Genomic DNA, 57145 nt, shown 5'->3' with positions numbered 1-57145 from the left:
GCCGATGACACACGCACGGCGCCAGAGCCGATCTGGCCGGTGTTCCGTGCCGAGGACGGTGGCGGTGAACCCGCCGTCGAGCCCTCGTGCCATGTCGCACTGGGCCGGCCGGTGCCGGAAGACTCGCGCCCGTCCGCACCCGGCGGGGCGTCGTCGGACGGTTCGGCCGTCGTGTTCTCCGGGGGGTGCGGGGGACGCGGGGGGCTGCTGGGGCGTGGGGGCAAGGGGGCACGCCGCGCTTCCGTGCTCATGCACCCCCCGTTTCCTCGTGCCCGGGCCGCTGCGTTCCGCGCGGGCCGGTGGCGCCCTGCCCGAGGCCCGGCACGGAATCGTCCCGGGCACACATACCCGTACGGACGGAGCGTCATCCCGGCGCGGATCCCCGGCCGGCTCGTTCCGCCGTACGTGCGCGTCACTCTACGGCTTGTTCCTGCACGAACGGGAACCAGTCCACGACCCCGGGGCATCTGCCCGGAACGTCCCCCTACCCTGCGGTAATCCAGTCTGGCAGGCTGCGTTCATGACTGCGCGCGCCGCCGACCGGGCCCGTTACGACCGGGCCACAGCCCATCTCGACGCCCCTCTCGCGATCGTGGACCTGGAGGCCTTCGACGCCAACGCCGCCGACCTGGTCCGCCGCGCCGGGGGCAAGCCCGTCCGGGTCGCCAGCAAGTCCGTGCGGTGCCGGGCGCTGCTGGAACGCGTCCTGGCCCGGGACGGTTTCGCCGGGATCATGTCCTTCACGCTGGCCGAGTCGCTGTGGCTGGCCCGGTCGGGGTTCGAGGACGTGCTGCTCGCCTACCCGTCCGCCGACCGTGCCGCGTTCGCCGAGCTCGCCGGTGATCCCAAGCTCGCCGCCGCCGTCACCGTCATGGTCGACGACGTCGCCCAGCTCGATCTGATCGACGCCTCGCGGGGCGGCGGTCGTGAAGTGGTGCGGGTGTGCCTGGAGTTGGACACCTCCCTGAGACTGCTCGGCGGGCGGGTGCGCATCGGGGCCAGGCGCTCGCCGTTGCACTCCCCCGCGCAGGTCGCGGACGTGGCCCGGGCGGTGGCCCGGCGGCCGGGCTTCGAGGTCGTGGGGATCATGGCGTACGAGGGACATGTCGCCGGTGTCGGGGACGCGGTGGCGGGGCGCCCGCTGCGGTCCCGTGCCGTACGGCTGATGCAGGCCGCCGCCAAGCGTGAACTCGCCGAGCGGCGTGCGGAGGTGGTGCGCGCGGTGCGGGCCGTCGTGCCGGGTCTTGAGTTCGTCAACGGCGGTGGCACCGGCTCGGTGCAGCACACTGCGGCGGAGGACTCGGTGACCGAGATCGCCGCCGGGTCGGGGCTGTACGTGCCGCGGCTGTTCGACAACTACACGTCGTTCAGCGGCCGTCCGGCGGCCCTCTTCGCCCAGCCGGTCGTACGGCGGCCCGGGGTGGGCGTGGTGACCGTGCTCGGTGGCGGATATCCGGCTTCCGGGGCCGCCGGGGCCGACCGGTCGCCCGTCCCGTATCTGCCCGAGGGGCTGCGCTACGACCCTCAGGAGGGGGCCGGTGAGGTGCAGACGCCGCTGCTCGGCTCGCCCGCCGACGATCTGCTGATCGGTGACAAGGTCTGGTTCCGGCACGCCAAGGCCGGTGAGCTGTGCGAGCGCTTCGACCGGCTGCGGCTGATCGAGGGCGACGCGGTGACGGCGACGGTGCCGACCTACCGCGGCGAGGGGCACACGTTCCTGTAGGACATCAGCCCGACAGCCGGTCGTTCAGTCCGTCGGGCCGATGCTGCTGCCGACGCCGCCGCCCGTGTCCGCGTCGCCGACCGGGCGGATGCCCTTGGTGACGCGGTCCATGTCGGCGAGCGGCGGCCCGTCCTCGCCCGCGTCGAAGACGTAGCGGACGAGGACGGGTGACTCGGTGCCGACACTGGAGGGGAAGACCAGCGACTGGACGTAGCCGCCCGGTCCCTTGGCGGTGTGGACGCGCCAGCGCACGAAGTATCCGGCGCGGCCCGCCACCGCGACCGGCCCGGACTTGACGACCTCGTGGGATTCCATGCCCCCGTAGGGCTTGCGGCCGAGCTTGTCGCGGTCGTAGGCCTCTTCGGCCGCCTCGGAGATGTCCGCCTTGGCGAGGGCCTCGGGGGACTTCTCGTCGTTCGCGGTGACCGTGCGGGAGATGACGAGGCCGTGGCGGCAGACGATGCCGTCGCCGGGGCAGTCGTATGTGCCGTCCGTCGTCATGACGACGTCGTCCTCGGCGACGTGCTGCGGGCGGACCCAGCCGTCGAGGAGCGGGAAGGTGACGCCGTTGAGCTGGTCCTCGACGACGGTCGGGTCGTCGGCGGACGGCTCGGAGGCGGACGCCGCGGGAGTCGGATCCGAGGATTCCGAGGATTCCGAGGATTCCGGCGCGGTGGGGGCGGAGGGCGTCGGAAGCGTCCTCGTCTCCGCGCCGCTGTCGTCGCCGCTGGTGAGGACCACGGCTCCGGTGACGATCGCCGCGACCAGGACCGCCCCGGCGGCGACGAGGGCGACCACCTTCCCGCGCCCGGTGCCTCCGCCCGGGGGCGGCGGCACCGGGCCCGCGGTACCTCCGGGCGCGCGGCGGTGCTCGGTCCAGGCCGTGCCGTCCCACCAGCGTTCCAGATGGGGGCCGTGCGGGTCGGGATACCAGCCGGGCGGAGGCGTCATGCTCATCCCGGCACTCTAGGCCGTGTCCGCGGAGTCCCGGACCTACAGGGGAGTGACGTACGCCCCCGCGATCCCGCCGTCGACCAGGAAGTCGGTGGCGTTCACGAAGGAGGAGTCGTCGCTGGCCAGGAAGGCGACGGCGGCGGCGATCTCCTCGGCCTCGGCGAAGCGGCCCAGCGGGATGTGCACCAGGCGGCGTGCGGCGCGCTCCGGGTCCTTGGCGAACAGCTCCTGCAACAAGGGAGTGTTGACCGGGCCCGGGCAGAGGGCGTTCACACGGATGCCCTCGCGGGCGAACTGCACGCCCAGTTCGCGGGACATGGCGAGGACGCCGCCCTTGGAGGCCGTGTACGAGATCTGCGACGTGGCCGCGCCCATCCTCGCGACGAAGGACGCCGTGTTGATGATCGAGCCCCTGCCCTGCCGCTGCATGTACGGGATGGCCGCCTTGCAGCACAGGTAGACGGAGGTGAGGTTGACCTCCTGGACGCGCTTCCAGGCCTCCAGGCCGGTCTCCAGGATGGAGTCGTCGTCGGGCGGGGAGATGCCGGCGTTGTTGAAGGCGATGTCGACGCTGCCGTAGGTGTCGTAGGCGGTCCTGAAGAGCGCCTCGACCTCCTCGGGGTCGGTGACGTCGACCTTCACGAAGGTGCCTCCGGTCTCCTCGGCGGCGGCCTTGCCGCGGGCCTCGTCGACGTCGCCGCAGACGACGTGCGCGCCCTCGGAGGCGAGGCGGCGCGCGGCGGCGAGGCCGATGCCGCTGCCGGCTCCGGTGACAACGGCGGTCCGGCCGACCAGCCGGCGGCAGATGGTGTCCTGAGCAGTCACTGTGCGGGGCCCTCCGTGCTGATGAAGACGTTCTTGGTTTCGGTGAAGGCGGCCAGGGCCTCGGGGCCGAGCTCGCGGCCGACGCCCGACTGCTTGTAGCCGCCGAAGGGGGTCCAGTAGCGGACGCTGGCATGGGAGTTGACGGACAGATTGCCGGCGCGCACGGCCTGGGAGACGCGCAGGGCGCGGCCGACGTCCCGGGTCCAGATGGAGCCGGAGAGGCCGTAGGGGGTGTCGTTGGCCAGGCGGATCGCGTCCTGCTCGTCGGTGAAGGGCAGGAGTACGGCGACGGGGCCGAAGATCTCCTCGCAGGCCGCGGCCGAGTCGGGGCTCTCCCCGGTGAGGACGGTCGGCGGGAACCAGAAGCCGGGCCCCTCGGGTGCGCTGCCGCGCAGGGCCGGGGCGTCCTCGGGTACAAAACCCCGGACGCGGTCGAGCTGTTGCCGGGAGATCAGCGGGCCCATCTGTGTCTTCTCGTCGGCCGGATCGCCCACCACCACGCCGGCCAGGGTCCCGGCGAGCAGCTCGCGGACCTCGTCGTACACCTGCTCCTGGACCAGGATGCGGGTGCGGGCGCAGCAGTCCTGGCCGGAGTTGTCCAGGAACGAGAAGGGGTCGACTGCGGTCTTGAGGTCGGCGTCGGCGAAGACGATGTTGGGGCTCTTGCCGCCGAGTTCGAGGGTGACCGGCTTGACCTGCTCGGCGCCGAGCGCGGCGACGCGCGTCCCGGTGCGGGTGGAGCCGGTGAAGACGATCTTGGCGACGCCGGGGTGCCGCACCAGAGCTTCGCCCGCCACGGCGCCGTGCCCCGGCAGGACCTGGAGGAGGTGCTCCGGGAGCCCTGCCTCGAGGGCGAGTTCGGCGAGGCGCAGCGCGGTGAGGGGTGTGGTCTCGGCGGGCTTGAGGATGACCGCGTTGCCGGCGGCGAGGGCGGGGGCGGTGCCCCAGGCGGCGATCGGCATGGGGAAGTTCCAGGGCGCGATCACGCCGACGACGCCGAGCGGTTCGAGGATCGTGACGTTCAGGCCGCCGGGCACCGGGATCTGCCGACCGGTGAGCCGCTCCACTCCCCCGGCCGCGTAGTCCAGCAGGTCCCGGACGTTGCCGGCCTCCCAGCGGGCGTTGCCGATGAGGTGGCCGGCCTCGCGGACCTCCAGACGGGCCAGTTCCTCCAGGTGCTCGTCGACGGTGGTAGCGAAGCGGCGCAGCAGCCGGGCGCGCTCGCCGGGGGCGAGGGCGGCCCAGACCGTCTGGGCCCGGGTGGCCAGGGTGACCGCCGCGTCGACGTCGGCCGGGCCGGCCGCCGCGATGGCGGCGACGACCTCCTCGGTCGCGGGGTTCAGTACTTCCAGGAGGTGCTCGGAAGACAAGAAGGGCCTCACATGCGTTCGAAGGAGCGGCGCAGCTCCCAGTCGGTCACCGCGGCGTCGAAGGCGTCCAGTTCGACCCGCGCCATGTTGCGGTAGTGCGCGACGACCTCGTCCCCGAAGGCGGCCTTGGCGATGGGGCTGTTCTCCCAGAGCTCGGCGGCCTCGCGCAGGGTGGTGGGGACGTGGGCGAAGTCGGCGGTGTAGGCGTTGCCGGGACAGGGCTCGGGCAGCTCCAGCTTCTGCTCGATGCCGTGCAGCCCGGCCGCCACGAGTCCGGCGACGGCGAGGTAGGGGTTGACGTCGCCGCCGGGCAGCCGGTTCTCGAAGCGCAGGGAGCGGCCGTGGCCGACCACGCGCAGCGCGCAGGTGCGGTTGTCGTGGCCCCAGGCGACGGCGGTCGGTGCGAAGGAGCCGGGCTGGAACCGCTTGTAGGAGTTGATGTGGGGGGCGTAGAGCAGGGAGAAGTCGCGCAGGGCGGCGAGCTGGCCGGCGAGGAAGTGGCGCATGACGTCCGACATGCCGCCCTCGCCGTCCCCGGCCATGGCGTTGCCGCCGTCAGGGTCGGCGAGCGAGAGGTGGATGTGGCAGGAGTTGCCCTCGCGTCCGTTGTACTTGGCCATGAAGGTGATCGACATGCCCTCCTGGGCGGCGATCTCCTTGGCGCCGGTCTTGTAGACGGAGTGCTGGTCGCAGGTGACCAGGGCCTCGTCGTAGCGGAAGGCGATCTCGTGCTGGCCGGGGTTGCACTCGCCCTTGGCGGACTCGACGGTGAGGCCGGCCGCCGCCATCTCGTTGCGGATCCGGCGCAGCAGGGGCTCGATGCGGCCGGTGCCGAGGATCGAGTAGTCGATGTTGTACTGGTTGGCCGGGGTCAGGCCCCGGTAGCCGGCGTCCCAGGCCTGTTCGTAGCTGTCCTTGAAGACGATGAACTCCAGCTCGGTGCCGACCTGGGCGGTGTAGCCGAGTTCGGCGAGGCGCTCCAGCTGGCGGCGCAGTATCTGGCGGGGCGCGGCGACGACCGGGGAGCCGTCGCTCCAGGCGAGGTCGGCGTGGAGCATGGCCGTGCCCTCGTTCCAGGGGACGCGGCGCAGCGTGCTCAGGTCCGGGTGCATCGCGAAGTCGCCGTAGCCGCGGTCCCAGGAGGACATCGCGTACCCGTCGACGGTGTTCATCTCGGTGTCGACGGCGAGCAGGTAGTTGCAGCCCTCGGTGCCGTGCTGGAGGACCTCGTCGAGGAAGAAGCGTGCGGCGAACCGCTTGCCCTGGAGCCGCCCTTGCATGTCGGGGAAGGCCAGGACGACAGTGTCGATCTCACCGCCCGCGACGAGGGCGTGCAGCTCCTCGACGCTCAGCGGGGGTGTGCGGTCTGCCACGGGAAGGCCTCCTAGGCTCCTTGGATCCGCTGCCTGGATCCGCCGGGAGCCATAAGGTATTGCGGAGAACCATTGCTTGGGAAGGGGGTACGGCCACATGCCGGAGGAAGCGGGGGGCGAGATGCGGGACGGACTGACGCCGGTGCTGCGGCCGGTGCGCGCGGGCAACGGCTTCGAGGAGGCGCTGGAGCAGATCCTTCAGGTCCTGCGGCTGGGGCTGGTGGCCGGGGGCGAGCGGCTGCCGGCGGAGCGGGAGCTGGCGGAGCGGCTGGGGATCAGCCGGGTGACGCTGCGCGAGGTGCTGAAGGTGCTCCAGGACCAGGGGCTCGTCGAGTCGCGGCGCGGGCGGTACGGCGGGACGTTCGTGCGGCCCCGCACGGACGCGGGCGGCGAGGACGAACTGCGGCGCCGGGTCGCCGAGGTCGACATAGAGGACGTCCTGCGCTTCCGGGAGGTGCTGGAGGTGGGGGCCGCGGGGCTGTGCGCGGCACACGGACTGGACGAGAAGCAGGCCGGACAGCTCCGCGAGGCCCTGGCCCGCACGCACGACGCCCCGCTCGCCGAGTATCGCCGTCTGGACACGCTGCTGCACCTCACGCTCGCCGAGCTGTCCGGTTCGCCCACGCTCACGGCCCAGTACGCGGCCGTGCGCGCGAGCGTCAACGACCTGCTCGACTGCATCCCGCTGCTGGTCCGCAATCTGGAGCACTCCCAGCGGCAGCACACCGCCTTGGTGGAGGCCGTGATCAAGGGTGACGCGGATCAGGCGCGGGAGATCATGCGCGAGCACTGCGGGGGCACGGCGGCGCTGCTGCGCGGATTCCTGGGCTGAGCCGGGGCGCGGTCCGGCGAGGTGAGGATTTACGGGCGATTAACGCACGGGTCTTGCCTTCCCTCGGTCGGCACCGCAAAGGTATGGCCTCATTCCATTGAGTCGAAGCCCGCTCGACGCCGTGACCGCCGCCCCGTGGGGAGTCTGCCCATGTCCCAGGAACCCGCCACCCCTCCCGCCGCCCCGGAGGGCGACGACTATCTGGAGCGCAGAGCGCTCCGTCGCGGCAGTGCCGGCTGGGTGCTGCTGACCGGCCTCGGTGTCGCCTACGTCGTCTCCGGCGACTACTCGGGCTGGAACTTCGGCCTGGCCGAGGGCGGCTTCGGGGGCCTGGCGATCGCCATGGTGCTCATGGGCGCGATGTACGCCTGCATGGTGTTCGCCCTCGCCGAGCTGTCCTCGATCCTGCCGACGGCGGGCGGCGGCTACGGCTTCGCCCGGCGGGCGCTGGGGCCCTGGGGCGGCTTCCTGACGGGTACGGCGATCCTCATCGAGTACGTCCTCGCGCCCGCCGCGATCGTCATCTTCATCGGGGACTACGTCGAGTCGCTGGGCCTGTTCGGCCTGGAGTCCGGCTGGCCGATGTACCTGGTCTGTTTCGCGATCTTCCTCGGCATCCATCTGTGGGGCGTGGGCGAGGCGCTGCGGTTCAGCTTCGTCGTCACCGGCATCGCGGTCGCCGCCCTGATCGTGTTCGCGCTGGCGGCCCTGCCCGACTTCTCCTTCGCGTCGCTGGACGACATCCCGGCCGACCCCTCCGCCGCGGGATCCAGCTCCTGGCTGCCGTTCGGCCTGCTCGGCATCTGGGCGGCGTTCCCGTTCGGCATGTGGTTCTTCCTGGGCGTCGAGGGGGTGCCGCTGGCCGCCGAGGAGACCAGGGAGCCGGCCCGTACGCTGCCGAAGGCGATCCGCTGGTCCATGGGCATCCTGGTGGTGCTGGCCGTGATCACGTTCTTCGCGGCGGCCGGCGCACGCGGTTCCGCGGCGATCCAGGAGGCGGGCAACCCGCTGGTCGAGGCGCTGCAGCCGGGCGGCGAGGCGACGACACTGAGCCGGATCGTGAACTACGCGGGCCTGGCCGGCCTGGTGGCCTCGTTCTTCTCCCTGATCTACGCCGGCTCGCGCCAGCTCTTCGCCCTGTCCCGGGCGGGATACCTGCCCCGCTTCCTGTCCCTCACCAGCCGCCGCAAGGCGCCGTACCTGGGCCTGCTGGTGCCCGGCACGATCGGCTTCCTGCTGGCGGCGCTGTCGGGCAACGGCGCCCGCATGCTGAACATCGCCGTCTTCGGCGCGACCATCTCCTACGCGCTGATGTCCCTGTCGCACATCGTGCTGCGCCGCCGCGAGCCGGAGCTGCCGCGGCCGTACCGGACGCCGGGCGGGGTGGTCACCTCCTCGGTCGCGCTGGTGCTGGCGTGTGCGGCGCTGGTGGCCACGTTCCTGGTGGATGTGACGGCGGCGGTCATCGCGCTCGTGGTGTACGTCGTGGCCATCGGGTACTTCGGCCTGTACAGCCGCAAGCGGCTGGTGGCGAAGGCACCGGAGGAGGAGTTCGCGGCGCTGGCGGCGGCCGAGGCAGAGTTGGCACGGGACTGAGGTGGACCGGGGAGTCGATCGTGAAGGGGTTGCTGTGTCCAGGCCGTTGATCGGGGTCAGCACCTATCTGGAGTCCGGTGCGCGCTGGGGCGTATGGGAGCTGGACGCGGCGCTGTTGCCGGCCGGTTACCCGCGGCTGGTGCGGCGGGCGGGCGGTCTGGCCGCGATGGTTCCGCCGGACGACCCGCTGCACGCGGCCGATGTCGTGGCCCGGCTGGACGGGCTGGTGATCGCGGGCGGGCCGGATGTCGAGCCGGTCCGCTACGGCGCGGAGCGCGAGCCACGCACGGGGCCGCCGGCGCGGGAGCGGGACGCGTGGGAGCTGGCGCTGATCGACGCGGCACTGGCGGCGGGTGTGCCGTTGCTGGGGATCTGCCGGGGGATGCAGCTGCTGAACGTGGCCCTCGGCGGGACGCTGGTGCAGCACATCGACGGGCACGCGGCGCAGGTGGGCGTCTTCGGCGGCCACACCGTCAAGCCGGTGCCGGGGAGTCTGTACGGCGGTGTCGTGCCGGAGGAGACCTTCGTACCGACGTATCACCACCAGGCCGTGGACCGGCTGGGCGAGGGCCTGGTCCCGTCGGCGTACGCGGCGGACGGGACGATCGAGGCGCTGGAACTGCCGACGCACCCGGGGTGGGTGCTGGGGGTGCAGTGGCACCCGGAGATGGGGGATGACGTGCGGGTGATGCGCGCGTTGGTGGAAGCGGCAGCGACGACCTGACCGAGTGCGCGCACAGCCCCAGGGGGGCTCCGCCCCCCCCTGGACCGCCGCCCTGCGCCCACCCACCACCCGAGTCGGTCGGAGAAGCCGGGCTCGACATACGCGCCCGGGCACCTCCTACCCCCGCGTCAGCGACAGCAGATCCCGGGCCGGACCGGTCGGCCGATGCCCCGTCGGCCACACCGCCCGCAGATCCCGCGCCAGCGCCACCCCCTCCACCGGCACGCTCACCAGCCGCCGCATCGCCAGCTCCTCCCCCACCGCCAGTTCGCTCAGCACCGACGGCCCCGCCCCACTCACCGCCGCCGCCTTGACCGCCGTCGTCGAGGACAACTCGATCAGCGGCCGGGCCAGCCCCCCGAGCGCCGCGTCCAGGACCTGCCGCGTACCCGACCCCTTCTCACGCAGGATCAGCGGCGTCGACGCCAACTCCCCCGCCGCCAGTGGCCGTCGCCGCCGGGCCCACGGGTGGCCGGGAGCCGCGACCACTATCAGCCGGTCGTGGGCGATGACGACGGAGTCCAGCCCCGACGGGACCGACACCCCCTCCACGAAGCCCAGATCCGCCTCGTCCGACAGCAGGCGTTGTGCCACCACCGTGGAGTTGCCGGCGTGCAGCGACACCGCCGTGTCGGGCCGCTGGGCGCGCAGCGCGAGCAGCCAGCCCGGCAGCAGGTACTCGGCGATCGTCATGCTCGCCGCCACCCGCAACCGCGAGTCACGGCGGTCGCGCAGCGCCTGCGCCCCCACGTCGAACGCCTCCGCCGCCTCGACGATCCGCCGCGCCCAGTCCGTCACCAGCGCACCGGCGTCCGTCAGCCGGGACCCGCGGGGAGAACGGTCGACCAGCGCCACACCGAGCTGCCGCTCCATCGACCGGATCCGGCTGCTCGCCGCGGGCTGGGTGATGCCCAGTTCCCGCGCCGCCCCGCCGAGGCTGCCGAGCCGCGCCACCGCCAACAACAGCTCCAGCGCCCCGAGATCCGGCACCCGGTGCGCCAGGGCCCCGGCCCCGCCGGTCGGCACGTCACCCTGCTGATCCGTCCTGCTCATAAACCCAGCTTATGTCGCCATAGAGGCATGGTCCCTGGTGGTGCGGCTCCGGCGGGCCGACCGTGGATTCATGGTCACCGCAGCCCAGCCCCTCGCGTACCCCGTGTCGGTCCGTCATCTCGGGCCCAACTGGTACGCCACCGTCATGGGCACCGCCGTCGTCGCCACCGCCGGAGCCGCCCTGCCGTCGCACCTCCCCGGGCTGCGCCCCGCGCTCGCCGGTGTCTGGGTCCTCGCGTTCGTCCTGCTCCTGACCCTGCTCGGGGCCCGGGCCCTGCACTGGGCCCACCACCGGGACCAGGCCCGCGCCCATCTCCTCGACCCGGCGACGGCCCCCTTCTACGGTTGTCTCGCCATGGCCCTGCTCGCCGTGGGCGGCGGTGCGCTCACCGTGGGCCGGGACGTGATCGGCGTGCGGGCGGCCGTCGCGCTCGACGCCGTGCTGTTCGTCGCCGGTACGGCTCTCGGGCTGGCCGCCGCCGTCGCCGTGCCGTTTCTGATGGCCGTGCGGCACCGGGTCGAGCCGGGACAGGCGACCCCCGTCTGGCTGCTGCCGCTGGTCGCGCCCATGGTGTCGGCCGCCGTCGGGCCGCAGCTGGTTCCTCATCTGCCTCCCGGGCAGGCCCGGGAGACGCTGCTGCTGGGCTGCTTGGCGCTGTTCGGGCTCAGTCTGCTCGCGACGCTCCTCATGCTGCCGCTGATCTTCGGGCGGCTGCTCACCGGCGGGCCGCTGCCCCTCGCCCTCACTCCCACGCTGTTCCTGGTGCTGGGCCCGCTCGGGCAGTCGACGACCGCCGTCGGCGCCTTCGCGGACACCGCCCCCGGCGTCCTACCGGCGCCGTACAGCCAGGGCTTCGGGGTGCTGGCCGTGCTCTACGGCGTGCCCGTGATGGGGTTCGCGCTGCTGTGGTTCTGTCTGGCCACCGTCCATGTGCTGCGCGCCCGGCGGCACGGGATGCGGTTCGCGATGACGTGGTGGTCGTTCACCTTCCCGGTCGGCACCTGTGTCACGGGCGCCGAGGCCCTGGGCCGGCACACCGGCCTCGTGGCCTACGAAGGGCCGGCGGTCGTGCTGTACGCGGTGCTGGTCGTCGCCTGGGGCACCGCCGCCGCGGGCACCGTACGCGGGCTGCTCAGGGGCGAGCTGCTCGCAGGGCCCGGTCCAGTACCCGTGGCGCCTCGGCCAGCGATGGCCCGTACCAGGTGAGGTGCCGTCCGCTGACGAGCGCGCAGGGCAGGCCGGGGAAGGCCTCGGGGCCGTCGTCGGCGGTGAAGCGGTAGGGCTCGTCCGGGAGGATCACCACATCAGGCGCGGCGGCGCGCAACTCCTCCAGCGGGATGCGGGGGTAGCGCTCGGGGTGCGCCGTGTGCACGTGGTCGATGCCGAGGCGGGCCAGGACGTCGCCCGCGAAGGTGTCGCGACCCAGGACCATCCAGGGGCGGCGCCAGATCGGCACGACCGCCGTCAGACGGTTCACCGGCCGCGGCAGGGACGACCAGGCGTGCTCCGCCTCGTCCAGCCAGCGCGGGCGCGCCGCCACCCCGCAGGCGTCCAGGACCCGGGCCAGTTCCCGGAAGGCTCCCGGCACGTCGCGGACCTCCGTGACGAGGACCTCGACGCCCGCCGCGCGCAGGGCCGCGAGGTCGCCCTCGCGGTTCTCCTCCTCGTTGGCGATCACCAGGTCGGGGGCGAGGGAGACGATCCGGTCCGGCTTCGGGTTCTTCGTGCCGCCGACGCGTACGACGTCCAAACCGGGCGGATGGGCGCACCAGTCGGTGGCGCCGACCAGGGCGCCGGGCGCGGACCGGGCCACGGCCTCGGTCAGCGAGGGGACCAGCGAGACGACCCTCATCGAAGCGCTCACCGGCGTGGCCGGTCCCGGACCGCCTCGATGTGTTCCGCGACGGCGACGACGATCACGCGGGTGTCCGACTCCGTGGCCCGCCAGCGGTGCCGTACGCCGCCGGTGAGGTACAGGGTGTCACCGCGGCCGAGCCGGTAGGCACGGCCCTCCGCCTCGATCTCCACCGCGCCGTCGGCGACGTACATCAACTGGTCGTTGCGGTACTGGAATTCCCGGCCCGCGTCATGGTCGCCGATGAACTCGGAGGCGTGCATCTGGTGGTGGCCGCGCACCAGCGACCGGGTCCGGGGCCGGGGCAGCGGTTCACCGTCCTCGGCGCGGACGACGTCCACGCTGCACGCCGGGTCGGCCGCGGCGAGGAGTTCCACGGCGGTGGTGCGCAGGGCGTCTGCGACCTTCTCCAGGGAGCTTGGGCTGGGGCGCGCCCGGTCGTTCTCGATCTGGCTCAGGAACGGGACCGACAGGCCGCTGCGCTCGGCCACGGCGGCGAGGGTGAGCTCCAGCGCGCGGCGCCTGCGGCGCACGGCCGCGCCCACCCGAAGGGACTGCTCTTTGTGGTCGCCCATCGCTCCGGCTCCCTCCTTCGCCCGTCGATCCGGTCCCCGTGCGCCGGTGTCCCGGCGCACTGCTTCTGTTGAGTTGTCTGCACCCTACGCATGTTCGGCAAACCGTTTCATGCGCCCGTCACATCGACGTCATACAGGGCGGTGCGCGACCTCACAGTTCGCGCCAGGGGATCCGCCGCCCTCGGGGGCGGCCTGCGGATTCCACCTACGGGAGGAACAGGGAGCCAGGAGGGGCTCGGGGGGTGGCATCGCGCTCTGTGGTTGTCCGGATCCTGCTCGTGGACACGAGTGCGGGGCGGAACGCGTCGTGTTCGCGTCCCGCCCCGCATCCGGCCTCACTGCGGCGTCATGCGCTCCACCATGTCGGGGTGCTCCTTCAGCCACGCGGCGACGGCCTCTTCCTCATGGCCCTGACCGCGGTTCTTGATCTCGCTCTCCAGGGTGCCGAGCTCGTCCTCGGTCATCTTGAAGTTCTTGATCCACTTCGTGAGCTGCGGGTACTCCTCGGGGAACTTCTCGTTGGAGATGGTGCGGATCGTGTTGCCCTCGCCGAAGGCCTTCTCGGGGTCCTTCAGCTTGGTCAGCTCGTAGTCGCTGTACGCCCAGTGCGGCGACCAGAGCGTGACGGCGATCGGCTCCTTCTTGGCGTAGGCGCGCTTCAGCTCGGCCAGCATGGCCGGGGTGGAGCCGTCGACGACCTCGTACTCCTCGTCCAGGCCGTAGGCGGGCAGGACCTTGTTCTTCGCCAGGTCCATCTCGCCGGTGCCCGGCTCGATGCCGATGATCTTCCCCTTGAAGGTGCCGGACTTGCCCTTGAGGTCCTCCAGGGAGTCGACGCCCTTCACGTAGGACGGTACGGCGATCTCCAGGGAGGTCGGTTCGTACCAGGTGCCGAGGTCCTTGAGCCGGTCCTTGTTCTTGTCCCAGTAGTTCTTCTGGGCATAGGGCAGCCAGGCGTCGAAGTTGAGGTCGAGATCGCCCGAGGCCAGACCCGTGTAGACGGGGCCGACGTCCATCTGCTTCAGGTTGAGCTTGTAGCCGCGCCGCTCGAGGACGTTCTTCCACAGGTAGGTGACGGCGATGTCCTCGTCCCAGGGGAACCACGCCACGTCCAGGGGCTGCTTCGCCTCGGCGGGCGTGCTGCCGCCGGAGTTCTCCACCGGGGCCATCTTGTCGGCGAAGCCGGGGTACTGCTTCAGCCAGGCGCGCACGGCCTCCTGCTGGTTGCCCTTGCCCGCCTTGTTGATCTCGGCTTCGAGGCTGGTGAGCTCCTTCTCGTTCATCTTGAAGTTCTTCAGCCACTTGGCGACCGTCGGGTCGTCGTCCGCGAAGCCCTTGCGGGCCAGGGTGTGCACGCCGTCGCCCTCGCCCCAGGCGCCCTTGGGGTCCTTGAGCTTCTTGAGGTCGTAGTCGTTGTACGCCCAGTGCGGCGACCAGAGCGTGACGACGATCGGCTTCTTCTGGGCGTAGGAGCGCTTCAGCTCGGCCAGCATCGCGGGCGTGGAGCTGTCGACGACCTGGTACTCCTTGTCCAGGCCGTACTCCTTGAGGACCTTGCTCTTGAGCAGGGCCATCTCCCCGGCGCTGGGCTCGATGCCGGTGATCTTGCCGCCGAACTCGGACGCCTTGCCCTTGAGGTCCTCCAGGGAGTCGACGCCCTTCATGTAGGAGGGCACGGAGAGCTCCAGGGACGTCTTGTCGTACCAGGAGCCGAGGTCGTCGAGCTGCTTGCCGTACTTCTTCCAGTACTGGGCGTGGGTCGTGGGCAGCCAGCCGTCCGTCTGGAAGTCGACGTTGCCCTGGGCGAGCGAGGTGTACAGCGGGCCCGCTTCGAACTGCTTGGCCTCGACCTCGTAGCCGCGCTGCTCCAGGACCTCCTTCCACAGGAAGGTGGAGGCGACGCCCTCGTCCCAGGGGATGTAGCCGATGCTGATCTTCTTGCCCTGGCCGACGTTCTTGCCGCCCGCCACGGCGGTGGAGTCGGTGCTCTGGCCGAAGACGCCCATGCCGCCCGCGGCGAGCGCGAGGACGACGACGCCGATCACGGCGACGACCGGGCGGGGCCGGTAGGACCAGATCCTCAGGCCCTGGGCGGCGCGCAGCTTGGCGGCGGCGCGGCGGCCGAGCGGGGAGACCTGGGTGCCCAGGGCGCTGGTCATGCGGTCCAGGTAGATCGCCAGGATCACGATGGCCACACCGGCCTCGGAGCCGAGGCCCACGTTGAGCTGGCCGATGGCCTCGTTGACGTCGCCGCCGAGGCCGCCGGTGCCGACCATGCCGGCGATCGCGGCCATGGACAGGCCGAGCATGATGACCTGGTTGACGCCGGCCATGACGGTGGGCAGGGCGAGCGGGAGCTGGACGCGCAGCAGGGTGTTGCGGGGTGTGGTGCCGAACGCGTCGGCGGCCTCGACCAGTTCCCTGTCGACCTGCCGGATGCCCAGCTCGGTCATGCGCACGCCCGGTGCGAGCGCGAAGATCAGCGTGGCGACGATGCCGGCGGGGGCGCCGGTGCCGAAGAACAGGATCGCCGGGATGAGGTAGATCATCGCGGGCAGCGTCTGCATGAAGTCCAGGACGGGCCGGACCAGACCGCTGACGCGGTCCGAGCGGGCCGCCCAGATGCCGACGGGTATGGAGATGACGAGCGCGATGACGGTCGCCACGAGGACGAGCGCCAGGGTGATCATCGCGTTCTCCCACAGTTCGAGGGAGTCGATGAACGCGAATCCGGCGAACGTGAGCGCACCGGCGAGCGTGCCGCGCAGCCAGAAGGCGATCACGGCGAAGATGCCCGCGAGGAGCAGCGGTTCGGGGGCCTGGAGGACGGCGTTGATGCCGTCGTAGAGGCCGAGGAAGACGGTCTTGCAGAAGTCGAACAGCCACGCCATGTGGGTGGTGAGCCAGTCGACCGCGTCGTTGACCCAGGTGCCGAGCTCGATCCTAGGCACGGGCGGTCACCTTCTCTCCGCCCTTGTCCTGCGGGGAGTCGCAGGGCTGCGGGGTGGCGTCCTGCTCGTCGCCGAGGAAGCCGATCAGGCGCTGCCGGGGGACGACGCCGATCTGCCTGTTGTCCTGGTCCACGACCGAGACGGGATGGGAGAGCCGGGCGCTGATCGCGCACAGCTCCGTGAACGGGGTGTCGGCCGTGGCGGTCCGGCACCGGCAGCCGGGGTCGTCGGCGGTGACCGAGGGGTCCATGAGCTCGCCCGCGGTCAGGACGCGGGAGCGGTCGACGTCCTGGGTGAAGGAGGCGACGTAGTCGTTCTCCGGTCGCAGCAGGATGTCCTGGGCGGTGCCGATCTGGACGATCCGGCCGTCGCGCATGACGGCGATGCGGTCGCCCAGGCGCATGGCCTCGTTCAGGTCGTGGGTGATGAAGACGATCGTCTTCTTGAGCTTCTGCTGGAGCTCCAGCAGCTGGTCCTGCATGTCGCGGCGGATCAGCGGGTCCAGGGCGCTGAAGGACTCGTCCATCAGCAGCAGGTCGGCGTCGGTGGCGAGCGCGCGGGCGAGACCGACGCGCTGCTGCATGCCGCCGGACAGCTCGTCGGGCCAGGACTTCTCCCAGCCGGCCAGGCCGCACAGGGCGAGCGCCTCGTCGGCGCGGCGTACGCGCTCGGCGCGGGGCACGCCCTGCACTTCCAAACCGTAGGCGGCGTTGTCGCGCACGCTGCGGTGCGGGAAGAGCGCGAAGTGCTGGAACACCATGCTGATCTTCCGGGAGCGGACCTTGCGCAGCTCCCGGTCGCCGAGCGCGGTCAGGTCCTGGTCGTCGAAGCGGACGTGTCCGGCGGTCGGCTCGAGCAGGCCGTTCAGCATGCGCAGCAGGGTGGACTTGCCGGATCCGGACAGACCCATGACGACGAAGATCTGGCCGGGCTCCACGGTGAAGGAGGCGTCGATCACAGCGGCGGTCGTGCCCTCGGCGCGCAGCTCCTCCCGGTCGGCTCCGTCACGGAGCCGCTCGACCGCTCGGTCCGGTCTTCTGCCGAACACTTTGTACAGGCTCTCTGCCTGAAGCCTCGCTGACACGTGCACCTCAATCTCGACGGCAATAGAACAGAGCGAGGACAGGGCCGCAAACAGTTGAAATGCGCAACCAGCCTCGCTCTGGGGCGGCGCCTCCCCCAGATCCAAAAAGTCAAACCCGCAAGTGGGACGCTTCACACAGGACGCACACACGGCAACGCGCCGCGCAGCGCCAAGTGGCTGTCAGTGGCGTACGGCATGATGCGTGGCGTGACCGGACGACTGATGCTCCTCGACACCGCCTCCCTGTACTTCCGCGCCTACTTCGGCGTCCCGGACTCGGTCAGGGCCCCGGACGGCACTCCGGTGAACGCCGTGCGCGGACTGCTCGACTTCATCGACCGCCTGGTCAAGGACCACCGGCCCGACCAGCTCGTGGCCTGCATGGACGCCGACTGGCGGCCGCACTGGCGGGTGGAGCTGATCCCTTCGTACAAGGCGCACCGCGTCGCCGAGGAGCACGCGGCCGGCCCGGACGAGGAGGAGGTGCCCGACACGCTGTCGCCGCAGGTGCCGGTCATCGAGGCGGTGCTGGACGCGGTGGGCATCGCGCGCGTGGGCGTCGCGGGGTACGAGGCGGACGACGTGATCGGCACGTTCACCGCGCGGGCCGAGTGCCCGGTCGACATCGTCACGGGCGACCGGGACCTGTACCAGCTGGTGGACGACGCGCGCGGGGTGCGCGTGCTGTACCCGCTGAAGGGCGTGGGCACGCTCCAGCTCACCGATGAGGCATGGCTCCGTGGGAAGTATGGGGTCGGCGGGAGCGGGTACGCGGATCTGGCCCTGCTGCGCGGCGACCCCAGCGACGGCCTGCCGGGCGTGCCGGGCGTCGGAGAGAAGACGGCAGCCAAGCTGCTGGCCGAGTACGGGGACCTGGCCGGGATCATGGCGGCGGTCGACGACCGGCGGTCGAAGCTCACGCCGACGCAGCGAAGGCGGCTGGACGAGTCGCGCCCCTATCTCGCGGTCGCGCCGAAGGTGGTCCGGGTCGCGGACGACGTACCGCTGCCCGATGTCACCACGGCGCTGCCCCGGTCCCCACGCGACCCGGCGGAGCTTCAACAGCTGGCGACCCGCTGGGGACTGGGCGGCTCACTGGAGCGTCTTCTGACCACTCTGGCGGTGTGAGGAGGCGGGCCGACGGCCTTCCGGAGGCCGGAGATGTTCATGAACCTCTTACTCGAGAGGTGTTAAGTGGGGGCGAGGTGCTAACTTAGGTAAGCCTAACTATGCGAGACAGGGAGGTCCTCATGGCAGAGCGACCCGGACGCCAGCCGCGTAAGCCGCATTCCGCTCAGGTCGTCCGCACCGAGCGGCTGACTCCGCACATGCAGCGTGTGGTGCTCGGCGGCGAGGGCCTCGCCGACTTCGCGGCGGGTACGTGCACCGACCACTATGTGAAGCTGCTGTTCGCACCCGACGGCGTGACCTACCCGGAACCCTTCGACATGCAGCGCGTTCGCGACGAACTCCCCCGCGAACAGTGGCCGGTGACCCGGACGTACACCGTGCGCCACTGGGACGCCGAGCACCGCGAGCTGACCCTGGACTTCGTCATCCACGGCGACGAGGGCCTGGCCGGCCCCTGGGCGGTGCGCGTCCAGCCGGGCGAGACCGTGCGGTTCATGGGACCGGGCGGGGCGTACGCGCCCGACACCGACGCCGACTGGCATTTGCTCGTCGGTGACGAGAGCGCGCTGCCGGCGATCGCCTGCGCCCTGGAGGCCCTGCCGCGCGGCGCCAAGGCCCACGCCTTCGTGGAGGTCTCCGGCCCCGCGGAGGAGCAGAAGATCGACTCGGACGTGGACGTCGTCTGGCTGCACCGCGGCGACCGGCCCCTCGGCGAGGCACTGGTCGAGGCGGTACGGAGCCTGGAGTTCCCCGAGGGCCGGGTACACGCCTTCGTCCACGGCGAGGCGCACTTCGTCAAGCAGCTGCGCCATCTGCTCCGGGTCGAGCGCCACGTCGCGCGCGAGGATCTGTCGATCTCCGGCTACTGGCGACGCGGCCACGACGAGGACGGCTGGCAGGCCTCGAAGCGGGACTGGAACGCGCGCATCGAGGCGGAGCAGGAGAACACCCCGGCCGCCTGAGCGACGCGAGCGCGACGGCCTGCGGCGACGCCCGCTCAGTCACCCCGCACGCGCGCGTGCAGATGCGTGTCGTGCCAACCGTCCGGCTGCAGGATGGCACTGCGCTTGGTGCCCTCGAGGAGGAAGCCGGTCCTGGTGGCGACGCGGCAGGACGCCTCGTTGCGCACGGCGTGCAGCAGTTCGAGGCGGTGAAAGCCGGTCTCGTCGAGGGCCCAGCGGGTCAGTGCGGTCGTGGCACGCGCGGCGATGCCCCGGCCACGCACCGCCGGGACGGTCCAGTACGCCACCTCCGCCACACCGTCGTCGAGCCGTATCTCGCGCAGCGCGACCCGCCCCAGCAGCGAGCCGGAGTCCGCGTCGGTGACGGCCCACTGCGCCTCCCGCTCCTCCTCCCACGCCCGGTGCCAGTCACGGATCCAGCCGGTGACCTCCCGCTCGGAGTCGGCGGCCCGGGCGTGCCACTGGTGCATCACGGGATCCTGGAAGACCTCGTACACCGCGGGCGCGTCCGAGGCCCGCCAGGGACGCAGGAGGAGTCCGTCGCCGGCCGCGAGCGTGGGCTGCGGGCGATGGGCGAGAGTCCCGGCGGCCAGGACCGGGCTGGTGAGGAACGGCATGCCCCGCATCCTGGCAAGGACCCGAGGGGGCGGCCCAGTGGTTTTCCGCCCGGCCCACCGGGCCTCGTACGCTGGGCCGCGATGAGACGCAAGCCCCGTATCCCGCCCTCTCCCCTGCCGCAGCGCCACGGCGTGGATCCGGTACGGGTGCGGTTGCCCGTCGCGGGGCCGTGGACCACGGTGCGCGAGCACCTGGTGGAGCGGCTCAGCGGCGCGGGTGCCGGTGCCGTCGACGCGATGTTCGACGCGGGGCGGATCGTCGGGGCCGACGGACGGGCCGTGGCCGCGGACGCGCCGTATGTGCCGGGGATGTTCGTGTGGTTCCACCGGGCGCTGCCCGAGGAGGTGCCGGTGCCATTCCCGCTGGAAGTCGTGCACCGGGACGAGCACATCGTCGTCGTCGACAAGCCCCACTTCCTCGCCACCACCCCGCGCGGCAGCCATGTCACCGAGACCGCGCTGGCCAGGCTGCGCCGGGAGCTGGACATCCCCACCCTCGGCGCCGCACACCGCCTGGACCGGCTCACCGCGGGGCTCGTGCTGTTCACCGTGCGCCCCGAGGAGCGTGGCGCGTACCAGACGCTGTTCCGTGACCGCCGGGTCCACAAGGAGTACGAGGCCGTCGCCCCGTACGACCCCGCCCTCGCCCTGCCCCGGACCGTACGCAGCCGGATCGTGAAGGAGCGCGGGGTGCTCACCGCGCGGGAGGTGGCGGGCGAGCCGAACGCCGTGAGCCGTGTCGAACTCGTCGAGCACCGCCCGGGAGGAGCCGGCGAACTCGCCCGGTACCGGCTGGTGCCCGGCACCGGGCAGACGCACCAGCTGCGGGTGCACATGACCGCGCTGGGGGTGCCGATCCTCGGCGACCCGCTCTACCCGGAGGTCACCGACCCCGTACCGGCCGGTGACTTCCGGCGCCCGCTCCAACTGCTGGCACGGGCCCTGGAGTTCACCGATCCGGTCACGGGCGAGGAGCACCGGTTCCGCAGCGGCCGGGTTCTTTCGGCGTGGGAGTCGTACGACCGGTGGGCCGCCGGGACGTACGACGGCCCGTCAGCCGGTCAGTAGCCGCGCCACCAGCTCAGGAAGCGCTGCCAGACGCCCTTGCGGCGGGCCGGTTCCTGAGCCGTCGGCTGTACCTGCGGGTGCATAGGTGCCGGCTGCGGCTGCGCCGGGGCCGGCTGGGGCTGCGCCGGGGCCGGCTGCGGCTGAGCGGCGGCCGGTGCGGCCTGCGGCTGCGGGCTGCCGATCTGCCAGTCGGAGCGCTGCGCGGGGACCTGCTTGTGGTTCGGCGGCTCCGTCACGTCCTGCGGCGGCTTGGGCGAGAACTGCACCGGCATCTCCACCAGGTGCCTGGAGGCGATGGAGGCCGTCCAGCGCAGCTCCTCCTCGTCGCAGTCGAGTTCGACGTCGGGCAGCCGCATCAGCAGCGCGTCGACGCCGACATCGGCGATGGAGCGGCCGACGTCCTGGCCGGGGCACTCGTGCGGGCCGCCGCCGAACGCGAGGTGCGAGCGGTTGCCCTGCATGCTGGCGGACAGGTCGGGCCGCACGCGGGGATCGACGTTGGCCGGGGCCGGGGCGAAGAGCAGTCCGTCGCCCCGGCGGATGCGCTGACCGCCCAGCTCGGTCTCCTGCTTGGCGAAGTAGGCGAAGACCGTACTGAACGGCGGCTCGTTCCACAGGGACTGCTCCACCGCCTCAGGCACCGTCATCTGGCCGCCGTTGAGCTGGGCCCGGAAGCGCGGGTCGATCAGCACCGTGAGCAGCACGTTGGACAGCAGGTTGGTGGTGGCCTCGTAGGCGGCGAAGAGCACCAGGCGCAGGTGCTCCCTGACCTCGTCGTCGGTCAGCCGGGCCGGGTGGGTGATCAGGTAGCTGGCGAAGTCCTCCTCCGGCCGGGCGCGGCGCCGTGCGGTGAGCCGGCTCAGGGCGTCCATGACGTAGGAATGGCTGGCGATCGCGGTCTCGGTGCCCTTGAGCGCGTCGCGGGCGGCCTCGACGAGACGGTCGTTGTACTCGTCGGCCATGCCGAGGATCTCGCACATCACGGCCATCGGCAGATGCTCGGCGAACTGGCCGACGAGGTCGGCCTCGCCCTGCTCGCAGAAGCGGTTGACGATGGCCTGCGTGCTGCGGTTGATGTAGCGGCGCAGGCTGCGGAAGTCGATGGTCGAGATGGCGCCCATGACCGCGCCGCGCAGCCGCTTGTGCTCGTCGCCCTCGGCGTGCGAGGCGATGGGCTGCCAGGCGATGTGCGGCATCAGCGGGTGGTCGGGCTTGACCAGGCCGTCCTTGAGCGGCGTCCAGATGCGGCTGTCCCGGCAGAACTGCGAGGGCGAGCGCACCATGTGCAGGTTCTCGGCATGGCCGAGGACGACCCAGATCGGTACGTCGTCGTGAAGCAGCACGGGCGCCACGGGGCCGTGGTCCTTCCGCAGCTGCTCGTACAGCGCTCCCAGATCCTCCGACTCGTGCAGCCGGTGCAGTCCACCGGGGCCGAGGCCGTGTGCGGGGCAGCCGGGGGGTGGGTCGAGCCGGGGGGCGTCCGTACCGGTCGGGGCGTGGGATTCAGGCGTCACAGGGGTCGCTCCGAAACTGAAGTGGATCCAGGTGTCTGGTGGGGGAAGGCGGGGGTGGAGTGAGGCGGGCGCGGGATCAGGTGCGCGAGCCCGTCATGGCGAGCGAGTGCAGGAAGCGCATGAGGGTCATCAGGACGTCACGGCTGGAGGCCCGGCGGCGTACGTCGCACTCCATGATCGGAATGTCCGGCGCGAGGTCGAGGGCCGTGCGGAGCTCCTCGATGGCGTAACGGGGCGCGTCCGGGAAGGAGTTGACCGCCACCACGAACGGCACGCCGCGCTCCTCCAAGCGCCCCATCACGTCGAAGCTGACCTCCAGCCGACGGGTGTCGACCAGCACCACCGCGCCGAGCGCGCCCTCGAACAGGCCGTTCCACAGGAACCAGAAGCGCTGCTGGCCGGGTGTGCCGAAGAGGTACAGCACGAGCTGGTCGGTGATGCTGATGCGGCCGAAGTCCATGGCGACGGTGGTGGCCGTCTTGGACGCGGAGCCGAAGTTGTCGTCGACACCGATGCCGGCCTGCGTCATGGTCTCCTCGGTGGTCAGCGGTGTGATCTCGCTGACCGAGCCGACCATGGTCGTCTTGCCGACGCCGAAGCCACCCACGATCACGATCTTGGCCGCGGACTGTGCCGTGTGGGGCAACTGGTCCTCGACCCGGGGGCCCGGGATGGTGTCAGAGCCTTTGAAGTCCATTCATCACCGCTTCGAGAAGGGAACGGTCGGTGCGTGACTGGCGGACGATCGGGGCGCGCGCCTGCACCAGTTCCGCCGTCAGCAACTCGGTGAGCAGTACGCCCATCGCGCTGAACGGCAGCTGGAGGTAGGCCGAGAGCTCGGCCACGGACAGGGGGGCGGCGCAGAGCCGTAGCAGCGCCGCCTGCTCGGGGGAGGCGGAAGGCGGCGGGTCTTCGGCACGCGCCACGATTAACGTGACCAGGTCGAGCTCGGCCCGTTCACCGTCCGGGCCGGCCACCACGTACATCCGTTCCGGATTTCTGACCTTGCCCTCGCCCTCATCGGGCGGGGACGGTTCCGGGGTGGGGTCGCGCCTCTGGCGTTGCGGAGGCGTCATACGATCTGCCCGTTGCGCCGGGGCGGAGTGGTCAGATGGCCGCCGATCCGGACGATGAGGTCACGCATCATCGCGCTCATCCGGCCGGGTTCGCACCGCACGTCGGAGAGCACCGCGAGGAAGGCGTTGGCGCCCGCGTTCATCAGATAGAAGTAGCCGCGGTCGATCTCGATCATGACGAGCTTCATCTCGCCGTCGCCCACGCTGAGTTCCTGGCAGATGCTGCCCGCGAGGGACTGCAGGCCCGCGCAGGCCGCGGCGACCCGGTCGGCCGCGTCGGGCTCACCGCCGTAGCGGGCGATGCGCAGACCGTCGGCCGAGAGCACCACGATCATCTCGATGCCCGGAACGCCGTTGGCGAGCTCCTTGAGCATCCAGTCGAAGTTGCCTCGCTGCTGGATCACTTGAGGTCCCCCTCGTCATCGGCCTCGGTGCGGGCCGGGTCGTTGATCAGGTGCAGATACTTGGTCGGGTTCCGCAGGAAGTCCGTGGGGTGGGTGCCGGGTTCGATGCCCTGCTTGAGTCCCTCCCAGAAGGCCTCGAGGCCCTTGCCGGGGGCGTCCGGCGCCGACATGTCGCGCAGGGGCTTGGACTCGGGCTCCGCCGTCGCCGCCCAGGGGTTGTACTCGCCCCGCTCCGCGGCCTCCCGGTCGGCCTTCTCGTTGGCGGCCTGCTGGGCGAGTCGCTCGGAGAGCGGCATCTTCACCCGGCTGCGGCGCTGCGGCAGACCGTTCGCCGTCCACTCGGTGACCTCGGGGACGTCGTCGTCCTCCATGGAGACCGTCTCGGGGATGCGCGGGCTGGTGGGACGGCGCCTCTTGGGCGCGCGCTTGGGGCCCTCTGGAATGCCGACCGTCATGGGGGCGCCGGTGGCGCCGATGCCGTGGGCGAGTCCGACGCCGGGCTCGTGGGTGATCATCTCGCTCGGCACGATGAGGATGGCGCGGACGCCGCCGTAGGCGGAGGCGCGCAGCGACACCTGCATGTTGTACGCCGTGCAGAGACGGCCGACGACGGCCAGGCCCAGACGCGGGTGCTCACCGATGTCCTGGAGGTCGACGCCTGCCTTGGCGGCCTCCAGCATGCCCTCGATCCGGGCCCGCGCCTCCTCGTTGAGGTTGACACCGCCGTCCTCGATCTCGATGCAGACCCCGGTCTGCACCTCGGTGGCGGTGACGTGCACCTTGGTCTGCGGCGGCGAGTAACGCGTGGCGTTGTCGAGGAGTTCGGCGGCGGCGTGGATGACGGGCTCGACGTAGATGCCCTTGACGCTGATCTTGGCGATGGAGGACAGCTGGATGCGCCGGTACTCCAGGATGCGGGACATGGCGCCGCGCAGCGTGCTGTACAGGGATACCGGCTCGGGCCACTGGCGGCCGGGGCGGCCGCCGCCGAGGACGGAGACGGAGTCGGCGAGGCGGCCGATCAGGGCGTTGCCGTGGTCGATGCGCAGCAGGTCGTCGAAGACCTCGGGGTTGCGGCCGTGGTCCTCCTCCATCTCCCGGAGTTCCTCTGCCTGCTGGTGGGCGATCGCCTGGACGCGGCGGGCGACCGTGACGAAGGAGCGAGCGGCGGCGTCACGCATGGTCACTTCGTGGTCGACGATCCTGAGCACGGTCAGGAGCGTCTCGACCTCGGGCTCGGGCAGGTCGCGGTACGCGGGGTTGGCGAGGCCGAGCTTGCGAATCACCTCCCTGGGGGATTCTCCGGTGCGCAGCAGGTCGAGGGCGGCGGGGACGACCTCCCTCGAGAAGCGGACCAACTCGTGCTCGTGGCCGGCGATCCGCTGTTCCAGGTACGCGCTGTGACGGGCGTGCTCGGCACGCTGGTTCCGCAGGGCACGGCCGCGGCGGACCGCCTCGGCCGCCGTCGCGATCACCAGTGCGGTGGCGATGCCGCCGCACCAGCCGACGGCGAGCCGGGCCGACTCCGCCACCAGGGCGACGGCGGCTCCGGACGCCGCGGCCATCGCTATGGCCGGCAGCAACAGCACGCGCGCGTAGGGAAGTTCACGGCGAACGGGAGGGGATTGAACACTCACCATGTAGGCCTTCTGACAGGAGTCGGCTGGGGTTCCACACAAATGGGGAACAAGCGCACGAATTCATCTCAAGCCGGTGCGCTGCGGGCGAGCTTAGTCCGACCGGATCATCGCCGTGTCATATTCAGCATCCGCCGGAAACCGGACGCGAAGGGATAGTACGCTCGGTCGTTTACACGCTGCGACATCGTTCGAATGCGGTACGTAACGTCGTACAGGTATGCGAAAACCACTCACCGTGACGGGTGAGTGGCCTTCAGAACATCGCCCCTTCAGGGGCGATAGGAACTGCGCGAACAACCACGAACCACCGGCACCCGCGCAGCAAACGATCACCCCACCGACGAGTAGGCGACAACTCCCCGCAGCAACAGATCAACAGCCTTACGCGCGTTCTTCACCACGGAAGACCCCTGCGGCGCCGCCGCCGCGATCTGCCCCAGCACATCGATGACCTGCTTGCACCAGCGCACGAAGTCCCCCGCCGGCATCTCCGCCTCGCGCAGCACCTCGTCGAGCCCCGACCCGGAGGCCCACATGTACGCGGCCCAGGCGAACCCCAGGTCCGGCTCACGCTGGCCGACACCCTCGGTCTGGGTGATCCGGAACTCCTCCTCCAGCGCGTCCAGCCGTCCCCAGATCCGCACCATCTCACCCAGCGCGGCCTTGGCCTTCCCGGACGGCAGCTTCGGCGCCATCGCGTCGTCCGCCGCGCGCGCCTCGTACACCAACGCCGATACGCAGCCCGCCAGTTCGGCCGGGCCGAGCCCCTCCCAGACGCCCTCGCGCAGGCACTCGCTGGCGAGCAGGTCCAGCTCGCCGTACAGCCGCGCGAGCCGCTTGCCGTGCTCGGTGACCTCGTCGCCGCGCAGATAGTCGAGCTCGGTCAGCAGCGCGACGATACGGTCGAACGTCCGCGCGATCGTGTTCGTACGGCCCTCGATCCGGCGCTCCAGCTGCGAGGTGTCCCGCAGCAGCCGGTGGTAGCGCTCGGCCCAACGGGCGTGGTCCTCACGGTCGTCGCACCCGTGGCAGGGGTGTGCGCGCAGCGCCGTCCGCAGCCGGGCGATCTCGCGGTCGTCGGCCGCCTGGGAGCGCCGCTTGCGGTGCCGGTCGGCCGGGATGTGCCCGGCCTTGGTGCGCAGCGCGGACGCGAGGTCCCGACGGGACTGCGGGGAACGGGGGTTGAAGGACTTCGGGATCCGCATCCGCTCCAGGGCCTCGACCGGCACCGGGAAGTCGATCGACGCCAGCCTCTTCACCTGCCGCTCGGCGGTCAGCACCAGGGGGCGCGGCCCGTCGTGGTGCTCGAAGCCCCGGTGGCCGTTCGAACGGCCCGCGGGCAGGCCCGGGTCCAGCACCAGCGCCAGGCCCGCGTACTTGCCGGTGGGCACGTGGATGACGTCACCGGGCTTGAGCTTCTCCAGCGCGACGGCGGCCTCGGCGCGCCGCTGTGCCGCGCCCTGCCGGGCCAGGTCGTTCTCACGGTCCTTCAGCTCGCGGCGCAGCCGCGCGTACTCCTCGAAGTCGCCGAGGTGGCAGGTCATGGAGGCCTTGTAGCCCTCGAGGCCCTCCTCGTTGCGCTGCACTTGGCGGGAGATGCCTACGACCGACTTGTCCGCCTGGAACTGCGCGAAGGACGTCTCCAGCAGCTCTCGCGAGCGGTGCCGGCCGAACTGCTCGACCAGGTTGACCGCCATGTTGTACGACGGCCTGAAGCTCGAACGCAGCGGATACGTGCGTGTGCCGGCCAGGCCCGCCAGGTGCTCGGGGCTGGAGCCGCGCTGCCACAGCACCACGGCGTGGCCCTCGACGTCGATGCCGCGCCGACCCGCACGCCCCGTCAACTGCGTGTACTCGCCCGGGGTGATGTCCGCGTGCTGCTCGCCGTTCCACTTGACGAGCTTCTCCAGCACCACCGAGCGGGCGGGCATGTTGATGCCGAGGGCGAGGGTCTCGGTCGCGAACACGGCCTTGACCAGGCCGCGTACGAACAGCTCCTCGACGACCTCCTTGAAGGTCGGCAGCATGCCCGCGTGGTGGGCCGCGATGCCGCGCTCCAGGCCCTCCAGCCACTCGTAGTAGCCGAGGACGTGCAGGTCCTCGGTCGGGATGGACGCCGTGCGCTCCTCGACGAGTGCGCGTACCCGCCCGCGGGCCTCGTCGTCGTTGAGCCTGAGGCCCGCGTACAGGCACTGCTGGACGGCGGCCTCGCAGGCGGCGCGGCTGAAGATGAAGGTGATGGCGGGCAGCAGCCCCTCGGCGTCGAGCCGTTCGATGACCTCGGGCCGGCTCGGTGTCCACACCCGGGAGCGCTGTCTGCGGTCGCGCTCGCGGTCGGCCTCGCGCATGGACCGGCCGCGCCGGCGGTCCTGGTACGACGGCCGGCTCGCCTCCATGCGCGCCATGCGCGTGAGGTCGGGGTTGACGGCCTTCTTGTGGCCCTCGCCCTCCTCGAACAGGTCGTACATCCGCCGCCCGGCGAGCACGTGCTGGAACAGCGGCACGGGCCGGTGCTCGGAGACGATCACCTCGGTGTCACCGCGGACGGTGTCGAGCCAGTCGCCGAACTCCTCGGCGTTCGACACGGTCGCCGACAGCGACACCAGCGTGACCGACTCGGGAAGATGGATGATCACCTCTTCCCATACGGCGCCCCGGAACCGGTCGGAGAGGTAGTGCACCTCGTCCATCACCACATGGCCGAGGCCCAGGAGGGTCTGTGAACCGGCGTACAGCATGTTCCGCAGCACCTCGGTGGTCATCACGACCACCGGGGCGTCGGAGTTGACGCTGTTGTCGCCGGTGAGCAGGCCCACCTTGTCCGTGCCGTAGCGGCGGCACAGGTCGGCGTACTTCTGGTTCGACAGCGCCTTGATGGGTGTCGTGTAGAAGCACTTCTTGCCCTGCTGGAGAGCGAGGTGGACGGCGAACTCGCCCACGATCGTCTTGCCCGAGCCGGTGGGTGCGGCGACCAGGACGCCCTTCCCCGCCTCGAGCGCCTGGCAGGCCTCGATCTGGAAGGGATCGAGGCCGAAGTCGTACATCTCGCGGAAGGAGGCGAGCGCGGTGGCCTGCTCGACAGCACGCTTGCGGGCTGCCGCGTACCGCTCGGCCGGTGAGAGGTCCTCTGTCATCGTGCTTTCGAGCGTACCGGGCCGCACTGACAACAGGACGATCATTATCCGGATCCCTTCCTGTGAAACCCGGGATCGGCGCAGATCAGGGGCCGACGACGCGCACGCCCCCGCGCACGCAGCGCGCGCTCAGCGGCAGCGGGCCGAGCGGTTCCCCGTCCGCGTACCCGGTGACCCCCTGGGCGGCGATCTCGACCCGGGCCGCGCGCAGCACGGTCACCGCCGGATGCTCGGCGTGGGTCCCCCGGTACACCCGTGGGAACACCCGCAGCAGGGTCGTACGGCTGCAGTCCCCGACCACCGTGATGTCGAACAGCCCGTCGGTGAGGTCGGCGCCGGGGCAGATCCGCATTCCGCCGCCGTACGACGAGCCGTTGCCGACGGCCACCAGGGTCGCCTCGACCTCACGGACCTCGCCGTCGTCGAGCCGGATCCGGTACGGGACGGGCCGGAACGCGGCCAGTTCGGCGATCATCGCCAGGTCGTACTTGAAGCGGCCGGCGGGCCACCGCATGCGGTTGCCGCGGTCGTTGACACGGGAGTCGAAGCCGGAGGCGAGGACCGTGCCGAACCAGCGGTCGCCCACCTGCCCGACGTCGATGTCGCGGATCCGGCCGCCCTTGAGGGCGTCGGCGATCATGCGGCCCGCGGCGGCAGGCTCGCGCACGGGCAGGCCGAGGGCGCGGGCGAAGTCGTTGCCGGTGCCGACGGCGACCAGGCCGAGCGGGGTGCTGGTGCCCGCGACCGCACGCAGCGCCAGGCCGGCCATGCCGTCACCGCCGACGGCTATCAGCGCTCCGGTACCGCCCTCGACGGCGGCACGGGCACGGGTGAGGGCGTCCGCGGCGTCCTCGCCGAGCACCGTACGCACCGAGAAACCTGCCGCCCGCAAAGCGGAAGCGGCCGGCTGCGCCGCGCGGGCGCCCCGGCCGCGGCCCGCGGTGGGGTTGACGAAGAGGGTGATCTCGCTGGTCACGCGACCGACCCTATGAGCTGCCTGGCGATCTTCAGGTCACGTCGTCATAACCGTTGACCCGGTCCGAGCGTTCCGAACTCGCCTGCTCGGGCAGGGCGGCCCGGCTGGTGGTCACGGGTTCGATCTCGCCGATGTCATCGGGCGTGAGATCCAGCTCGGAAGCCTCGTCGTCAGCGGGGCCCAGGGCCTCGCGACGGCTGCGACGGCGGTCGTTGAGCAGGGAGAAGGCGACGGCCGCGAAGTACAGGATCCAGATCGGCCCGGCCAGCATCAGCATGGTCAGTGGGTCGGTGCTGGGAGTGGCGATGGCCGCGAAGACCGTGATGCCCATGATCATGCCGCGCCACCAGCCGAGCATGCGCTTGCCGGTGATTGCCCCGGTGAGATTGAGCATGACCAGCAGCAGGGGCAGCTCGAACGAGAGGCCGAAGACGAGCACCATCCGCATGACCAGGTCGAGCAGGTCGTCCAGCGGGAGGAGGTTGGACGTGCCGCCCGGGGTGAACTCGAGGAGCACCTTCGCCGTGGTGGGAAGCACCGTGTAGGCGAAGTAGGCGCCGATGATGAACAGCGGGGCGCCCGTGCCGACGAAGGCGTACGCGTACTTCCTCTCGTGCCGGTGCAGTCCCGGCGCGACGAAGGCCCACAGCTGGTAGAGCCAGACCGGCGAGGCCAGCACGACGCCGGCCATCAGGGACACCTTCAGGGCCAGCGTGAAGGGGGTGATCAGACCGTTGATGGTGATCTGCGCACAGGGCTTCCCGCCAGGCTGTGACCTGGCCAGCTCCGCGAAGGTCTTGTCACAGCCGACCGAGTCGAGGATCGGCTTGGTGATCAAGTTGATGATGTCGTTGTAGAAGAAGGCGGCGACGACCGTGATGACGACGATCGCCAGCATCGCCTTGGCGAGCCGGTTGCGGAGCTCGCGAAGGTGCTCCGCGAGGGGCATCCGCCCCTCGGGATCCCTTTCCTGCTTGCGGGCAGACTTCAGCAACCCACGTTCCCATCTCGTGCGGCGGGCCGGAGGTCACCGGCCCTGCGTCAGCGCTTGGTCGTGTCCGTGGGCTCGTTGACCGGACGCGAGCTGGTCACGTCACCGGGCGCTGCCTGGATGGTGCGCTGCGAGGGCTGCTCGTCGTTGTTGGGCGGGCCGGCCGGGGTCGTGGACGACTTGCTCTCGTCCTTCATCGCCTTGGCCTCGCTCTTGAGGATGCGGGCGGACTTGCCGAGCGACCGAGCCATGTCCGGAAGCTTCTTCGCGCCGAACAGCAGGATGATGACGACGAGGATGAGAATGATCTCGGGGGCTCCGAGCCTTCCGAACATAAGTCTTTACCTTCTCACCGAGGCGGCTGGGGTGGGGTGCTGTCCGACCGGTCGGACATATGTCCGAACGATCGTGTTGACAGCGATCGTAACGCTCAGGGGTAAACGCGGGGCAATCCCTCTGCATCTCCTGTGCGTACTCCCGTCCGCGGCCAGTGCCTCGTTAACCGGGCCGCGACCAGCAGAGTACCTGTCCGAACCGCAGAGGTGACAGGGCGAAGTGTCCCGAAGCGCGACTCACAGCCGCCTGCCGAACGGCTCACAGGGCGTCCACGGACCGGGCCGCGCTCCCCGCGGCCCGCTCCAGGTCCTCGGCGGCCCGGTTGATACGGCGCGCGGAGTCCGAGACCTGCCTGCTGAGGCGCTGTGCCTCCACGAAGACCCGGACGGCGAGCACCCCGAGCACGGCGAGACCCACGAACCCCACGGCAACCGCGAACATCGGCCAGAACATGCCGTCGAGCCTAGACCCTCCAGGAAGGGCGAACGCCCAGACCCTCAGACGGTCGGAGCGAGCCGCAGGGTCCGCACCCCGCCGCCGGTGAGCAGCTCCACGATCCGCTCCCCCGCGGGCTTGCGGACGGACGCGCCGCACTCCGGGCAGGTGAAGGAGTAGAAGGTGGTGCGGCTGGTGGCGCCGATGGCGAGGCGCAGGGCTCCGGCGGTGAGTTCGAAGCGCTCCCGGCAGTCCGGGCAGCCCGCCTTGAAGACCACCGGGGACACGCTCGTCATCCCGGCGAACGCGGACTCCACCGTCATGCTGCGCGCACCGGGCGTCGCCGACTCGCTCACAGGCCTCGCTCCTCTTTCTGGGGTCGTTCGCCTACCGGGGCGGCAGGACCGGATACGGCCGGTGTCGCGGCCCGGTCCGCCCCTGCTCGGGGCGAAGCCGCCCGGGAGTCCGGGGGTGTGCCCGTTCCCCGGCGGGCCGAGGCCGTCCGTCGGCGCGGCGGACCGTGGGCCCGCGCCCGAGCGCCCGTCGGTACCGCAGGCCGCGCCGGTTCACGCGCGTCCGCCGTCCGGCCCGTCCGGGGCCGCGGGCGCCGCGGACACCGGCTGCGGCCCGGGCGCCTCGGCGGAGTCCGCCGCGCCTCCTGCCTCGACCGCCTCGATCCCGTCGTAGGCGGCCAGTGCCTCGCGCGCCGCCTGCCGGGCGCTGGTGGCCAGCTCCGACGGCGACACGATCCGGCCGTCCCGCCCGAGCCGCAGCGCCAGGCGCCTCAGCGACGCGGGGTCGGGGGTCCGCAGAGTGATACGCAGCCCGCCGTCCGCGAGCTCCTCCGCGCTGTCGTGCGGGTAGTACTCGGCGACCCAGCGGCCGCCGGGCCCGACCTCGACCACCACCTCCGGATCCTCGGCCGCGGGCTGCACCAGCGCCTCCGACAGGTCCCGCAGCTCGATCTCCGGCGGCGCCGACGGCTCGTCCAGGATCTTGATCTCGGCGACCCGGTCGAGCCGGAACGTCCGCCGCGCCTCGGAGCGGCGGCACCAGGCCTCGACGTAGGTGTGCCCGACGCTGACCAGGCGGATGGGGTCGATCTCCCGCTCGGTGACCTCGTCGCGCGCGGGCGAGTAGTAGCGGATCCACAGGCGGCGGCGCTCGGCGATCGCCCGGTCGACGTCCGCGAAGACGCCGCCCTCGGACTCGAAGGTCACCGACAGGCGCGAGCTGGCGCCCGCGGTCTCGCCGGCCGCGGTCTCCACCTTGGCCGTCGCCCGCAGCAGCGCCTGGCGGTCGCTCTCGCGCAGTCCGGGCAGCGTGGCCACGGCCCGGGCGGCGACGAGCAGGGCGGTAGCCTCGTCGGCGGCGAGTCTGAGCGGCTCGGCGACATCGTCGGGGTTGTGCCACCAGATGCGCTCGCCGTCGGTGTCGATGTCGAGCAGATCGCCGCCGCGGAAGCTGGTCCCACACATGGGCAGCACGTCGAGGTCGGAGACCAGCTCGTCCTCGGTGATGCCGAAGGCGCGCGCGACGTCCTCGACCCGGGCGCCGGGGCGCTCCTTCAGATACGTCACCAGCGAGAGCATCCGCCGGGTCTGGTCGATGGCGTTCACGGGCCTGACCGGTTTGCCTGCCACTGTCTCGTCCGCTCCCCCTCAGCCCTTGGCCACGGCACGCAGCCGGTCCACCACGTCTGCCCGCAGCTCGGCGGGCTCCAGGACGACCACGTCCGGCCCGAACTCCACCAGCCAGGCGTCCAGCCCATGGCCGTACGGAATCTCCAACTCGTCCCAGCCGTCGCCGAGTTCCCGTACGGCGGTGGCCTTCGCCCGAAGGGGGTACCCCGCGCCCGAGCGCAGCCGGATCCGGGCGGAGCGGTCGGCGATCTCCCCGGCCCAGCTCGCGACGGTCTCACGGACGGTGACGACATCCGGCACGTCAGCGGTGTACCGGCCGCCGCGCGAACGGACCTTGCCGGTGATCCGGGACAGCCGGAAGACCCGCTCGGCGCCCCGGTCGCGGTCCCAGCCCGCGAGGTACCAGTGGCCGCGCCAGCACTCGAGCGCCCACGGCTCCACGTGCCGCTGCTCGGGGTGGGCGGCGGTGGCCTTGCGGTAGTCGAAGACGACGGGGCGACGGTCCCGGCAGGCGAGCATCAGCGGCTCGAACGCCGCCTCGTGCACGGGGATCCGCGGCTCCAGCGCACCGTGCGGCCCGTAGGGGTCGACATCCTCCGGGAGGCCCGCCGCGCGCAGCTTCTGCAGGGCACCACTGGCGGCGCCGGCGAGCCGGGCCTGCTGCCACACCTTGGCGGCGACCCCGAGGGCCGCTGCCTCCTCGGCGTCCAGGGTGATGGGCGGGAGGCGGTTGCTGTCACGCCGGGCCAGGTAGCCGATGTCGCCGTCGAGGCTCTCGACGGTCTCGATGACCAGTCCGAGTTCGCGCAGGTCGTCCTTGTCGCGCTCGAACATGCGGTTGAAGGAGTCGTCGGACCCGGTGGCGCCGTTCCCCGGCCCGAAGGCCTCGACGTAGGCCTCGATGGAGTCGCGCAGCTCACGCTTGCTGAGCGGCCGCCGCGTCCCGAGCAGACACAGCGCCAGGTTCATCAGTCGCTCAGCCTTGGCAATGGCCATCGACGCCCTTCGCCTCCCTATGGTGCTTACGACCGATGACCGTACCGCCCCGCGGTGGCCCGGCAAAGCCGAGGGCCCATGCCCGAACAGGCATGGGCCCCACGTGATCGAGTCTGTCCGAACCTTGCTCAGACCCCGAGCAGGTCGACCACGAAGATCAGCGTCTCTCCGGGCTTGATCAGAGGGGACGGGCTCTGGTTGCCGTAGGCGAGGTGCGCGGGGATGGTCAGCTGGCGGCGGCCGCCGACCTTCATGCCCTGCACGCCCTGGTCCCAGCCCTGGATGACCCGGCCGCCGCCCAGCGGAAAGCGGAACGGAGTGCCGCGGTTCCAGCTGGCGTCGAACTCCTCGCCCGTGCTGAAGGAGACACCCACGTAGTGCACGGTGACGGTCTGGCCCGCCTGCGCGACCGGGCCGTCGCCCTCCCAGATGTCCTTGATCTCGAGGTCCGCCGGGGGCTCGCCGCCCGGGAAGTCGATCTCGGGCTTGTCGATGCTCACGTCTCTGGCTCCTGCTTGTCTGCGAAAAGGCGAACACGCACAGTCTTACATCCCCCGCACGTCAGAGCTTCGCGAGGATGTCCACCGAAAAGACCAGCGTGGAGTCCTTCTTGATGCCGCTGCCCTGCGGCGGCTTGTCGCCGTAGCCCAGCTTCGGCGGGATGACGATGAGGACCCGGCTGCCGACCTTCTTGCCGGTCAGGCCCTGCGCCCAGCCCTTGACGACCTGCTGGAGCGAGAACGACACCAGCTGCTTGTTGGCGTACGAGGAGTCGAACTCCTTGCCCCCGTCCCACAGCACGCCCTTGTACTGCACGAGGACGCTGTCGTCGGCGGCGACCTTGTCCCCGTCGCCCTCCAGGACGTACTCCGCGACGAGCTCCTTCGGGGCGGTCGCCTTGGGCACCTCGATGGAGGGGGCCTTGCCGTCGGTGTTGGTGCCGACCTTGGGCAGGTCCGCGTCGTCCTGAGCGACCTTCTCGCCGTCGGCGGAGCTCTTGGAGTTGAACGTGTCCTGCACGTCGACGACGAAGACCAGCGTGTCGGTGCCCTTGATGCCCGCCTGCGGGTTGCCCTGCGAGCCGTAGCCCCAGGTGGGCGGGACGGCCATCTCGACACGGCTGCCGGCCTTCTTGCCGGCCAGCGCGTACCGCCAGCCGTCGATGATCTGGCCCTGGGTGAGCTGGATGGCCAGGCGGGTCTTGCGGTCGTAGGAGTTGTCGAAGACCTTTCCGGTGCTCCAGACCTGACCCAGGTAGTTCGCGACGACGAAGTCGTTCTCCGCGACGGTCTTGCCGCTGCCCGTGATCAGCGTCTTCACCGCGAGCTGCTTCGACGGCTCTCCGCTGCCCTTGGCGATCGTCGGCTTCTCGTCGAACTTCGTGCCCGCGGTGACCGCCGGCAGCGGGCCGTCCACGATCTTCGGTGGCGGCGCCGAGGACGGAGCCGAGGGCGAGGGCGAAGGGCTGTCACTGGCCTTGCTCGAGTCCGACTTGTCGTCGCCGCATGCGGCGAGCGTGGCCAGTCCTGCGGGCACGGAAATGAGAAGTGAGCGTCGGCGCACTGTGGGGGCCTCGTAATCGATCGATCTCGTTGATGGCGTGCGCGCAACTCTACGGCGTGAGCAGGGCGCCGCACTTGTAACGTACGGCGCCCGTGTGGCGTTCCGGCTGAATACCCGCCGGCGCATTTCCTCACATTCCGGCGATCAGCTTCTCCACCCGGTCGTCCACCGAACGGAACGGGTCCTTGCACAAGACCGTGCGCTGAGCCTGGTCGTTGAGCTTCAGGTGAACCCAGTCGACCGTGAAGTCACGGCGCTGTTCCTGGGCCCGCCGGATGAAGTCGCCGCGCAGCCGGGCCCGAGTGGTCTGCGGCGGAACCGACTTGCCCTCGAAGATCTTCAAGTCGTTGCAGATGCGTGCCGCCTGCCCCTTCTTCTCGAGCAGGTAGTACAGGCCACGACGGCGGTGGATGTCGTGGTAGGCGAGGTCTATCTGCGCGACCCGCGGGTGCGACATGGTCATGTTGTTCTTGCTGCGGTACCGCTCGATGAGCTTGTACTTCATGACCCAGTCGATCTCGGTGCCGATACGGTCGAGGTCCTCGGCCTCGATCGCGTCCAGCGTGCGGCCCCAGAGCTCCAGGACCTGCTCGACGGTGCCGGTGCGGATGCCGCGGCGCTCGCAGAAGTCCACGGCCTTCTCGTAGTACTCGCGCTGCACCTCCAGGGCGGAGGCCTCGCGGCCGCTGGCCAGGCGCACCTTGCGCCGGCCGGTGATGTCGTGGCTGACCTCGCGGATCGCCCGGATCGGGTTCTCCAGGGTCAGGTCGCGCATCACGGTGCCCGCCTCGATCATGCGCAGCACCAGGTCGGTGGCGCCGACCTTGAGCAGCATGGTCGTCTCGGACATGTTGGAGTCGCCCACGATGACGTGCAGGCGGCGGTAGCGCTCGGCGTCCGCGTGCGGCTCGTCGCGGGTGTTGATGATCGGCCGGGAGCGGGTCGTCGCCGAGGAGACGCCCTCCCAGATGTGCTCGGCCCGCTGGCTCACGCAGTAGACGGCCCCGCGCGGCGTCTGCAGCACCTTGCCGGCACCGCACAGCAGCTGCCTCGTCACCAGAAACGGAATGAGAATGTCCGCGAGCCGGGAGAACTCCCCGTGCCGGGCGACCAGATAGTTCTCGTGGCAGCCGTAGGAGTTGCCCGCCGAATCGGTGTTGTTCTTGAAGAGGTAGACGTCGCCCGCGATTCCCTCCTCGTGCAGGCGTCGTTCGGCGTCCACCAGGAGTCCCTCGAGAATGCGCTCGCCCGCTTTGTCGTGGGTGACCAGTTCGGTCACGTTGTCACATTCCGGTGTGGCGTATTCCGGATGTGAACCCACGTCGAGATAGAGGCGGGCGCCGTTTCGCAGAAAGACATTGCTGCTGCGGCCCCATGACACGACACGGCGGAAGAGGTACCGCGCCACCTCGTCAGGAGACAGGCGGCGCTGTCCCCTGAACGTGCACGTGACGCCGTACTCGTTCTCCAGCCCGAAAATGCGGCGGTCCATGAGGGAACATTACGCCCGATCCCCTGAACTGAAACGGGGTTCGGGGGCACGGTTTGGATCATTTTCCGAACCGGACACAACAACCGCTCCCCCGCCGGGAGCTGCGAGTACCCGCCCTGTGGCGGCCAAAACCAGCAGGGAAACGCCACCCGCGACACCCGGCACGGCGAAGCCCCACAGCGCCCCGCCCGCCTCCACGACGGGCCCCGCGACGCCCGCTCCGACCGAGTGGCCCACGGTGAACGTCGTCACCAGCCAGGAGAACGCCTCGGTGACCGTGCCGCGCGGGGCATGACGGTCGACCAGGACGAACGCGCAGGCGATGGCGGGCGCGAGGAAGACGCCGGCGAGCGCGGTCAGCGCCACCATGGGCACCGCGTCCGGCATGAGAAGCAGCGGCAGATAACACACCACCAGAAGGGCGACCAGCACCTGGAGTCGCCGGGCGGGCTCACCGGCCCACTGCCGGGCCCCGTAGACGGTGCCGCCGACCAGGGCCCCGAATCCCAGGGCCGCCATCAGCCAGCCGTACACGGCGTCGCCGCCGTGCGCGTCCGCGTAGGGCACCGAGGCGACGGTGATGGATCCGAGCGCCATCCCGATGAACAGGAACGCCGCCAGCAAGGCCAGCAGCCCCGCCGAGCGCAGCGCCCCCAGCCAGTGCGCCTCCCGGGGCGCCGACCGCCAGGCACGCGAGGGCGGCGAGACGACCACGGACAGCGCCCCCAGCACCCCGACCACGTTCAGCACCAGCAGCGCGACCTGGGCCGACCACAGGGACACGCACAGCGTCACGAGCAGCGGCCCGACGGTGAACATCACCTCCTGGGCCACGGCGTCCATGGCGTACGCCGTGTGCACCTGGTCCTCCTTGCGCAGGACCGAGGACCACAGGGCCCGCAGCCCGCCCTCCAGGGGCGGCGTGAAGAGCCCGGCCGCCGCGACGGCGGCATACGCGACCGGCAGCGACCCGATCCCGGCGAAGGCGAAGACGGCCATCGCGAGCCCGGACAACACAGCCGCCGGCAACTGCACGCGCGGCTGCCCGCGCAGGTCCACGAGCCTGCCCAGCACCGGCTGCCCCACGGCGTTGGCGACGCCGTACACACCCGCCAGCGCCCCGGCCAGGCTGTACGAACCGCCCTCGGCCCGCACGAACAGCAGGATCGCGATGGCGCCGGTGGCATTGGGCAGCCGGCCCACGAGCGTGCCGACGAGCAGCCGGGCGGCGTGTCGCGCCCGAAGGATCTCCAGGTATCCCGTAGCCATGTCCCCGCCCTACGTTTTACGTATAACGTCAAGGATTCATACGTACCATGTCCGCTGTTCACGAGTCCAGACGAAGGAGCGGCCCGACGGTGGCACGAGGCAGCACACGCCCCACGAGCCGGGACGTCGCCCAGGCCGCCGGCGTCTCCCAGGCGGCGGTCTCCCTGGTCCTGGGCGACAAGTGGCGCGGACGCGTCTCGGAGACGACGGCCCAGCGGGTCCGCGAGGCGGCACGCGACCTGGGCTACCGCCCGAACCTCGCGGCCCGCAACCTGCGCCTGGGCCGCACCCGCACGGTCCTCCTGGTGGTCCCGGCCCTCACGACGGAGTTCTTCGCCGGCGTCTACACGGGCGCCGCCCGCGTCGCCGCCGAGCACGGATTCGGCGTCGTCCTCTACCCCTCCCCCGAGGGCGTGGGCCCCGCCCGCGACCCCTTCGCCTCCGCCCAGGCCGCCCTGGACGGCGTGATCGCCTCCTCCATGGCCGCCGACGCGCTCACCGCGATCCGCGGGGACCAGTTGCCCCTGGTGATGCTGGACAGCGACCCGGAGGGAAGTCTGGGTGCGGCGACCGTGAACCTGGACATCGCCGACGGTGTCCGCCAGGTCGCGGAACACCTGCTGTCCCTGGGCCACCGCCGCTTCCTCCATCTGGCGGCGGACGTCCCGTCCTGGACCTTCGAGGTACGGGCCCGGGAACTGGCGAGCCGGCTGGGCGATGTGCCCGGTACGTCGGTGCGCACGACTCGCGCGCCGATCTCCATCGAGGGCGCCGTGACCGCCACCGAGACCGCCCTCTCGCTCCCCGGGCCGCGCCCCACCGCCCTTGTCTGCGACGACGACAAACTGGCCGCCGGTGCGTACAAGGCGGTTCGCCGTCTGGGCCTACGCGTCCCGGACGACGTCTCGGTCACCGGCCTGGACGATCTGGCCCTGGCCACGGCGATCGACCCGGAACTGACGACGGTCCGCCTTGACGCGGAGCTGTTCGGGGAACGGGGCATGCGGGCCCTGCTGGCCGTCATGGAGTCCCGCGCACCCGAGGGCGGGGACATCCCGGTGCAACTGGTGGTACGAGGCTCCACGGCACCGCCAGGGCAGCCGTAGCCGCCCGGCGTCGGTGCCGGAGCCGGGCGGCGGCAGCAAGCGGCAGCCGGAGGCGGGAGCCAGGACGCGCCCGCACCCGCCGGACGACGCAAGGGGACGTGTCGGGGGGTGTCCGCCCGCAGCGGTTGTCGCGTCAACGAACAGCCAGTCGGCATGGCACCCCATCGCGACGTTCCGAGGACGGACACCCCCCGGCGCGGCCCCGACCCACCACCCGGCGAGACGGCGCTACGCGCACCCCCACCAAAGGGCCACAGGCCGCCGCAGGCACGCAAAGCCGCGCGCCCCGGCCACCACAACACGCAGCCAGGACGCGCGGTCCCACGATCGACCGAGCTACTCGGCGTCCTCGGACGCCGTGTCCTCCGCGCCCCCGTCTCCGTCTCCGTCTCCCTCCGCCCCCAACAACCGAGCCAGCTGACGCCCACCGATCCGCTTGAACTTGCGCTTCTGCGGCCGCGTACGGTCCAGCACCGCCACCTCCAGCCGCTCCGCGGGAATCTCCCGCTCACTGCCGTTGGTGTCGCGCGACAGCGCCTGCACCGCCAGCTTCAGGGCCTCGGCCAGCGTCATACCGTCCCGGTGGCGCTGGTCCAGGTAGCTGCTGATCTGCTCCGCGTTGCCCCCCACCGCGACCGAGCCGTGCTCGTCCACGATCGAGCCGTCGTGCGGGAGACGGTAGAGCTGGTCACCTTCCGGGGTCTCCCCCACCTCGGCGACCACCAGCTCCACCTCGTACGGCTTCTCGGCCGCCGAGGAGAAGATCGTGCCCAGGGTCTGCGCGTACACGTTGGCCAGGCCGCGGGCCGTCACGTCATCGCGGTCGTAGGTGTAACCCCGCAGGTCGGCGTACCGCACCCCACCGATCCGCAGGTTCTCGTACTCGTTGTACTTGCCGGCGGCGGCGAAGCCGATCCGGTCGTAGATCTCGCTGAACTTGTGCAACGCACGGGACGGGTTCTCACCGACGAACACGATGCCGTCGGCGAACTGCAGCACGACCAGGCTGCGGCCACGGGCGATGCCCTTGCGGGCGTACTCCGCCCGGTCGGCCATCTGCTGCTGGGGTGAAACATAGAACGGCGTCGACACCGGTTATCCGTCCCTTTCTGTGGAAGTCACTGGATCACCTTGACAAGAAACGGCCGCTGTCTAGAGCAGCGCGGCCCGCGGGCCGTCCGGCTGCTCCAGGCGCCGGGCCAGGATCGAGCGGGCGATCTCGGAGGACTCCTCCTCGGCGAGCCGGCGGAAGCCGTCCTCGGTGATCACGGTGACGATCGGGTAGATCCGGCGGGCGACATCGGGACCGCCCGTCGCCGAGTCGTCGTCGGCCGCGTCGTACAGGGCCTGGACGACCAGGGTCGTGGCCTCTTCCTCGCTCAGGTCGTCGCGGAAGAGCTTCTTCATGGCGCCGCGCGCGAAGATCGAGCCCGAGCCGGTGGCCGCGAAGTTCGTCTCCTCGGAGCGGCCGCCCGTCACGTCGTACGAGAAGATCCGGCCCCTGTCGCGGCCCACGTCGTACCCCGCGAACAGCGGCACCACGGCCAGGCCCTGCATGGCCATGCCGAGGTTGGAACGGATCATCGTCGACAGCCGGTTCGCCTTGCCCTCCAGGGACAGCTGCGCGCCCTCGACCTTCTCGAAGTGTTCCAGCTCGAGCTGGAACAGCTTCACCATCTCCACGGCCAGGCCCGCCGTACCGGCGATGCCCACCGCTGAGTACTCGTCGGCCGGGAAGACCTTCTCGATGTCCCGCTGCGCGATGACGTTGCCCATCGTCGCCCGGCGGTCACCGGCCAGCACGACGCCCCCGGGGAACGTCACGGCGACGATCGTGGTCCCGTGCGGCGCCTCGATCACACCCTGGGTGGGAGGCAGTTGCCGGTTGCCTGGCAGGATCTCCGGCTGGTGCTCGGACAGGAAGTCCATGAAGGAGGAGGACCCTGGCGTCAGGAAGGCAGCTGGTAGACGCCCGGTGCTACGAGTGTTGGCTTCCACGCGATTCCTTCCACGTATGCGACAGCCCGCCCTGTGACGTCGGGCCGATCCTTGGAACAACCCCGGTCCGGTTGCGACCGGGGGCACGGTATGCCTCGGACCCTACCCGTCCTTCGGCGGTGATCCACATGTCCGGCGGGACCAACTCCACCGGATCGACGCCGCACTTGCCGGCCGCGCAGGACCGGCGGGGGCAACCCGGGCCCCGGACGCCACCGACGCCCGGAGCGCCGCACACGAGGGCAACTCGTCACTCACTGCCCCGCGCACAGCGCTCCGCGCTCAGCCCGTCCGTCACCCGCACCCGTTCACCTTCGGAATGAAGGCAAAGGCGCCTTACTGGCCACCCTTTTGAACGAATGAGCGCACGAAGTCCTCGGCGTTCTCCTCGAGGACGTCGTCGATCTCGTCCAGAACCGAGTCCACGTCGTCGCTCAGCTTCTCCTGACGCTCCTTGAGGTCCTCCGAAGCCTGCGTCTCCGCCGCCTGCTCCTCGACCTCCTCGGTGGACCGGGTGGCCTTCTGCTGTCCGCCGCCGGTGTCCTTGGTCGCCATATCCCTCACCCCGCTCGGTTCGCCCGACACAGTTGCTCGGTCAAGATCAGACCCTACTCGCCGGGTCTGACAATGGCCCCGCAGTTGCTCCAACGTACGGGGACCACCTCGATGATTCCCGGACCTGGGATTTTCCACCCCGCCCGGCCGTCTCCTCCCGAGTACCCACTGAACGCGATCATCCGCCGGACAGGACCCTGACCAGGTCTTCCGCCGTGCGGCAGCGGTCCAGGAGCTCCTTGACGTGATTACGCGTTCCGCGAAGCGGTTCCAGGGTTGGAACGCGCTGCAGGGAGTCGCGGCCCGGCAGGTCGAAGATCACCGAGTCCCAGGAGGCCGCCGCGACGTCGTCCGCGTACTGCTCCAGGCAGCGGCCGCGGAAGTACGCGCGTGTGTCCTCAGGCGGCGCCGTACGGGCCCGCTCGATGTCCGCCTCGGTCAGCAGCCGCTTCATGCGCCCGCGGGCCACCAGACGGTTGTACAGGCCCTTCTCGGGCCGCACGTCGGCGTACTGGAGGTCGACCAGGTGCAGCCGCGCCGCGTCCCAGTCGAGGCTGTCCCGGCGCCGGTAGCCCTCCATGAGCTCCCGCTTGGCGACCCAGTCCAGCTCGCCGGCCAGGCTCATCGGGTCGTGCTCCAGACGGGTGAGGGTGTCCTCCCACCGCGACAGGACGTCCTTGGTCTGGTCGTCGGCGTCGGCCCCGAACCGCTCCTCCACGTACTTGCGGGCGAGCTCGTAGTACTCCATCTGCAGCTGGACCGCGGTGAGCGTCCGGCCGCTGCGGAGCGTGACCAGGCGCTTGAGCGACGGGTCGTGCGAGACCTGGTGCAGCGTACGAACGGGCTGGTCGACGGCGAGGTCCACCGCGATGAAGCCGTCCTCGATCATCGACAGGACGAGAGCCGTCGTACCCAGCTTCAGATATGTCGAGATCTCCGAGAGGTTCGCGTCGCCGATGATCACATGCAGGCGGCGGTACTTCTCGGCGTCCGCGTGCGGCTCGTCGCGGGTGTTGATGATCGGGCGCTTCAGCGTCGTCTCGAGGCCGACCTCCACCTCGAAGTAGTCGGCCCGCTGACTGAGCTGGAAGCCGTGCTCGTGCCCGTCCTGGCCGATGCCGACGCGGCCCGCTCCGGTGAAGACCTGACGGGAGACGAAGAAGGGCGTCAGATGGCGCACGATGTCCGAGAAGGGGGTCTCCCGCTTCATCAGGTAGTTCTCGTGCGTGCCGTAGGACGCGCCCTTGTTGTCGGTGTTGTTCTTGTACAGGTGGATCGGCTGGGCACCGGGCAGCTGTGCGGCACGCTCCGCGGCCTCCGCCATGATCCGCTCGCCGGCCTTGTCCCAGAGAACGGCGTCCCTGGGGTTGGTCACCTCGGGAGCGCTGTACTCGGGGTGCGCGTGGTCGACGTAGAGCCGCGCACCGTTGGTGAGGATCACGTTGGCCAGGCCGATGTCCTCGTCGGTGAGCTGGCTGGAGTCGGCGGCCTCGCGGGCGAGGTCGAAGCCTCGCGCGTCCCGCAGCGGGTTCTCCTCCTCGAAGTCCCAGCGAGCCCGGCGGGCCCGGTGCATCGCAGCCGCGTAGGCGTTCACGATCTGGGACGAGGTGAGCATGGCATTGGCGTTGGGGTGGCCGGGGACGGAGATCCCGTACTCCGTCTCGATGCCCATTACTCGCCGTACGGTCATGCGGCCCTCCTTGCCCGGCGGCACCCTCGGTCGTGGGCGCCACTCAGATACCGCTGGCGCTCGGTTGCGTGTGCGGTGCCCGTCCCCGCACTGCGCGACTCGGCGGTACGGAAGAGCCTAGAACGCCTTTGCGCTGGTGGGGAGATCATTTGCGTCATTGCGTTGCTCCAGCCGTGGCCTGAAAAACAGTCGGCTGCGGGTACCCGCCGAGGGCACCCGCAGCCGCCCTGCCTTTTACAGGTACTGACCGGTGTTCGCCACCGTGTCGATGGAGCGTCCGGTGTCCGCGCCCTGCTTTCCGGTGATGAGCGTACGGATGTACACGATCCGCTCGCCCTTCTTTCCGGAGATCCTGGCCCAGTCGTCCGGGTTGGTGGTGTTGGGCAGGTCCTCGTTCTCCTTGAACTCGTCCACGCAGGCCTGGAGGAGGTGGGAGACCCTGAGACCCTTCTGGTTCTTCTCGAGGAAGTCCTTGATCGCCATCTTCTTGGCACGGCCCACGATGTTCTCGATCATGGCGCCGGAATTGAAGTCCTTGAAGTAGAGGACTTCCTTGTCACCGTTGGCGTAGGTGACCTCCAGGAAGCGGTTCTCCTCGGACTCGGCGTACATCTGTTCGACGGCCGTCTGGATCATGCTCTGGACGGTGGAGGCCTTGGATCCGCTGTGCTCGGCGAGGTCGTCGCCGTGCAGCGGGAGGCGCTCGGTGAGGTACTTGCCGAAGATGTCCTTGGCCGCCTCGGCGTCCGGACGCTCGATCTTGATCTTCACGTCGAGCCGGCCGGGCCGCAGGATGGCGGGGTCGATCATGTCCTCACGGTTGGAGGCGCCGATCACGACCACGTTCTGCAGGCCCTCCACGCCGTCGATCTCGGCGAGCAGCTGCGGGACGATGGTGTTCTCCACGTCCGAGCTGACACCGGAGCCACGGGTGCGGAAGAGCGACTCCATCTCGTCGAAGAAGACGATGACGGGGGTGCCCTCGCTGGCCTTCTCACGGGCCCGCTGGAAGACGAGGCGGATCTGCCGCTCCGTCTCACCGACGTACTTGTTCAGGAGCTCGGGGCCCTTGATGTTGAGGAAGAAGCTCTTGCCCTGGGCCTGACCGGTCACCTCGGCGACCTTCTTGGCCAGTGAGTTGGCCACGGCCTTGGCGATCAGTGTCTTTCCGCACCCGGGGGGCCCGTACAGCAGGACGCCCTTCGGCGGCCGCAGTTCGTGCTCCTTGAACAGGTCCGGGTAGAGATACGGGAGCTCGACCGCGTCGCGGATGGCCTCGATCTGGCCGCCGAGACCGCCGATCTGCTCGTAGCCGATGTCGGGGACCTCTTCGAGGACGAGCTCCTCGACCTCGCTCTTGGGAACGATCTCGTAGACATAGCCGGAACGGGGTTCGAGCAGCAGGGCGTCGCCGGGCCGGATGTTCACGCCCAGCAGCGGCTCGGCGAGCCGTACCACCCGCTCCTCGTCGGTGTGCCCGAGCACCAGGGCCCGCTCGCCGTCCTCGAGGATCTCCTTGAGGGTGACGATGTCTCCGACGCTCTCGTACTCCATGGCCTCGACCACGTTGAGCGCTTCGTTGAGCATCAATTCCTGGCCGCGCCGGAGCTCGTCGAGCTCGACGCTGGGGCTGACGTTCACCCTGAGCTTGCGGCCGCCGGTGAAGATGTCGGCGGTGCCGTCCTCGTTCGCCTGCAGGAAGACCCCGAAGCCGGCCGGCGGCTGCGCGAGCCGGTCGACCTCCTCCTTGAGGGCCACGATCTGGTCACGGGCCTCACGGAGCGTGTTGGCGAGTCGCTCGTTCTGCGCGGACACGCCGGCCAGATTGGTCTGCAGCTCGACGATCCGCTCTTCGAGAATCCTCGTGTGTCGCGGAGAGTCGGCGAGCTTGCGTCGCAGGACGGCGATCTCCTGCTCAAGGTAGGCGATCTGCCCGGCCGGGTCGTCGGACCCGCGTCCCGGGCGGATGCCGCGGTTCATGTCGTCGTCGTGGGCTGCCACGGTCCTCACCTCCTCCAAGGGGAGCTGGACGCTTCCAGACCCTACCTGGGCGGGTGTCGATTGAAACCCCTAGATCACAAAGACGGTCGGGGTGTGTCCGATCTTCACCCTTGCGCTCTCCCTCACGCCAGGGGAATACCCACCGAACATGAATGGAACCCAGCCGGAGGTAGGGTCGAAGTGTTCAACACCCGTCAGAGCTGGCCGGATTCCCGATACGGCTCGACGCATGAAACGGCAGGAGACATGAGCGTGCAGCAGGAGGCCGGGGTCGACGGCGAGGCTCTGGAGGTCTGGATCGACCAGGACCTGTGTACCGGCGACGGCATCTGCGCCCAGTACGCGCCCGAGGTGTTCGAGCTGGACATCGACGGTCTGGCCTATGTGAAGGGCGCCGACGACGAGCTGCTCCAGGACAAGGGCGCCACAACGCCCGTACCGCTGCCGCTTCTCACGGACGTGGTCGACTCCGCGAAGGAGTGTCCGGGCGAGTGCATCCACGTGCGTCGAGTTTCGGACAGGGCCGAGGTCTACGGCCCGGACGCGGAGTGACTCTTTCCGCACACTCCGTCACTACTGTCTGATATCTCACACGCACCGGCGTGGACGCCTCACACGCTGCGAGCGCCGGACGGGGTCGAGCGGACGAACGCGCCGTTCTGCCAACGCCATTTCACGTCGCTCTTGACGTCGGGGCAGCAACGCGGCACGTCGGCCGACGAGTAGCCGAAGAGGGTGGCCGTGACGGCGCCCTGACGTACGGCGAAGTCACCGACGGTGTTGCCGTCCTTGAGGGCGAGCAGGGTGGCCACCACGCGCGGCTTGCCGCCGTCGCCGTCCCGGGTGAGGACGTAGACGCCGTCCGGCGGGGTGCCCATCGGGGAGTCGCAGTGGACCACGGCCACCGTCTCGGGGGAGCCGTCGCCGTCTAGGTCTCCGGAAGCCCGCTTCTTCACCACGGCCTTCACCGGGCCGCACTCGATCGGGAACGTCACCGCTGCCGCGTCGGGCGGAGCGACGGCCGCCGGAGCGCTTCCGGTCTCGGGGGCGGCCGCCTGGGCCGCTGTCGCCGCACCCGGCTGCAGGAACGAGGAGAGGGCCATGACGCCGGCGACGGCCGTGGCGGTGGCGAGCCAGTGGATGGGGCGGGTGTGGGTGTGGGCGAGCTCCGGGACGGCGGAAGGCTGCACTAGGAGTGTCTCCTGAGGGCTGTGCCGGTGGATGGCCAAGGGGGATGGCCAAGATGGTGCCACACGTCACACCCCGTGGGAACGGCGGGGTGTGCCCGTCCTGTGCCGGGGAAGTCAGAAGGGTTACGGTTCCTGCCGCTGTGTCAGTGGGCCGGTTTCAGCACGGGTCGCTGCCGCCGCGCAGCACGTCGACGCTGCGGGCCGCGGTCGTGTTCCGTCAGGTCAACCGATGGGCGCCATGGTTCACCCGCGGCGGCCACCAGGGGCGACGGAAGAGGCAACGGAAAGGCGCCGTGGCGGAGTTCCGGAGTGGATCCGGGAACTCCGCCACGGCGCCTGTGCGTTGGGTGCGGCGGCGGGTCGCCTCAGCGGCCGGAGCCGCCGTCGGCGTTGGGTCCGGCGTAGTCCTCGCCGTAGGCGCCCTTGGCGGGGCGGCGGCGGCGCATGGGCGGCTCGACGCCGTCGGCGAGGCGGCGGGCGGTGAGCAGGAAGCCGGTGTGGCCGATCATCCGGTGGTCCGGGCGGACGGCCAGGCCCTCGATGTGCCAGTTGCGGATCATCGACTCCCAGGCGCTCGGCTCGTTGAAGCAGCCGATCTCGCGAATGGACTCGACGGTCCGGGCGAGCTGGGTGGTGGTCGCCACGTAGCAGCACAGGATGCCGCCGGGGACGAGCGCCTTGGAGACGGCCTCCAGGCACTCCCAGGGTGCGAGCATGTCGAGGATGACGCGGTCCACGTCGGCGTCGGACAGGTTGTCCTGGAGGTCACCGACGGTGAGCTGCCAGGCGGGGTGCGGGCCGCCGAAGTAGCGCTCGACGTTCGCCTGGGCGATCTCGGCGAAGTCCGCGCGGCGCTCGTAGCTGTGCAGCATGCCCTGGTCGCCGATGGCGCGCAGCAGGAAGCTGCTGAGCGAGCCGGAGCCCACGCCGGCCTCGACGACGCGAGCGCCGGGGAAGATGTCGGCGAAGGCGAGGATCTGCCCCGCGTCCTTCGGGTAGACGACGGCTGCCCCGCGGGGCATGGACAGGACGTAGTCGGGGAGCAGGGGGCGCAGCGCGAGATAGGCGACGTTACCGGTGGTGCGGACAACGCTGCCCTCGGGAGCACCGATCAGTTCGTCGTGGGGGAAGGAACCCTTGTGGGTGTGGAAGTTCTTCCCGGCCTCGAGCGTGAACGTGTAGTGGCGGCCCTTGGGGTCGGTCAGCTGAACCTGGTCCCCGACCTTGAAGGGCCCGCGCCTGCGGGCGGCACCGGTCGGTTCGGACATGTGAACAGCCTACCGGTCCCCGGAGGGGGTGCCGACCACTTCAGCTGGGCCTCGCCATGGCCTTCACGAAGGCCCGCTCCACGTCGGCCGCCGACAGGACGCCGTAGATCTCGCCGGTCTCCTCGACGACGAGGTACTCGGTGGCGGGCGTCGCTCTGAGGGCGTCGAGGAGTTCCTCCCCCGACAGTTCCGCCGAGACGCGCATGCCGTCGGTGAGGTCCTGGGCGAGGCCGCTGACCGCGACCCAGGGGCGGCGGTGTTCGGGTACGCCGACGATGGCGGCCTCGCGGACCAGCGAGAGGGGGTTGCCGTCGGCGTCGACGACGACCAGGGCACGGGCGCCGGCGGTGTTGGCGCGGCGCAGGGCCTCCGAGAGCGGGGTGTGGGTCTCGACCGGAACGGCGCGGCGGGTGAGCGCACGGGCGCGCAGCTCGGGGAGGTGCTCGCGCAGCCGGGCCATGCGCAGGCTGTTGCCGGCGCCGGTCCAGATGATCGCGGCGAGGATGGCGGCGAGCAGGGCGTCCAGCACGGTGTCCATGCCGACGTTGTCGACGGCGTCGGAGCCGAGGGCGCCGGACTGGGTGAGCAGCGGCAGGCCGATGAGGACGGAGACGGCGAGGGCGCGGCCGACCCAGGCGGCGGCGACGGTGCCGGCCATCGGCTTGCCGGTGATCTTCCAGATGACGGCGCGGAGCATGCGGCCGCCGTCGAGGGGCAGGCCGGGCAGGAGGTTGAACGCGGCCACGATGAGGTTGGAGATCATCAGGCCGGCCAGCAGGACGCCCGGGACGGTGCCGGGGTCCACGGTCTGCATGGCGAGGTAGAAGACGCCCGCGAGCAGGAGGGAGAGCAGGGGCCCGACGAAGGCGAGCACGAACTCGCGTCCGGGGGTCTCGGCCTCCTTCTCGATCTCGGAGACGCCGCCGAAGAACTGGAGCTGGATGCGGCGGACCGGGAGCTTGAAGCGGAGGGCGGCGACCGTGTGGGCCAGTTCGTGGACGAGCACGGAGGCGTAGAAGGCGACCGCGAAGAAGAGGGAGACCAGGTAGCGGGCGCCACCGAGCTCGGGCAGCACGCGCTCCAGCTGCCCGCCGAACACCCAGGTGATCAGCGCGGCGACGAGGAACCAGCTGGGCGCGACGTAGACGGGCACCCCGAAGGGCCGTCCCATGAGCAAGCCGCCCCGGGGCTCCGGAGGCCGCTGGGGGGCGGGTCCCTTGCCGTCGGCGGAGTGGGCGAGGGGGCGCTCACCGGTGCCGGGCGCGGCGGGCTCGGTACGGCTTGTCGGGTCAGGGGTGGATGGCTGCTGCCCGCGGTCCGTGGCACCGGGGTCCGGGGGCGGGGTCGCACCGCCGTGCTGACCGGTCCCGGAGCCACCCGCCGAGCCGGGCTTGCGCAACGACGGACCGTCCCCTTCGGCCACGCCGGAGTCCTGGTCCGCGGCGGAGTCGGCCTCGGACTCGTCCGGTCCGGTCGGCGGTTTCGGCGCGGGGTCCGCCGCCGGGGCGTCTTCGTGCCGCTCGGGGGTGAAACGCCGTCCGTCCGTGGGCTGTTCGTCGGCGGGGGTCGGGTCGGTGGCCCGGGCCGGTGCCCCTGCGTGGCGCTCGGCCGACTCGTCGTTGCCGGACCGCGGCTGCCCGCGCCCGCCGCTCTCGTCCACCGGTGTCCCCTCGTTCGAAGCGTCTCCCGCGCCTGAAGGCCGGGAGGGTCTCGAGTCGATGGTATGCGTCCGTCGAGGTGCGTTCCGCCGCGGCACCCCTGTGTTTCCCCGTCCCTCCCCTCCCTTCCCGGCTTCCGGCGTCGCACACGGCCCGACCGCGGCTGGGTCACTGTCAGTGGCGGGCCGTATGGTCTGGGGCATGGAGACGAGCACCGAGGGCGCCGCGCAGCCCGACAGCAGCCCTGCCGCGGCGGTGGATCCGCCGGTCCCGGCCGGGTCCGTGGAGGCGGGCATCGAGACGACGGTGGAGACGGTGACCGGGGCCGCGCCCACCGCCATACCGCCCTCGGCGCTGTCCCCCTCACGTGCGAGCGACTTCATGCAGTGCCCGCTGCTCTACCGCTTCCGGGTCATCGACCGGCTGCCGGAGAAGCCCAGCGAGGCGGCGACCCGGGGCACGCTGGTGCACGCGGTGCTGGAGCGGCTCTTCGACGCCCCGGCGGCCGAGCGCACGGCGCCCCGGGCGAAGTCGCTGATCCCGGGCCAGTGGGACCGGCTGCGCGAGTCGCGGCCGGAGGTCGTGGAGCTGTTCGCGGACGATCCGCAGGGCGAGCGGCTGGCGCGCTGGCTGGGCGAGGCGGAGCAGCTCGTCGAGCGCTGGTTCTCCCTGGAGGACCCGAGCCGGCTGGAGCCGGCCGAGCGGGAGCTGTTCGTCGAGACCGAGCTGGACTCCGGGCTGCGGCTGCGCGGGATCATCGACCGGGTCGACGTGGCCCCCACGGGCGAGGTCCGGATCGTCGACTACAAGACAGGGAAGGCCCCGAGGCCCGAGTACTCCGAGGGCGCCCTGTTCCAGATGAAGTTCTACGCCCTCGTGGTCTGGCGGCTGAAGAACGTGGTGCCGCGGCGGCTCCAGCTGGTGTATCTGGGCAGCGGTCAGGTGCTGACGTACGACCCGGTCCTCGCCGACCTGGAGCGGGTCGAGCGCAAGCTGCTGGCGCTGTGGGAAGCGATCCGGCTGGCGACGGAGACGGGCGACTGGCGGCCGCGCCCCACGAAGCTGTGCGGCTGGTGCGACCACCAGGCCCACTGTCCGGAGTTCGGCGGTACTCCCCCGCCGTACCCGTTGCCGGTGAGGGCGGCGGAGTCCGGCGGGCCCGCGCAGGGCAGAATGGGGCCGGACTAGCGAAGGAGACTTACGTGGCCATCCGCGTCCTACTGGTCGATGACCAGCCGCTGCTCCGCACGGGCTTCCGGATGATTCTGGAGGCCGAGCAGGACATCGCGGTCGTCGGCGAGGCCGGAGACGGCCTCCAGGCGCTCGACCAGGTGCGGGCCCTGCAGCCCGACGTGGTCCTGATGGACATCCGCATGCCGCGGATGGACGGTGTGGAGGCGACCCGGCAGATCACGGGCCCCGAGCGGGACGGCCCGGCGAAGGTGCTGGTGCTGACCACTTTCGACCTCGACGAGTACGTGGTGGAGGCGCTGCGCGCCGGTGCCAGCGGCTTCCTGCTGAAGGACGCCCCGGCCAACGAGCTGGTGCAGGCCATCCGGGTCGTGGCCGCGGGCGAGGCGATGCTCGCGCCGAGCATCACGCGCCGGCTGCTCGACAAGTACGCCACGCACCTGCCCTCCGGTGACGAGCCGGTGCCGGACACGCTGCACACGCTCACCGACCGCGAGGTCGAGGTGCTGAAGCTGGTGGCGCGCGGGCTGTCGAACGCCGAGATCGCCGCCGACCTGTTCGTCAGCGAGACCACCGTCAAGACGCACGTCGGGCACGTGCTGACCAAGCTGGGCCTGCGCGACCGCGTGCAGGCCGCGGTGTACGCGTACGAGAGCGGGCTGGTGCGCCCCGGCGCACAGTAGGCTCCCAGGCCCGCGGACACGTGAAGGGCGCCCCCGGCCGAGGCCGGGGGCGCCCTTCACGTGTGTGCGTCACGCGTCCTTGCTCAGCTCCCAGAAGCGGAACACGGTCGACGCGTCGAGGCAGTACTCCAGTCCGTAGACACCTTCGCGTGCGACCGCGTACTGCTTGGCCTGCCACACCGGCAGGACGGGCAGTTCGTCGGCGACGATGTCCTGCAGCTCCCCGAACTCCTTGTCGGTGGCGGCGCGGTTGGTCAGGGCCGCGGTGCTCGGGATGAGCGTGCCGGTGATGGTGTCGTTGTCGTAGTTGTTGCCCAGCACGTTGCCCTTGCCGAAGAAGGGGGCCGTGAAGTTGTCGGCGTCCGGGTAGTCGGGCACCCAGCCCTTCACGTAGACGCCGTACTTGCCGGCCGCGATGTCCTTCTCGTACTGGGCGAAGGAGACCGACTTGACGTCCGCGTCGAACAGGCCACTGGCGTTGAGCTGGCCGGCGATGGCCGTCAACTCCTGGTCGGTGGCGGGGCCGTAGCGGGACGGGGTCGACCAGAGGGTCAGCTTCACCTTGCCGGTGATGCCGTCGGCGCGCAGCGCGTCGGCCGCCTTGGACCGGGAGGGGCGGGCGCCGTAGGTGTCGAAGAAGGCCGTGTTGTGGCCCGCGACACCGGCCGGGATGATCGAGTACAGCGGGGTCGCGGTGCCCTGGTAGACGTTCTTGATGAGGGCTTCGCGGTCGAGCAGGTGGGCGATGGCCTTGCGTACGCCGATCTTTCCGGCGACCGGGTCGTCCATGTTGAACACCAGGTGCTGGACCTCGGCGCTGCTGCCCTCGACGACCTCGGTGCCGGTGCCGTCGTCGGCCTTCTCCATATCGGCGATGTCGCCGGCGGTGAGGCCACGGTAGGCGATGTCGACGTCCTCGTTCTGGATGGCCTGCTTCAGGGCGGTCTGGTCGCCGTCGAAGAACTTCAGGGTCACGCCGGTGTTGCTCACCTTGGCGGTGCCCTTGTAGTTCTCGTTGACGGAGAAGACGGCCTGGCCGTCGTCGAACGAGTCGAGCTTGTAGGGGCCGGAGCCGACGGCCTTGCCGTCCTCGCGCAGCTTGCCCGCGTCGTACTCGTCGTGGTTGACGATGGAGCCGGCGCCGGAGGCGATCTTGCTGGGGAAGGTGGCGTCGGACGTGTTGAGGTGGAAGACGACCGTCTGCTCGTCCGGGGTCTCGACCTCGTCCAGCGTGGGGAACATGATCGCGGGCCCGTCGGGGTCGTTGATCTTCAGCATCCGCTCGAAGGAGAACTTGACGTCCTCCGAGGTGAGCGCGTCACCGTTGCTGAACTTGAGGCCGTCCTTCAGCGTGCACCGGTAGACCGAGCTCTGCGTGTCGGTGAAGGCGCAACTCTCGGCGGCCTCGGGCTGCGGTTCCGTGGCGCCCTTGGGGAAGCTGAGCAGCGACTGGAAGACGTTGTTGAACAACAGCCAGGAGCCGGGGTCGTAGCCGGAGGCCGGGTCGGTGGCCAGGACGTCGTCGGACATCCCCACCACCACGTTGGAGCCTTCCCCCGCGGAGTCCCCGCTCTCCGTGCCGCAGCCGGTCAGCAGGCCGGAGGCGAGCCCCGCCGCGATCGGCAGGACCGGCCACTGCTTGCGTATGTTCACGTGTGTGCCTTGTCGTCGGTTCTCGAGAACACCCGGAGCATGTCCCTGGCTCCGGGGCACGGCTCCCCGGGGGCCGTGGTCACAGGCCCCGGGGTTCCAGCGGGTACGTCAGCCGCTCACGCCTCTGCCGAGCTCCCACAGCTGCAGCGTCGAAGAGGAGTTGAGCGCGTAGGCGGTACCCGTGATGTCGTCGCGCGCGGCGACGTACTGCTTGCCCTGCCACAGCGGCAGCACCGGCACGTCGGAGGCGACGATGTCCTGAATGTCCGTCAGGCTGGTGGAGGCGGACAACCGGTCCGCCTCGCGGCGGGACTCCGGGATCAGGGTGTTGCGGATCTGGCTGTTGTCGTACGGCGAGCCAAGGGTGTTGTCCCTGTCGAGGAACGGCGCGAGGAAGTTGTCGGCGTCCGGGAAGTCGGGGAACCAGCCCATGCCGTAGACGTCGTACTCACCCTTCTTCTCGGCCGGGCGGAACGTGTCCCACGGTGTTCCCTTGATACCTACGTCGAACAGGCCGCTGGAGTTCAGCTGGTCGCGCAGGACCTCGAACTCCTTCTTGGTGGCCGGACCGTAGTGGTCGGTCGTGTAGTGCAGCGTCAGCTTCACCGGCGTGGTGATGTTCGCCTGGTTCAGCACGGAGCGGGCCTTGGTGACGCTGGCGTCGCCGTACTTGTTGAAGAACGAGTTGGAGTGGCCCGTGACGCTGGCCGGGACCAGCGAGTACAGCGGCTCGGCCTGGGAGCCGTAGACCCTGGAGACCAGCTCGCTGCGGTTGACGACCTGGGCCATCGCCTGGCGCACGGCCTTGGACTCCACGGTCGGGGCGTCGGTGTTGAAGCCCAGGTAGCGGATCTCCAGGCCGGGCATCTCGACGAGGTCGATGCCGGTGTCCGCGTCGCCCGAGAGCTTGCGGATCTGGTCCGGCGACATGGTGCGGGTCATCAGGTCGATGTCGCCCTTGTCGATGGCCTCGCCCATGGCGTCGGCGTCCTTGTAGGAGACCATGTCGACCTTGTCGTTGTTCACCTTCAGGCTCCCCTTGTAGTCGGGGTTCCGGGTGAACTCGGCCCTGACCAGCTCGTCGTTCTCGACGTCGGCCTTGAGGGTGTACGGGCCGGAGCCTTCGAGCTCGAAGCCGTCCCGCAGCTTGTCCTTCGGGTAGTCGTCGGGGTCGACGATGCCGGCGACCGGGGTCGACAGCTTGTACGGGAAGGTGGCGTCGGCGGTCTTCAGATGGAAGATGACGTCCTTCTCGCCCTGTGTCTCGACGGTGTCGATGGTGGACAGCAGCGCGAACACGCCGCTGTCGGCCTTGAGTGAGCGGGCGCGGTCGATGGAGTACTTCACGTCGGACGCGGTGACGGGGTCGCCGTTCGCGAACTTCAGGCCGTCGCGCAGGGTGCAGGCGTAGCGCTCGTTGCCCGTGTCGGTGAAGCCGCATCTCTCGGCCGCCTCCGGCACCGGCTCGCCCTCGCCGCGCGGCTGGATCATCAGGGTCTGCACGGTCTGGCGCAGGATGTTCCAGGTGCCGACGTCGTAGGCGTAGGCCGGGTCCAGGGGGGCGGGGGCGTCCTTCGAGGCGGTGAACCGGTCCGTGGTGCCGACGACGATCGCGCCGCCGCCGTCGCTCCCGCTGTCGGACCCGCCGCAGGCGGCGAGCACCGGCGCGAGCAGGCCGATGACGGCCGGCAGCACCAAAGTCTTGCGGTTCATGCTCGAGTTTCTCCAGAGCTGTCTACTCCGTGTATCCGGCATGCAGGGGTGGCGCAGCGGATCACGGGGGTGGGGCGATGTTCTCGCAACGAGATTAGTCGGGGCCGGCAGGAAGGTTCGCAGCGACCGGAGTTGAGCCCCCATCACGCTGCGGAACCGGACGTGGACACACTGAAAACCCGATGGCGGAAGCTTTGGTGCAGCGTTCCACCAATCGGGACACAAAGGCACGTCAGGAGCCCCCCACGGCACACGCGGGAGCCGCTGTCGACCCCTGGCCGCGTGGGGAACGTCACACTGCAAACGGGTTCGGAGTACGGTAATTCGCCCGCCCGGAGATCATCCGGAGAGGGTCGAATTCATCTACGAAATTGCCGTCTTAACTCCGCTGCACGCTGGGTGAACAGCTAGCGCATTTCCGTCATCAGCCCGTGCAGAAATGTCAGGTCGACCTCTTCGAGGGAGGTGACGACCGTACGGCGGAGGGCCGGGGTGATGGGGGCCACGGAGGGCACCGCCACGACATGGCAGCCCGCGGCCTCGGCGGCGGCAACGCCGGTCGCGGTGTCCTCGATGACGGCGCACCGGGCCGGGTCCGCGCCGAGTCCGGCGGCGGCGGCCAGGTACGGGTCGGGGTGGGGCTTGGTGCGCGGCACCTCGTCACCGGCCACCGTCAGACGGAAGTGGTGCGCGCCCAGCGAGGTCAGCACCCGGTCGATGATGCGCCGGTGCGAGGCGGAGACCAGGGCCGTCGGGATCTCGTACTCGTACAGCTCCGCCAGCAGCCGGCCGGCGCCCGGCATCAGCGGCAGTGCGCGGTCGATGCGGTCCTCGAAGCCGTCGTTGAGCAGCACGGTGAGCTCGTCGAGGGTGATGTCGGCGCCGGTGGCCTCGATCAGGAACCCCGCGCTGCGGGTCATGGGGCCGCCGACCACGACATGGCGCCAGGACTCGTCGAGCGTGTGGCCGAGGGAGGCGAAGACCTCGGCTTCGACCTCCCACCAGAAGCCCTCCGTGTCCACCAGAGTGCCGTCCATGTCGAGGAGCACCGCCTGCAGGGCGGAGCCCTCGGCCGTGCGGGTTCCGAGCGCGGGGACCGTACTGGTCATCCACGTACCTCCTTGAGGGACGTTCAGGCCGGCTCCCACGAGGGGAACCGGCCTGCGGTGGACCGACCAGTCTACGTCGTGCGCGGACGAAGCGCCTCTTTTGGCCCGTGTGCCCGGTGGGGCGGCTCAGCGGGCGTTGAAGTACTTCGCCTCCGGGTGGTGGATCACGATGGCGTCCGTGGACTGCTCGGGGTGCAGCTGGAACTCCTCGGACAGGTGGACGCCGATGCGCTCCGGCTGGAGCAGGTCGGCGATCTTGGCGCGGTCCTCCAGGTTGGGGCAGGCGCCGTAACCGAGGGAGAAGCGGGCGCCCCGGTACTTCAGCTCGAACATGCCCTGCATCTCGTCCGGGTCCTCACCGGCGTAGCCGAGTTCGGAACGCACGCGCGCGTGCCAGTACTCGGCGAGCGCCTCGGCCAACTGCACGGACAGCCCGTGCAGTTCGAGGTAGTCGCGGTAGGCGTTGGCCTCGAACATCCGGGCGGTCTCCTCGCCGATGCGCGAGCCGACGGTGACGACCTGGAGGCCCACGACGTCGGTCTCGCCGGACTCCTCCGGGCGGAAGAAGTCGGCCAGGCACAGGCGGCGGCCCCGGCGCTGGCGCGGGAAGGTGAAACGGGTGCGCTCGTTGCCCCGGTCGTCCAGGATGATCAGGTCGTCGTCCTTGGAGACGCACGGGAAGTAGCCGTAGACCACGGCCGCCTCCAGCAGGTTCTCCGTCTGGAGCCGGTCCAGCAGGCCGCGCAGCCGGGGCCGGCCCTCGGTCTCGACAAGCTCCTCGTACGACGGGCCCTCGCCGGTGCGGCTCTGCTTCAGGCCCCACTGGCCCTTGAACAGGGCGCCCTCGTCGAGCCAGCTCGCGTACTCCTTGAGCTGGATGCCCTTGATCACGCGCGTGCCCCGGAAGGGCGGGGTGGGCACGGGGTTGTCGGTGGCGACGTCGGAGCGGACGTGCCCCTCCTCGGGGCGCTCCTCGACTTCGGCCGCGGCGGTGGCCCGGACGCGGCGCTGCTTCAGCTCGGGCAGCTTCGCTCCCGGCACGCCCCGCTTGACGCCGATCAGGGCGTCCATCAGGCGCAGTCCCTCGAAGGCGTCGCGGGCGTAGCGGACCTCGCCCTGATAGATCTCGTGCAGGTCCTGCTCGACGTAGGCCCGGGTGAGGGCGGC

Annotated in this window: 51 protein-coding genes; 12 read left to right on the top strand and 39 right to left on the bottom strand. The window is 70.6% G+C overall.

Features of this window, described 5'->3' with window-relative positions; translation table 11 throughout:
• Positions 1-520: 520 nt before the first annotated feature.
• The gene (locus tag AC07DF_RS35980; protein WP_478980878.1) at positions 521-1723 is read left to right on the top strand and encodes an amino acid deaminase/aldolase; all 1203 of its coding nucleotides are present in this window, start codon (positions 521-523) and stop codon (positions 1721-1723) included.
• 24 nt (positions 1724-1747) lie between these two features.
• Here AC07DF_RS35980 and AC07DF_RS35975 read toward each other — a convergent pair whose 3' ends face one another.
• The 4 genes from AC07DF_RS35975 to AC07DF_RS35960 are packed head-to-tail and all read right to left on the bottom strand — an operon-like array spanning position 1748 to position 6245.
• Positions 1748-2674, bottom strand: a complete 927-nt coding sequence (locus AC07DF_RS35975; protein WP_478981239.1) for a DUF2510 domain-containing protein — start codon at positions 2672-2674, stop codon at positions 1748-1750.
• A 42-nt stretch (positions 2675-2716) separates the two neighbouring features.
• Positions 2717-3502, bottom strand: coding sequence for a 3-oxoacyl-ACP reductase (locus AC07DF_RS35970; protein WP_478980876.1), 786 nt, complete (start codon positions 3500-3502; stop codon positions 2717-2719).
• A complete protein-coding gene (locus AC07DF_RS35965; RefSeq protein WP_478980874.1) occupies positions 3499-4872 on the bottom strand; it encodes an aldehyde dehydrogenase family protein in 1374 nt (457 codons plus the stop codon). Before AC07DF_RS35965 ends, AC07DF_RS35970 begins: the two co-directional genes overlap by 4 nt.
• Before the next feature lie 8 nt (positions 4873-4880).
• Positions 4881-6245 carry a glutamine synthetase family protein gene (locus tag AC07DF_RS35960; protein ID WP_478980872.1) on the bottom strand — a complete coding sequence of 455 codons (1365 nt, stop codon included), beginning with the start codon at positions 6243-6245 and terminating at the stop codon, positions 4881-4883.
• Between the two features lie 97 nt (positions 6246-6342).
• On the opposite strand from AC07DF_RS35960, the gene AC07DF_RS35955 reads away from it, so the two are divergent.
• The 3 genes from AC07DF_RS35955 (at position 6343) to AC07DF_RS35945 (ending at position 9397) form a co-directional block, all read left to right on the top strand.
• Positions 6343-7077, top strand: coding sequence for a FadR/GntR family transcriptional regulator (locus tag AC07DF_RS35955; RefSeq protein ID WP_478980870.1), 735 nt, complete (start codon positions 6343-6345; stop codon positions 7075-7077).
• A gap of 150 nt (positions 7078-7227) precedes the next feature.
• Positions 7228-8673, top strand: coding sequence for an ethanolamine permease (gene eat / locus AC07DF_RS35950; RefSeq protein ID WP_478980868.1), 1446 nt, complete (start codon positions 7228-7230; stop codon positions 8671-8673).
• 46 nt (positions 8674-8719) lie between these two features.
• A complete protein-coding gene (locus AC07DF_RS35945; RefSeq protein WP_478981237.1) occupies positions 8720-9397 on the top strand; it encodes a gamma-glutamyl-gamma-aminobutyrate hydrolase family protein in 678 nt (225 codons plus the stop codon).
• 117 nt (positions 9398-9514) lie between these two features.
• Here AC07DF_RS35945 and AC07DF_RS35940 read toward each other — a convergent pair whose 3' ends face one another.
• Positions 9515-10450 carry a LysR family transcriptional regulator gene (locus tag AC07DF_RS35940; protein WP_478980866.1) on the bottom strand — a complete coding sequence of 312 codons (936 nt, stop codon included), beginning with the start codon at positions 10448-10450 and terminating at the stop codon, positions 9515-9517.
• 70 nt (positions 10451-10520) lie between these two features.
• Here AC07DF_RS35940 and AC07DF_RS35935 point away from each other — a divergent pair, with 70 nt between their 5' ends.
• Positions 10521-11657, top strand: a complete 1137-nt coding sequence (locus AC07DF_RS35935; RefSeq protein WP_478980864.1) for a TDT family transporter — start codon at positions 10521-10523, stop codon at positions 11655-11657.
• On the opposite strand, the gene AC07DF_RS35930 is transcribed toward AC07DF_RS35935, so the two are convergent.
• The 4 genes from AC07DF_RS35930 to AC07DF_RS35915 all read right to left on the bottom strand — a co-directional run bounded on the left by AC07DF_RS35930 (position 11584) and on the right by AC07DF_RS35915 (position 16916).
• The gene (locus tag AC07DF_RS35930) at positions 11584-12303 is read right to left on the bottom strand and encodes a helical backbone metal receptor (protein ID WP_478980862.1); all 720 of its coding nucleotides are present in this window, start codon (positions 12301-12303) and stop codon (positions 11584-11586) included. The two genes, AC07DF_RS35935 and AC07DF_RS35930, sit on opposite strands and share 74 nt — an antisense overlap.
• An 8-nt stretch (positions 12304-12311) precedes the next feature.
• Positions 12312-12881 (bottom strand): helix-turn-helix domain-containing protein, encoded by a 570-nt coding sequence (locus AC07DF_RS35925; protein WP_478980860.1) that lies wholly within the window; start codon positions 12879-12881, stop codon positions 12312-12314.
• A 335-nt stretch (positions 12882-13216) separates the two neighbouring features.
• A complete protein-coding gene (locus AC07DF_RS35920) occupies positions 13217-15832 on the bottom strand; it encodes an ABC transporter permease/substrate binding protein (protein WP_478980858.1) in 2616 nt (871 codons plus the stop codon).
• The gene (locus AC07DF_RS35915) at positions 15825-16916 is read right to left on the bottom strand and encodes a quaternary amine ABC transporter ATP-binding protein (protein WP_478980856.1); all 1092 of its coding nucleotides are present in this window, start codon (positions 16914-16916) and stop codon (positions 15825-15827) included. Before AC07DF_RS35915 ends, AC07DF_RS35920 begins: the two co-directional genes overlap by 8 nt.
• A 198-nt stretch (positions 16917-17114) precedes the next feature.
• On the opposite strand from AC07DF_RS35915, the gene AC07DF_RS35910 reads away from it, so the two are divergent.
• Positions 17115-18044 carry a 5'-3' exonuclease gene (locus tag AC07DF_RS35910; protein WP_478981235.1) on the top strand — a complete coding sequence of 310 codons (930 nt, stop codon included), beginning with the start codon at positions 17115-17117 and terminating at the stop codon, positions 18042-18044.
• A gap of 122 nt (positions 18045-18166) precedes the next feature.
• Positions 18167-19009, top strand: a complete 843-nt coding sequence (locus AC07DF_RS35905) for a siderophore-interacting protein (RefSeq protein ID WP_478980854.1) — start codon at positions 18167-18169, stop codon at positions 19007-19009.
• 35 nt (positions 19010-19044) lie between these two features.
• Here the strand turns inward: AC07DF_RS35905 and AC07DF_RS35900 are convergent, their stop codons facing one another.
• Positions 19045-19626 (bottom strand): GNAT family N-acetyltransferase, encoded by a 582-nt coding sequence (locus AC07DF_RS35900; protein WP_478980852.1) that lies wholly within the window; start codon positions 19624-19626, stop codon positions 19045-19047.
• An 81-nt stretch (positions 19627-19707) separates the two neighbouring features.
• On the opposite strand from AC07DF_RS35900, the gene AC07DF_RS35895 reads away from it, so the two are divergent.
• Positions 19708-20694 carry an RluA family pseudouridine synthase gene (locus tag AC07DF_RS35895; protein ID WP_478980850.1) on the top strand — a complete coding sequence of 329 codons (987 nt, stop codon included), beginning with the start codon at positions 19708-19710 and terminating at the stop codon, positions 20692-20694.
• Here the strand turns inward: AC07DF_RS35895 and AC07DF_RS35890 are convergent.
• From AC07DF_RS35890 to AC07DF_RS35810, 17 genes are all read right to left on the bottom strand, one after another.
• On the bottom strand, positions 20688-22208 hold the full coding sequence (locus AC07DF_RS35890; protein ID WP_478980848.1) for a cytochrome P450: 1521 nt from the start codon (positions 22206-22208) through the stop codon (positions 20688-20690). The genes AC07DF_RS35895 and AC07DF_RS35890 overlap by 7 nt on opposite strands.
• Positions 22209-22284: 76 nt before the next feature.
• Positions 22285-22905, bottom strand: coding sequence for a GTP-binding protein (locus AC07DF_RS35885; protein ID WP_478980846.1), 621 nt, complete (start codon positions 22903-22905; stop codon positions 22285-22287).
• Complete coding sequence (locus tag AC07DF_RS35880; protein ID WP_478980844.1) at positions 22886-23284, bottom strand: DUF742 domain-containing protein; 399 nt, start codon at positions 23282-23284, stop codon at positions 22886-22888. Before AC07DF_RS35880 ends, AC07DF_RS35885 begins: the two co-directional genes overlap by 20 nt.
• Positions 23281-23688, bottom strand: coding sequence for a roadblock/LC7 domain-containing protein (locus tag AC07DF_RS35875; RefSeq protein WP_382497820.1), 408 nt, complete (start codon positions 23686-23688; stop codon positions 23281-23283). Before AC07DF_RS35875 ends, AC07DF_RS35880 begins: the two co-directional genes overlap by 4 nt.
• A complete protein-coding gene (locus AC07DF_RS35870) occupies positions 23685-25328 on the bottom strand; it encodes a sensor histidine kinase (RefSeq protein ID WP_478980841.1) in 1644 nt (547 codons plus the stop codon). The genes AC07DF_RS35875 and AC07DF_RS35870 overlap by 4 nt, the downstream gene beginning before the upstream one ends.
• Positions 25329-25657: 329 nt before the next feature.
• A complete protein-coding gene (locus AC07DF_RS35865; RefSeq protein ID WP_478980839.1) occupies positions 25658-28507 on the bottom strand; it encodes a DEAD/DEAH box helicase in 2850 nt (949 codons plus the stop codon).
• Between the two features lie 40 nt (positions 28508-28547).
• On the bottom strand, positions 28548-29438 hold the full coding sequence (locus AC07DF_RS35860) for a diacylglycerol kinase (RefSeq protein ID WP_478980837.1): 891 nt from the start codon (positions 29436-29438) through the stop codon (positions 28548-28550).
• A 31-nt stretch (positions 29439-29469) separates the two neighbouring features.
• Positions 29470-30432, bottom strand: a complete 963-nt coding sequence (tatC, locus tag AC07DF_RS35855) for a twin-arginine translocase subunit TatC (protein ID WP_478980835.1) — start codon at positions 30430-30432, stop codon at positions 29470-29472.
• A 47-nt stretch (positions 30433-30479) separates the two neighbouring features.
• Positions 30480-30764 (bottom strand): Sec-independent protein translocase subunit TatA, encoded by a 285-nt coding sequence (gene tatA, locus AC07DF_RS35850; RefSeq protein ID WP_184597412.1) that lies wholly within the window; start codon positions 30762-30764, stop codon positions 30480-30482.
• Positions 30765-31023: 259 nt separating this feature from the next.
• Entirely contained in the window at positions 31024-31218 is a 195-nt protein-coding gene (locus tag AC07DF_RS35845; protein WP_478980833.1) for a hypothetical protein, read from the bottom strand.
• A 44-nt stretch (positions 31219-31262) separates the two neighbouring features.
• Positions 31263-31556 carry a hypothetical protein gene (locus tag AC07DF_RS35840; RefSeq protein ID WP_478980831.1) on the bottom strand — a complete coding sequence of 98 codons (294 nt, stop codon included), beginning with the start codon at positions 31554-31556 and terminating at the stop codon, positions 31263-31265.
• Positions 31557-31766: 210 nt separating this feature from the next.
• Positions 31767-32843: a helix-turn-helix transcriptional regulator gene (locus tag AC07DF_RS35835; protein ID WP_478980829.1), complete on the bottom strand. Its 1077-nt coding sequence runs from the start codon at positions 32841-32843 to the stop codon at positions 31767-31769.
• An 18-nt stretch (positions 32844-32861) separates the two neighbouring features.
• Positions 32862-33839, bottom strand: a complete 978-nt coding sequence (locus tag AC07DF_RS35830; RefSeq protein WP_478980827.1) for a helix-turn-helix transcriptional regulator — start codon at positions 33837-33839, stop codon at positions 32862-32864.
• Between the two features lie 128 nt (positions 33840-33967).
• Positions 33968-34339: an FKBP-type peptidyl-prolyl cis-trans isomerase gene (locus AC07DF_RS35825; RefSeq protein WP_478980825.1), complete on the bottom strand. Its 372-nt coding sequence runs from the start codon at positions 34337-34339 to the stop codon at positions 33968-33970.
• A 61-nt stretch (positions 34340-34400) separates the two neighbouring features.
• Entirely contained in the window at positions 34401-35402 is a 1002-nt protein-coding gene (locus tag AC07DF_RS35820) for an FKBP-type peptidyl-prolyl cis-trans isomerase (protein ID WP_478980823.1), read from the bottom strand.
• Between the two features lie 130 nt (positions 35403-35532).
• Positions 35533-36894 (bottom strand): Pup--protein ligase, encoded by a 1362-nt coding sequence (pafA, locus tag AC07DF_RS35815; RefSeq protein ID WP_184597419.1) that lies wholly within the window; start codon positions 36892-36894, stop codon positions 35533-35535.
• A gap of 9 nt (positions 36895-36903) precedes the next feature.
• Positions 36904-38163 carry an MFS transporter gene (locus AC07DF_RS35810; protein WP_478980821.1) on the bottom strand — a complete coding sequence of 420 codons (1260 nt, stop codon included), beginning with the start codon at positions 38161-38163 and terminating at the stop codon, positions 36904-36906.
• An 89-nt stretch (positions 38164-38252) separates the two neighbouring features.
• Between AC07DF_RS35810 and AC07DF_RS35805 the strand changes: the two genes are divergently transcribed.
• Complete coding sequence (locus AC07DF_RS35805; RefSeq protein ID WP_478980819.1) at positions 38253-39269, top strand: LacI family DNA-binding transcriptional regulator; 1017 nt, start codon at positions 38253-38255, stop codon at positions 39267-39269.
• A 336-nt stretch (positions 39270-39605) separates the two neighbouring features.
• On the opposite strand, the gene prcA is transcribed toward AC07DF_RS35805, so the two are convergent.
• The 5 genes from prcA to arc all read right to left on the bottom strand — a co-directional run bounded on the left by prcA (position 39606) and on the right by arc (position 45513).
• Positions 39606-40361, bottom strand: coding sequence for a proteasome subunit alpha (gene prcA, locus AC07DF_RS35800; RefSeq protein ID WP_478980817.1), 756 nt, complete (start codon positions 40359-40361; stop codon positions 39606-39608).
• 60 nt (positions 40362-40421) lie between these two features.
• Positions 40422-41267, bottom strand: coding sequence for a proteasome subunit beta (gene prcB / locus AC07DF_RS35795; protein ID WP_454366339.1), 846 nt, complete (start codon positions 41265-41267; stop codon positions 40422-40424).
• A gap of 336 nt (positions 41268-41603) precedes the next feature.
• Positions 41604-41822: a ubiquitin-like protein Pup gene (locus AC07DF_RS35790; protein ID WP_019757212.1), complete on the bottom strand. Its 219-nt coding sequence runs from the start codon at positions 41820-41822 to the stop codon at positions 41604-41606.
• A gap of 178 nt (positions 41823-42000) precedes the next feature.
• Entirely contained in the window at positions 42001-43512 is a 1512-nt protein-coding gene (gene dop, locus AC07DF_RS35785) for a depupylase/deamidase Dop (RefSeq protein ID WP_344985039.1), read from the bottom strand.
• A gap of 234 nt (positions 43513-43746) precedes the next feature.
• Positions 43747-45513 carry a proteasome ATPase gene (gene arc / locus AC07DF_RS35780; RefSeq protein ID WP_478980813.1) on the bottom strand — a complete coding sequence of 589 codons (1767 nt, stop codon included), beginning with the start codon at positions 45511-45513 and terminating at the stop codon, positions 43747-43749.
• A 246-nt stretch (positions 45514-45759) separates the two neighbouring features.
• Here arc and AC07DF_RS35775 point away from each other — a divergent pair, with 246 nt between their 5' ends.
• On the top strand, positions 45760-46065 hold the full coding sequence (locus tag AC07DF_RS35775; protein WP_382497846.1) for a ferredoxin: 306 nt from the start codon (positions 45760-45762) through the stop codon (positions 46063-46065).
• A gap of 59 nt (positions 46066-46124) precedes the next feature.
• Here the strand turns inward: AC07DF_RS35775 and AC07DF_RS35770 are convergent, their stop codons facing one another.
• The 3 genes from AC07DF_RS35770 to AC07DF_RS35760 form a co-directional block, all read right to left on the bottom strand.
• On the bottom strand, positions 46125-46703 hold the full coding sequence (locus AC07DF_RS35770; RefSeq protein ID WP_478980810.1) for a hypothetical protein: 579 nt from the start codon (positions 46701-46703) through the stop codon (positions 46125-46127).
• 365 nt (positions 46704-47068) lie between these two features.
• Positions 47069-47971: a tRNA (adenine-N1)-methyltransferase gene (locus AC07DF_RS35765; RefSeq protein WP_033311897.1), complete on the bottom strand. Its 903-nt coding sequence runs from the start codon at positions 47969-47971 to the stop codon at positions 47069-47071.
• 40 nt (positions 47972-48011) lie between these two features.
• Positions 48012-49631, bottom strand: coding sequence for a site-2 protease family protein (locus AC07DF_RS35760; RefSeq protein WP_478980807.1), 1620 nt, complete (start codon positions 49629-49631; stop codon positions 48012-48014).
• Positions 49632-49830: 199 nt separating this feature from the next.
• On the opposite strand from AC07DF_RS35760, the gene AC07DF_RS35755 reads away from it, so the two are divergent.
• Both AC07DF_RS35755 and AC07DF_RS35750 read left to right on the top strand, forming a co-directional pair.
• The gene (locus AC07DF_RS35755) at positions 49831-50817 is read left to right on the top strand and encodes a RecB family exonuclease (protein ID WP_478980805.1); all 987 of its coding nucleotides are present in this window, start codon (positions 49831-49833) and stop codon (positions 50815-50817) included.
• Between the two features lie 14 nt (positions 50818-50831).
• Positions 50832-51503 carry a response regulator gene (locus tag AC07DF_RS35750; protein WP_018570356.1) on the top strand — a complete coding sequence of 224 codons (672 nt, stop codon included), beginning with the start codon at positions 50832-50834 and terminating at the stop codon, positions 51501-51503.
• Positions 51504-51572: 69 nt separating this feature from the next.
• Here AC07DF_RS35750 and AC07DF_RS35745 read toward each other — a convergent pair whose 3' ends face one another.
• The 4 genes from AC07DF_RS35745 to AC07DF_RS35730 form a co-directional block, all read right to left on the bottom strand.
• Complete coding sequence (locus AC07DF_RS35745; RefSeq protein WP_478980803.1) at positions 51573-53156, bottom strand: ABC transporter substrate-binding protein; 1584 nt, start codon at positions 53154-53156, stop codon at positions 51573-51575.
• Between the two features lie 108 nt (positions 53157-53264).
• The gene (locus AC07DF_RS35740; protein WP_478980801.1) at positions 53265-54869 is read right to left on the bottom strand and encodes an ABC transporter substrate-binding protein; all 1605 of its coding nucleotides are present in this window, start codon (positions 54867-54869) and stop codon (positions 53265-53267) included.
• A 407-nt stretch (positions 54870-55276) separates the two neighbouring features.
• On the bottom strand, positions 55277-55978 hold the full coding sequence (locus AC07DF_RS35735) for an HAD family hydrolase (protein WP_478980799.1): 702 nt from the start codon (positions 55976-55978) through the stop codon (positions 55277-55279).
• Positions 55979-56104: 126 nt separating this feature from the next.
• On the bottom strand, positions 56105-57145 hold a 1041-nt coding region (locus AC07DF_RS35730; RefSeq protein WP_478980797.1), incomplete at its 5' end, for a vitamin B12 dependent-methionine synthase activation domain-containing protein.

The organism is Streptomyces sp. NPDC044719, from assembly GCF_056433405.1.
The sequence above is the reverse complement of the archived record's forward strand: the minus strand, read 5'-3'. Positions and strand labels throughout refer to the sequence as shown.

What these genes read in the sequence shown, in the direction of transcription:
- AC07DF_RS35980 (WP_478980878.1), top strand. Translation starts at nt 521, where the DNA reads ATGACTGCGCGCGCCGCCGACCGGGCCCGTTACGACCGGGCCACAGCC.
- AC07DF_RS35975 (WP_478981239.1), bottom strand. Translation starts at nt 2,674, where the DNA reads ATGACGCCTCCGCCCGGCTGGTATCCCGACCCGCACGGCCCCCATCTG.
- AC07DF_RS35955 (WP_478980870.1), top strand. Translation starts at nt 6,343, where the DNA reads ATGCCGGAGGAAGCGGGGGGCGAGATGCGGGACGGACTGACGCCGGTG.
- eat (WP_478980868.1), top strand. Translation starts at nt 7,228, where the DNA reads ATGTCCCAGGAACCCGCCACCCCTCCCGCCGCCCCGGAGGGCGACGAC.
- AC07DF_RS35940 (WP_478980866.1), bottom strand. Translation starts at nt 10,450, where the DNA reads ATGAGCAGGACGGATCAGCAGGGTGACGTGCCGACCGGCGGGGCCGGG.
- AC07DF_RS35935 (WP_478980864.1), top strand. Translation starts at nt 10,521, where the DNA reads ATGGTCACCGCAGCCCAGCCCCTCGCGTACCCCGTGTCGGTCCGTCAT.
- AC07DF_RS35930 (WP_478980862.1), bottom strand. Translation starts at nt 12,303, where the DNA reads ATGAGGGTCGTCTCGCTGGTCCCCTCGCTGACCGAGGCCGTGGCCCGG.
- AC07DF_RS35925 (WP_478980860.1), bottom strand. Translation starts at nt 12,881, where the DNA reads ATGGGCGACCACAAAGAGCAGTCCCTTCGGGTGGGCGCGGCCGTGCGC.
- AC07DF_RS35910 (WP_478981235.1), top strand. Translation starts at nt 17,115, where the DNA reads ATGCGTGGCGTGACCGGACGACTGATGCTCCTCGACACCGCCTCCCTG.
- AC07DF_RS35905 (WP_478980854.1), top strand. Translation starts at nt 18,167, where the DNA reads ATGGCAGAGCGACCCGGACGCCAGCCGCGTAAGCCGCATTCCGCTCAG.
- AC07DF_RS35900 (WP_478980852.1), bottom strand. Translation starts at nt 19,626, where the DNA reads ATGCCGTTCCTCACCAGCCCGGTCCTGGCCGCCGGGACTCTCGCCCAT.
- AC07DF_RS35895 (WP_478980850.1), top strand. Translation starts at nt 19,708, where the DNA reads ATGAGACGCAAGCCCCGTATCCCGCCCTCTCCCCTGCCGCAGCGCCAC.
- AC07DF_RS35885 (WP_478980846.1), bottom strand. Translation starts at nt 22,905, where the DNA reads ATGGACTTCAAAGGCTCTGACACCATCCCGGGCCCCCGGGTCGAGGAC.
- AC07DF_RS35880 (WP_478980844.1), bottom strand. Translation starts at nt 23,284, where the DNA reads ATGACGCCTCCGCAACGCCAGAGGCGCGACCCCACCCCGGAACCGTCC.
- AC07DF_RS35870 (WP_478980841.1), bottom strand. Translation starts at nt 25,328, where the DNA reads ATGGTGAGTGTTCAATCCCCTCCCGTTCGCCGTGAACTTCCCTACGCG.
- AC07DF_RS35865 (WP_478980839.1), bottom strand. Translation starts at nt 28,507, where the DNA reads ATGATCGTCCTGTTGTCAGTGCGGCCCGGTACGCTCGAAAGCACGATG.
- tatA (WP_184597412.1), bottom strand. Translation starts at nt 30,764, where the DNA reads ATGTTCGGAAGGCTCGGAGCCCCCGAGATCATTCTCATCCTCGTCGTC.
- AC07DF_RS35845 (WP_478980833.1), bottom strand. Translation starts at nt 31,218, where the DNA reads ATGTTCTGGCCGATGTTCGCGGTTGCCGTGGGGTTCGTGGGTCTCGCC.
- AC07DF_RS35830 (WP_478980827.1), bottom strand. Translation starts at nt 33,839, where the DNA reads ATGGCCATTGCCAAGGCTGAGCGACTGATGAACCTGGCGCTGTGTCTG.
- pafA (WP_184597419.1), bottom strand. Translation starts at nt 36,894, where the DNA reads ATGGACCGCCGCATTTTCGGGCTGGAGAACGAGTACGGCGTCACGTGC.
- AC07DF_RS35810 (WP_478980821.1), bottom strand. Translation starts at nt 38,163, where the DNA reads ATGGCTACGGGATACCTGGAGATCCTTCGGGCGCGACACGCCGCCCGG.
- AC07DF_RS35790 (WP_019757212.1), bottom strand. Translation starts at nt 41,822, where the DNA reads ATGGCGACCAAGGACACCGGCGGCGGACAGCAGAAGGCCACCCGGTCC.
- dop (WP_344985039.1), bottom strand. Translation starts at nt 43,512, where the DNA reads ATGACCGTACGGCGAGTAATGGGCATCGAGACGGAGTACGGGATCTCC.
- AC07DF_RS35775 (WP_382497846.1), top strand. Translation starts at nt 45,760, where the DNA reads ATGAGCGTGCAGCAGGAGGCCGGGGTCGACGGCGAGGCTCTGGAGGTC.
- AC07DF_RS35765 (WP_033311897.1), bottom strand. Translation starts at nt 47,971, where the DNA reads ATGTCCGAACCGACCGGTGCCGCCCGCAGGCGCGGGCCCTTCAAGGTC.
- AC07DF_RS35755 (WP_478980805.1), top strand. Translation starts at nt 49,831, where the DNA reads ATGGAGACGAGCACCGAGGGCGCCGCGCAGCCCGACAGCAGCCCTGCC.
- AC07DF_RS35740 (WP_478980801.1), bottom strand. Translation starts at nt 54,869, where the DNA reads ATGAACCGCAAGACTTTGGTGCTGCCGGCCGTCATCGGCCTGCTCGCG.
- AC07DF_RS35735 (WP_478980799.1), bottom strand. Translation starts at nt 55,978, where the DNA reads ATGACCAGTACGGTCCCCGCGCTCGGAACCCGCACGGCCGAGGGCTCC.